Source organism: Lacinutrix sp. MedPE-SW (assembly GCF_001874145.1).
Lineage (GTDB): Bacteria > Bacteroidota > Bacteroidia > Flavobacteriales > Flavobacteriaceae > Lacinutrix.
The window spans coordinates 1-46585 of sequence record NZ_MPCX01000018.1; the positions used below are offsets into that span (position 1 = coordinate 1).

The 46585-nt window shown below is 29.8% G+C and carries 50 protein-coding genes; 22 read left to right on the forward strand and 28 right to left on the reverse strand.

The genetic code is table 11. From position 1 onward, the window contains the following. Positions 1–156 precede the first annotated feature (156 nt). A complete protein-coding gene (locus BM549_RS13440; protein ID WP_290470742.1) occupies positions 157–651 on the forward strand; it encodes a hypothetical protein in 495 nt (164 codons plus the stop codon). A gap of 4 nt (positions 652–655) precedes the next feature. Here BM549_RS13440 and BM549_RS13445 read toward each other — a convergent pair whose 3' ends face one another. The 16 genes from BM549_RS13445 to BM549_RS13520 form a co-directional block, all read right to left on the reverse strand. After that, positions 656–898: a DUF6095 family protein gene (locus tag BM549_RS13445; RefSeq protein ID WP_290470743.1), complete on the reverse strand. Its 243-nt coding sequence runs from the start codon at positions 896–898 to the stop codon at positions 656–658. Next, positions 898–1710: an N-acetylmuramic acid 6-phosphate etherase gene (gene murQ, locus BM549_RS13450; RefSeq protein ID WP_290470744.1), complete on the reverse strand. Its 813-nt coding sequence runs from the start codon at positions 1708–1710 to the stop codon at positions 898–900. The genes BM549_RS13445 and murQ overlap by 1 nt, the downstream gene beginning before the upstream one ends. Before the next feature lie 155 nt (positions 1711–1865). Continuing rightward, positions 1866–2681, reverse strand: a complete 816-nt coding sequence (locus BM549_RS13455; protein WP_013868666.1) for a DUF4249 domain-containing protein — start codon at positions 2679–2681, stop codon at positions 1866–1868. 3 nt (positions 2682–2684) lie between these two features. Further along, positions 2685–5060: a TonB-dependent receptor gene (locus BM549_RS13460; protein WP_290470745.1), complete on the reverse strand. Its 2376-nt coding sequence runs from the start codon at positions 5058–5060 to the stop codon at positions 2685–2687. Between the two features lie 77 nt (positions 5061–5137). Continuing rightward, the gene (locus tag BM549_RS13465; RefSeq protein WP_290470746.1) at positions 5138–7360 is read right to left on the reverse strand and encodes an NADP-dependent isocitrate dehydrogenase; all 2223 of its coding nucleotides are present in this window, start codon (positions 7358–7360) and stop codon (positions 5138–5140) included. Between the two features lie 167 nt (positions 7361–7527). After that, on the reverse strand, positions 7528–8100 hold the full coding sequence (locus BM549_RS13470) for a pentapeptide repeat-containing protein (RefSeq protein WP_013868657.1): 573 nt from the start codon (positions 8098–8100) through the stop codon (positions 7528–7530). Positions 8101–8841: 741 nt separating this feature from the next. After that, the gene (rplS, locus tag BM549_RS13475) at positions 8842–9195 is read right to left on the reverse strand and encodes a 50S ribosomal protein L19 (protein ID WP_013868656.1); all 354 of its coding nucleotides are present in this window, start codon (positions 9193–9195) and stop codon (positions 8842–8844) included. Between the two features lie 270 nt (positions 9196–9465). Then, positions 9466–9954, reverse strand: a complete 489-nt coding sequence (locus tag BM549_RS13480; protein WP_290470747.1) for a GyrI-like domain-containing protein — start codon at positions 9952–9954, stop codon at positions 9466–9468. A 14-nt stretch (positions 9955–9968) separates the two neighbouring features. After that, positions 9969–10646 carry a tRNA (guanosine(37)-N1)-methyltransferase TrmD gene (gene trmD / locus BM549_RS13485; RefSeq protein WP_290470748.1) on the reverse strand — a complete coding sequence of 226 codons (678 nt, stop codon included), beginning with the start codon at positions 10644–10646 and terminating at the stop codon, positions 9969–9971. 191 nt (positions 10647–10837) lie between these two features. Further along, positions 10838–11470, reverse strand: coding sequence for a low molecular weight phosphatase family protein (locus tag BM549_RS13490; protein WP_013868653.1), 633 nt, complete (start codon positions 11468–11470; stop codon positions 10838–10840). Between the two features lie 20 nt (positions 11471–11490). Continuing rightward, positions 11491–11964 carry a DUF6428 family protein gene (locus BM549_RS13495; RefSeq protein ID WP_013868652.1) on the reverse strand — a complete coding sequence of 158 codons (474 nt, stop codon included), beginning with the start codon at positions 11962–11964 and terminating at the stop codon, positions 11491–11493. A 54-nt stretch (positions 11965–12018) separates the two neighbouring features. Continuing rightward, complete coding sequence (locus tag BM549_RS13500; protein WP_290470749.1) at positions 12019–12351, reverse strand: helix-turn-helix transcriptional regulator; 333 nt, start codon at positions 12349–12351, stop codon at positions 12019–12021. A 79-nt stretch (positions 12352–12430) separates the two neighbouring features. Further along, complete coding sequence (locus tag BM549_RS13505) at positions 12431–13261, reverse strand: class I SAM-dependent methyltransferase (RefSeq protein ID WP_290470750.1); 831 nt, start codon at positions 13259–13261, stop codon at positions 12431–12433. 79 nt (positions 13262–13340) lie between these two features. Next, positions 13341–13970: a tRNA (guanine-N1)-methyltransferase gene (locus tag BM549_RS13510; RefSeq protein WP_290470751.1), complete on the reverse strand. Its 630-nt coding sequence runs from the start codon at positions 13968–13970 to the stop codon at positions 13341–13343. Between the two features lie 156 nt (positions 13971–14126). After that, positions 14127–15575 carry a glyceraldehyde-3-phosphate dehydrogenase gene (locus BM549_RS13515; RefSeq protein ID WP_013868648.1) on the reverse strand — a complete coding sequence of 483 codons (1449 nt, stop codon included), beginning with the start codon at positions 15573–15575 and terminating at the stop codon, positions 14127–14129. Positions 15576–15764: 189 nt separating this feature from the next. Then, positions 15765–17168: a trypsin-like peptidase domain-containing protein gene (locus tag BM549_RS13520; protein ID WP_013868647.1), complete on the reverse strand. Its 1404-nt coding sequence runs from the start codon at positions 17166–17168 to the stop codon at positions 15765–15767. Positions 17169–17305: 137 nt separating this feature from the next. On the opposite strand from BM549_RS13520, the gene dapF reads away from it, so the two are divergent. The 5 genes from dapF to BM549_RS13545 all read left to right on the forward strand — a co-directional run bounded on the left by dapF (position 17306) and on the right by BM549_RS13545 (position 21347). Continuing rightward, positions 17306–18085, forward strand: a complete 780-nt coding sequence (gene dapF / locus BM549_RS13525; RefSeq protein WP_290470752.1) for a diaminopimelate epimerase — start codon at positions 17306–17308, stop codon at positions 18083–18085. Further along, positions 18079–18600 (forward strand): GNAT family protein, encoded by a 522-nt coding sequence (locus BM549_RS13530; RefSeq protein ID WP_290470753.1) that lies wholly within the window; start codon positions 18079–18081, stop codon positions 18598–18600. The genes dapF and BM549_RS13530 overlap by 7 nt, the downstream gene beginning before the upstream one ends. Continuing rightward, positions 18600–19643: an endolytic transglycosylase MltG gene (gene mltG / locus BM549_RS13535; RefSeq protein ID WP_290470754.1), complete on the forward strand. Its 1044-nt coding sequence runs from the start codon at positions 18600–18602 to the stop codon at positions 19641–19643. Before BM549_RS13530 ends, mltG begins: the two co-directional genes overlap by 1 nt. Beyond that, positions 19643–20551 carry a DUF2279 domain-containing protein gene (locus BM549_RS13540; protein WP_013868643.1) on the forward strand — a complete coding sequence of 303 codons (909 nt, stop codon included), beginning with the start codon at positions 19643–19645 and terminating at the stop codon, positions 20549–20551. Before mltG ends, BM549_RS13540 begins: the two co-directional genes overlap by 1 nt. 109 nt (positions 20552–20660) lie before the next feature. Beyond that, a complete protein-coding gene (locus tag BM549_RS13545) occupies positions 20661–21347 on the forward strand; it encodes a peptidoglycan-binding protein LysM (protein ID WP_290470755.1) in 687 nt (228 codons plus the stop codon). 4 nt (positions 21348–21351) lie between these two features. Here BM549_RS13545 and BM549_RS13550 read toward each other — a convergent pair whose 3' ends face one another. Genes BM549_RS13550 through dnaA form a run of 4 tightly spaced genes read right to left on the reverse strand, consistent with a single transcriptional unit; the run spans position 21352 to position 25423 of the window. Further along, positions 21352–22068 (reverse strand): SAM-dependent methyltransferase, encoded by a 717-nt coding sequence (locus tag BM549_RS13550; protein WP_013868641.1) that lies wholly within the window; start codon positions 22066–22068, stop codon positions 21352–21354. Further along, positions 22069–23472, reverse strand: coding sequence for a PQQ-dependent sugar dehydrogenase (locus tag BM549_RS13555; protein ID WP_290470756.1), 1404 nt, complete (start codon positions 23470–23472; stop codon positions 22069–22071). It lies immediately after the preceding gene. A 52-nt stretch (positions 23473–23524) separates the two neighbouring features. Further along, positions 23525–23983, reverse strand: a complete 459-nt coding sequence (locus BM549_RS13560; protein ID WP_290470757.1) for a low molecular weight protein-tyrosine-phosphatase — start codon at positions 23981–23983, stop codon at positions 23525–23527. 12 nt (positions 23984–23995) lie between these two features. After that, positions 23996–25423: a chromosomal replication initiator protein DnaA gene (gene dnaA / locus BM549_RS13565; protein WP_013868638.1), complete on the reverse strand. Its 1428-nt coding sequence runs from the start codon at positions 25421–25423 to the stop codon at positions 23996–23998. Positions 25424–25613: 190 nt separating this feature from the next. Here dnaA and BM549_RS13570 point away from each other — a divergent pair, with 190 nt between their 5' ends. Beyond that, entirely contained in the window at positions 25614–26012 is a 399-nt protein-coding gene (locus BM549_RS13570; protein ID WP_290470758.1) for a thioesterase family protein, read from the forward strand. Here BM549_RS13570 and BM549_RS13575 read toward each other — a convergent pair. The 5 genes from BM549_RS13575 to BM549_RS13595 are packed head-to-tail and all read right to left on the reverse strand — an operon-like array spanning position 26009 to position 29574. Beyond that, the gene (locus BM549_RS13575; RefSeq protein ID WP_290470759.1) at positions 26009–26626 is read right to left on the reverse strand and encodes a YigZ family protein; all 618 of its coding nucleotides are present in this window, start codon (positions 26624–26626) and stop codon (positions 26009–26011) included. The genes BM549_RS13570 and BM549_RS13575 overlap by 4 nt on opposite strands. Further along, the gene (locus tag BM549_RS13580) at positions 26626–27489 is read right to left on the reverse strand and encodes an EamA family transporter (RefSeq protein WP_290470760.1); all 864 of its coding nucleotides are present in this window, start codon (positions 27487–27489) and stop codon (positions 26626–26628) included. Before BM549_RS13580 ends, BM549_RS13575 begins: the two co-directional genes overlap by 1 nt. Further along, positions 27486–28097 carry an HAD family phosphatase gene (locus BM549_RS13585; RefSeq protein WP_290470761.1) on the reverse strand — a complete coding sequence of 204 codons (612 nt, stop codon included), beginning with the start codon at positions 28095–28097 and terminating at the stop codon, positions 27486–27488. Before BM549_RS13585 ends, BM549_RS13580 begins: the two co-directional genes overlap by 4 nt. A gap of 31 nt (positions 28098–28128) precedes the next feature. Then, positions 28129–29115, reverse strand: coding sequence for a bifunctional diaminohydroxyphosphoribosylaminopyrimidine deaminase/5-amino-6-(5-phosphoribosylamino)uracil reductase RibD (gene ribD / locus BM549_RS13590; protein ID WP_290470762.1), 987 nt, complete (start codon positions 29113–29115; stop codon positions 28129–28131). A 3-nt stretch (positions 29116–29118) separates the two neighbouring features. After that, the gene (locus tag BM549_RS13595; protein ID WP_290470763.1) at positions 29119–29574 is read right to left on the reverse strand and encodes a hypothetical protein; all 456 of its coding nucleotides are present in this window, start codon (positions 29572–29574) and stop codon (positions 29119–29121) included. Positions 29575–29638: 64 nt separating this feature from the next. Here BM549_RS13595 and BM549_RS13600 point away from each other — a divergent pair, with 64 nt between their 5' ends. From BM549_RS13600 to BM549_RS13625, 6 genes are all read left to right on the forward strand, one after another. Then, a complete protein-coding gene (locus BM549_RS13600; protein ID WP_290470764.1) occupies positions 29639–30130 on the forward strand; it encodes a GNAT family N-acetyltransferase in 492 nt (163 codons plus the stop codon). A gap of 16 nt (positions 30131–30146) precedes the next feature. Then, positions 30147–31016: a peptide chain release factor N(5)-glutamine methyltransferase gene (gene prmC, locus BM549_RS13605; RefSeq protein ID WP_290470765.1), complete on the forward strand. Its 870-nt coding sequence runs from the start codon at positions 30147–30149 to the stop codon at positions 31014–31016. A 31-nt stretch (positions 31017–31047) separates the two neighbouring features. Further along, positions 31048–31629, forward strand: coding sequence for a TIGR00730 family Rossman fold protein (locus BM549_RS13610; protein ID WP_290470766.1), 582 nt, complete (start codon positions 31048–31050; stop codon positions 31627–31629). Between the two features lies 1 nt (position 31630). Continuing rightward, positions 31631–33628 (forward strand): NAD-dependent DNA ligase LigA, encoded by a 1998-nt coding sequence (gene ligA / locus BM549_RS13615; protein WP_290470767.1) that lies wholly within the window; start codon positions 31631–31633, stop codon positions 33626–33628. Positions 33629–33825: 197 nt separating this feature from the next. Continuing rightward, positions 33826–34470, forward strand: a complete 645-nt coding sequence (locus BM549_RS13620) for a hypothetical protein (RefSeq protein WP_290470768.1) — start codon at positions 33826–33828, stop codon at positions 34468–34470. Between the two features lie 190 nt (positions 34471–34660). Further along, positions 34661–35377 (forward strand): hypothetical protein, encoded by a 717-nt coding sequence (locus BM549_RS13625; RefSeq protein ID WP_290470769.1) that lies wholly within the window; start codon positions 34661–34663, stop codon positions 35375–35377. Here the strand turns inward: BM549_RS13625 and BM549_RS13630 are convergent. The 3 genes from BM549_RS13630 to BM549_RS13640 are packed head-to-tail and all read right to left on the reverse strand — an operon-like array spanning position 35369 to position 37469. Next, the gene (locus BM549_RS13630; protein ID WP_290470770.1) at positions 35369–35743 is read right to left on the reverse strand and encodes a DoxX family membrane protein; all 375 of its coding nucleotides are present in this window, start codon (positions 35741–35743) and stop codon (positions 35369–35371) included. The two genes, BM549_RS13625 and BM549_RS13630, sit on opposite strands and share 9 nt — an antisense overlap. Positions 35744–35790: 47 nt before the next feature. Further along, positions 35791–36708 (reverse strand): bifunctional UDP-sugar hydrolase/5'-nucleotidase, encoded by a 918-nt coding sequence (locus BM549_RS13635; protein ID WP_290470771.1) that lies wholly within the window; start codon positions 36706–36708, stop codon positions 35791–35793. 2 nt (positions 36709–36710) lie between these two features. Next, entirely contained in the window at positions 36711–37469 is a 759-nt protein-coding gene (locus BM549_RS13640) for a 5'-nucleotidase C-terminal domain-containing protein (protein WP_290470772.1), read from the reverse strand. A 71-nt stretch (positions 37470–37540) separates the two neighbouring features. Between BM549_RS13640 and BM549_RS13645 the strand changes: the two genes are divergently transcribed. The 9 genes from BM549_RS13645 to BM549_RS13685 all read left to right on the forward strand — a co-directional run. Next, a complete protein-coding gene (locus BM549_RS13645) occupies positions 37541–38059 on the forward strand; it encodes a hypothetical protein (RefSeq protein ID WP_290470773.1) in 519 nt (172 codons plus the stop codon). Positions 38060–38070: 11 nt separating this feature from the next. Beyond that, a complete protein-coding gene (dapA, locus tag BM549_RS13650) occupies positions 38071–38958 on the forward strand; it encodes a 4-hydroxy-tetrahydrodipicolinate synthase (RefSeq protein WP_290470774.1) in 888 nt (295 codons plus the stop codon). Positions 38959–39067: 109 nt separating this feature from the next. Beyond that, positions 39068–39871, forward strand: a complete 804-nt coding sequence (locus tag BM549_RS13655) for an outer membrane protein assembly factor BamD (protein WP_290470775.1) — start codon at positions 39068–39070, stop codon at positions 39869–39871. Positions 39872–39878: 7 nt separating this feature from the next. After that, complete coding sequence (locus BM549_RS13660) at positions 39879–40205, forward strand: DNA-directed RNA polymerase subunit omega (RefSeq protein ID WP_290470776.1); 327 nt, start codon at positions 39879–39881, stop codon at positions 40203–40205. Positions 40206–40207: 2 nt separating this feature from the next. Continuing rightward, positions 40208–41419 carry a bifunctional phosphopantothenoylcysteine decarboxylase/phosphopantothenate--cysteine ligase CoaBC gene (gene coaBC, locus BM549_RS13665; RefSeq protein WP_290470777.1) on the forward strand — a complete coding sequence of 404 codons (1212 nt, stop codon included), beginning with the start codon at positions 40208–40210 and terminating at the stop codon, positions 41417–41419. Beyond that, positions 41412–42299: a DUF4835 family protein gene (locus tag BM549_RS13670; protein ID WP_290470778.1), complete on the forward strand. Its 888-nt coding sequence runs from the start codon at positions 41412–41414 to the stop codon at positions 42297–42299. Before coaBC ends, BM549_RS13670 begins: the two co-directional genes overlap by 8 nt. 57 nt (positions 42300–42356) lie before the next feature. Next, entirely contained in the window at positions 42357–44009 is a 1653-nt protein-coding gene (gene recN / locus BM549_RS13675) for a DNA repair protein RecN (protein WP_290470779.1), read from the forward strand. 79 nt (positions 44010–44088) lie between these two features. Further along, positions 44089–44910 carry an SDR family oxidoreductase gene (locus BM549_RS13680; RefSeq protein ID WP_290470780.1) on the forward strand — a complete coding sequence of 274 codons (822 nt, stop codon included), beginning with the start codon at positions 44089–44091 and terminating at the stop codon, positions 44908–44910. Between the two features lie 226 nt (positions 44911–45136). Continuing rightward, positions 45137–46585: choice-of-anchor J domain-containing protein (locus BM549_RS13685; RefSeq protein ID WP_290470781.1), on the forward strand; the 1449-nt coding region annotated here is incomplete at its 3' end.

A 46585-nucleotide genomic window follows, 5' to 3' on the forward strand; every position in this document is an offset into this window, starting at 1 on the left:
CTACATTTGTGGGAGAGTAGGTCGTCGCCTTTTTTATAAATCCTCAACGTTTATTCGTTGAGGATTTTTTTTTGCCCTTTTTGTAAGATTATATTTAAATGTTGACTAAATACGTTATAGATTGTATAATTAAATTTTTTCTAGTTAAATTCGTTTATGGATAATATTATAAAATGTAGCCTTGAAACTCTTCAAAAATCAAAAAAGCTACTATTAAGTCTTAATAGTGAAAGCTTAAGTAATGCTAGTATATCTCCATATTATTCTAGTATTGGCTCTCATTTAAGACACGTATATGATTTTTATAATTGTTTGCTTAATAATGGTAATGAAGGAGTTATAGACTTAACTATTAGAAAAAGAGATTTATCTGTAGAAACATGCTGTGATTCTGCAATTGGGTATTTAGATGATATTACATTAAAATTGAAATCTCTTAAATACGAAGCTAATACTTTAGTTAAAGTAATAGATGATCTTGGTTATGGAAATGTTGAAATAAATTATACTTATCCTGCATTACTGGCTCAAGCAAATAGTCACACAATTCACCATTATGCTATAATTGGCTATATTTTGGACAGACTAAATATTGAGTTTTTAGATGATGATTTTGGATATAACCCAACTACTCCTAAAAAAACTAAATAAAACTTTATCTAGTTTTATTACTTTTAAACATACTATCTAAAATAGTATTTAGACCTTTAAAAGCAAAATATATTGCAGATATACAAAATAGAACACCTATAACGATTAAGGGTATATATAATATTTTTTCTTGATTACTAAATGCAATATATAATACTGTAGGTCCTAAAAACATAAAGGCTATAGATATTCCCATTTTTTTTAGACCTTTAACCAAAATATCTCTGTCTGTACTTTTTGTTTCCATTATTTTAAATAATCATTTATAGAAGCTCTTACACTTTTATTTTTTTCTAATAATTTTTGAGCTGTTTCTTTGTCTATTTTTAATTCTTGCATGACCATTGTAATTCCTCGATTTACAAGTTTATTATTGCTTAATTGCATATCTACCATTTTATTACCTTTTACTCTTTTGAGCTTAATCATAGTAGTAGTTGAAAGCATATTAAGTACTAATTTTTGAGCTGTTCCTGCTTTCATTCTTGAGCTTCCTGTTACAAATTCTGGTCCTACTATTACTTCAATTGGATATTTTGCAACATTAGATAATGGGCTATTTTTATTACAAGTAATACATCCTGTAATTATATTATTTTTATTACAAATATTTAGTGCTTCAATAACGTATGGAGTAGTTCCTGATGCGGCTATACCAATTACGATATCTTTATTAGTAATGTTGTGTTTTTGTAAATCTTTCCAACCTTGGTCTTTAGAGTCTTCTGCAAATTCAACTGCGTCTCTAATTGCTTTATCTCCACCGGCTATTAGACCAATTACCATATTAGGTGATACACCAAATGTTGGTGGACATTCTGAAGCATCTACGATACCTAGTCTTCCACTTGTTCCTGCACCTATATAAAATAGTCTTCCGTTATTTTTTAATTTTAATACTATTTGTTGTACAAGTTTTTCAATTTGTGGTATAGCTTTTTCTACTGCTAGTGGTACGCTTTGATCTTCTTTATTTATATTTTTTAAAATCTCTAAGGTTGCCATCTTTTCAAGATGGTTATAGTTTGAGTCTTTTTCTGTAGTTTTTTCGAATGTCATGTTTCAAAAGTACGATAATTGTTATAAATATTAATTGTATCAACGCGTTAGTGGTAGTAGCGGCATCCTTTTTTTTGTTGCGTTTATGCAAAAAAAAGATATAGCGGATGACACGACCAAATCATGCCTTAAAGCATGTTTTGGTAACGCCCTAATTATTGTATTGTATATGTTGTTTCTGTTGCTTGTGAAACTCTAAAATATCCAAGTGGATAGTTTTTTGCGTTTGTTTGATTTGTACAGTTTCCACGAACGGTTGCTGGTTGCACTTCAAATGGTCCGCCACCACCTTCGGAAGTTTGTTGTAATAATATAAACATATATTCGTAAAACTGTTTTGATATACCGTAGTTTTTTATTGATAGTTGATTTCCTGGTTGGGTATCTGGATTTGTATAAAAGGCAAATATTTGGTTTCCGTTTGTGAACTCGTCATTATATACTTCTAGGTACGGATTTGTTTCTGTTTCTTCTTGAAATTCGAAAAAATAATAGTTTTCTTCGTTAGCTGGGTCTGTATAATATGCTTTTATCTCGATTTCATCTCCTGTAAATCCTCCATCATTTTCTTGTTGTATTGAATCTATTTGTGTTACACTCGTCATTGTTTCTGTTGCTGTGTAACTTTCGTTATTATAGTTTATATTTAATGTGTAGGTTTCATTTATTTGTGGATTAAAATTGAAACATTCATATATCCCGTTATTGTTGGTATCATTAAAATTATATGTATTGTTATTTTGGTCGATTACTGATACTATTGCTCCTGTGGCAGCTGGTATTTGATTGTCGAAAAATGAAGTTGTAAGTGTTAATTTTATGGTTTGATAATTGCCAGATGTATTTTCGAACCAATTTATTGAAGCGTCTATAACTAATTTTGGTTCTGAGGTTGGAACGTCTACATCTATTACATCTTCACAGGCTGTTAAAAATAAAAATGATAATAGTATTAATGTTATGTTTTTCATTTTTTAAAATTTAAAATTGTAAGAAACTGATGGTACTATACCAAAAATTGATAACCTTGTTGCTTCGTTATTTCCTGTGTCTTCGTTTTGAGCAAAAGATATTGATGCTGCATTTTTTCTGTTGTATAAATTATATATACCAAACACCCATGAGGTTTGCCAACCTTTTGTTTTTTCTGGTTTAGGTGTGTAAGTGGCAGAGATGTCTATACGATTATAGCTTGGTAGACGTGAAGAGTTTCTAGCGCTATAGTTTGGTATAACAACTCCATTATATTCATATTGGCTATTGGGATATGTTGTTGGTTGTCCGGTTTGATATAAAAAATTGGCATTAAAATTCCATTTTTTATTAAAGTTATAACTAGAAGTTACAGATAGGTCGTGTGTTTTATCGTAACCAGTATTATACCAGTTGCCATTATTTATACCTGTTTCGTTTGGAGTACGTCCTTCAGTTTTTTGTTCAGATTTAGATATTGTATATGCTATCCAGCCTTTTAATCGTCCTTCATTTTTTCTAAATAATAATTCTAAGCCATAAGCTCGTGCTTTTCCATTTAGTATTACTCGTTCTATAGCATTGTTAGCTATAAGGTTTGCGCCGTCTATGTAGTCTATTCTATTTTTTACATCCTTATAGTAACTTTCAATTTCTAAGGAATAATCTCCATCTTTTATATTTTTAAAATAACCAATTGCATATTGATCTAAAATTTGTGGTTTTACATATTTACCACTTGGTGTCCACACATCTAATGGCGTTGGAGAACTTGTATTAGAAAGTAAATGTAGATTTTGAGTCATTCTATTATAACTAGCTTTTATAGATGATACTCTATTTAATTGATATGCTGCTGAAATGCGTGGCTCTAAATTAAAAAAGGATTTTATAGTTTTACTGCGGCTAAAAGATTGTGTACCAATAGCATCTGCACTTTGGTAAATTTGAAAATTATTATTAAAAACTACTGCTTGATTGTTTTCATAAATATTTAGTTCGTCTTGTCCTAAACGAAGAAAACTACTTAATCTTAGCCCATAGGATAATGTAAGTTTATTAGATACTTTGTGTTCTGCGTCAAGATAGATTGCATTTTCGAAAGCATATTTATCTATAAGTTTTTCTGCATTAATTCCAGAAGTTGGGGTAGAAGGTTCTATTTCTCCAGGGTTAAATTTATAATAGATACTGTTTAAACCGTATTGTAATTTAAACTTGTTACTTATATAATGTTTTAAATCGTATTTAAAATTAAAATTTCTTATGCCAGAATTAAAATCAAATTCTACAAAGTCTAAATCTAAGCCATAGTAATAGTCTGAATAAATTAGAGACATATTAGAAAATAACTTATCAGAAAACAGATGGTTCCATCTAAAGTTTAAAATTGTATTACCATATAAATTTCTAAAACTTTGAGAGAGACTAAAAACATCTCTACCAAAATATCCTGATAGATAAACACTATTATTTTCGTTAAGTTTATAACTTAATTTAGTATTTAAATCGTAAAAATAGGCCTTATTGTCTATATCAAAAAGTGGTAAAAATAAATGGGCATAAGAGCTTCTACCACCAAGTAAAAAGGAACCTTTTTCTTTTTTTATAGGACCTTCGATTAGCAATCTGCTAGATACTATTCCAATTCCACCATTCGCATGAAAGCTTTTGTTATTTCCATCTTTTTGATAAATGTCTAAAACCGAAGCTACACGACCACCATACCGTGCAGGAATGCCTCCTTTATATAATTTTAAATCTTTAATAGCATCTGGATTAAATACAGAAAATAGTCCAAATAAATGTGAAGAATTAAATACTGTAGCCTCATCAAGTAATATAAGGTTTTGGTCTGCAGCACCACCACGAACATTAAACCCAGAAGAACCTTCACCGGCATTTGTTACGCCTGGAAGTAGTGTTATAGCTTTTAAAACATCTGCCTCACCAAGAACTACAGGAATTTGTTTTATAGTAGATGCTGTAAGTGCATTAACACTCATTTGCGGTTTTTTTATGCTTAGCTTTTCAATGTTTTCTGTTATAATAACTTCGTCTAAACTTTCTGACGATTCTGTAAGAGTGAAATTTTGTTTTAAGTTTTTATCTAGTGTAATCGCTACCGTTTTATTTAGATAACCAACATAACTTAATACAATTGAGTAATTACCTTTAGGCAAAGTAATAGAATAAAAACCGTACTCATTAGTAATAGTACCAGTGTTTTCATTAGGAAAAAGAATATTAACACCAATTAATGTTTCGTTACTATTTTCTTCAAAAACAGTGCCGCTTAAAGTGAATTTTTCTTGCGCTATTAGCGATGAAATATTAAAACAAAATAAGAGAATTAGTAATAATTTAGAGGTATTCATCTATAGCATTTTATAAAGTAAATTTATAAAAAAAAGCTCCTAAAACAGGAGCTTTTTTATTAAACTTAATGTAAATTTTAGTTATTTAAAATACTGTTTAAAGTTTCACTTGGACGCATAGCTTTATTTACTAAATCTTCTTTAGGTTCGTAGTAACCTCCAATATTAACAGGTTCACCTTGTATATCGTTTAATTCGTTAACAATTTTAGTTTCATTTTCTTCTAGTTGTTTAGCTAAAGTAGAAAATTGAGAAGCTAATTCTGTGTCTTCGGTTTGGTTTGCTAATTCTTGAGCCCAATACATTGCTAAGTAAAAGTGAGAACCTCTATTATCTAATTCTCCAGCTTTTCTAGAAGGCCCTTTTTTATTTTCTAATAATTTTTCTGTAGCGTTATCAAGTGCATCACCTAAAATTTTAGCTTTAGCATTATCATTTACTTGGCTAAAATGTTCAAGCGAAACAGCAAGTGCTAAAAACTCACCTAAACTATCCCAACGTAAGTGGTTTTCGCTAGTAAATTGTTGTACATGTTTTGGAGCAGAACCACCAGCACCAGTTTCAAATAAACCACCACCATTCATTAAAGGAACAATAGAAAGCATTTTTGCCGATGTACCTAATTCTAGAATAGGAAATAAATCTGTTAAATAATCACGTAAAACGTTTCCAGAAACAGAAATAGTATCTTCTCCTGCTTTTACTCTTTTTAGTGTAAACTCAGTAGCTTTAATTGGAGATAAGATATGAAGTTCTAAACCTTCAGTATCATGGTCTTTTAAGTATGTGTTTACTTTTTTAATTAATTCTGCATCATGAGCTCTATTTTCATCTAACCAGAAAACGGCAGGAGTATTTGATGCTCTAGATCTTGTTACAGCTAACTTTACCCAATCTTGAATTGGTGCATCTTTTACTTGACACATTCTCCAAATATCACCAGTTTCAACAGTGTGTTCAATTAATACATTTCCATTAGCATCAATAACTTGTACTTTTCCATCTGTAGCGATTTCAAAAGTTTTATCGTGAGAACCATATTCTTCGGCCTTTTGAGCCATAAGACCAACGTTTGGTACAGTTCCCATTGTAGTAGGATCGAAAGCACCATGCTCTTTACAAAAGTTTATAGTAGCAGTATAAATTCCAGCATAACTACTATCTGGAATTACAGCTTTTGTATCTTGAGATTTTCCTTCTGCATTCCACATTTGTCCAGAGTTACGAATCATAGCAGGCATAGAAGCATCTATAATTACATCACTAGGTACGTGTAAATTTGTAATACCTTTATCGCTATTTACCATAGCTAAATCTGCATTATGCTCTAATGCATAACGAATATCTTCTTTAATTTCTTCGTGTTTATCTTCTGGTAACTCATGAAGGTTACTTAATAAGTTTCCAAAACCATTATTAACATCTACACCAATTTTTTCGAAAGTTTCACCATGTTTTTCAAATAATTCTTTAAAAAATACACGAACGGCATGACCAAAAATAATTGGGTCACTTACCTTCATCATGGTAGCTTTCATGTGTAATGAGAATAATACACCTTGCTCTAAAGCATCATCAACCTGCTCATCTAAAAATTCAATTAAAGCTTTTTTACTCATTACAGAAGCGTCAATAATTTCACCTTGTAATAAAGGGAAACTTTCTTTTAAAATGGTAGTATCACCATTAGCTGCAGTATGCTGTATTTTTACAGAAGTAGCATCTGTAACGGTTACAGATTTTTCGTTGTGTGCAAAATCGCCTTGAGTCATTGTAGAAACGTGAGACTTAGAGTCTTTAGACCATGCGCCCATAGAATGTGGATTCTTTTTAGCGTAATTTTTAACTGCTTTTGGTGCACGTCTATCACTGTTTCCTTCTCTTAAAACAGGATTTACGGCACTACCTTTTATTTTATCGTATCGAGATTTAGTATCCTTTTCGCTATCATTTTCTGGCTCATCTGGATAATTAGGTATCTTAAAACCTTGTTCTTGCAATTCTTCTATAGCTGCTTTTAATTGAGGAATAGAAGCACTAATATTTGGTAATTTAATAATATTAGCTTCTGGTTTTTTAGCCAATTCACCTAAATAAGCTAAATCATCATTAACTTTTTGATCGTCATTTAAAAAATCTGGAAAAGTAGCTAATATTCTAGCAGCTAATGAGATATCTTTTGTTTCAATATCTATTCCTGAAGATTTTACAAACGCTTTTACAATTGGTAAAAAAGAACGTGTTGCTAAAGCTGGAGCTTCATCCGTTTTTGTATAAATGATTTTTGGTGTAGTTGACATATATATATGAAGTTTTTAAATAATAAAAATCCGAAAAGTTTCGGAATGCGAATATACAAAATTTCAATGCTTTTTTAAAGCCAGAAGCACATCACTTAATTGTATTTGAATAGATTGCAAATATCTGTCTATGCTTTTATTAAATTAATAATTTTGGTAGCTAAAAATTATTCAATTATAATTTTAAAGTCTTTTAAAAGGCCTAAAATTTCATTTTTCGAAAATTTAGCGTTTTTCAGTTTATTTTTAATAGGTGAAATAGAGTAGTTGTATGCAGTAGTAAAATCTGTTTTTTCAAGGTTCGTGTTTTCAAATACTGCAAGATCAAGATTACAGTTGCTAAAAACTGCTTGTTGTAAATTAGAATTAGTGAAATCTGTTTTTTCTAATTTACAGTTTTTAAAAACGGTTTGTTTAATATCTAAGTTATAGAAAGAGGCTAAATTAAGCTTACAATTAGTAAAAGACATTTGTAATAAAAATGTATTACATTCATTAAAAGGCGTGCCAACCATTTTACAACTATCAAAGCTTACAGTTTTAAAAGCTGTTTCTCCAAGTTTTACAGCGCTAAAATTACAGTTTATAAATTCACATTCTAAAAAAGCTATGCCAGATAAATAGGTGCTACTAAAATCGCAGTTTGTAAACGTACAATTATCGTATTCTGCTTTAGGTAATGTTTGTTCTTTATAATCTATAGATTTAAAATTTTTATCGGTAATAAAAGGTAAGTTCATTATTAGTATTTGTGGTAAAAATACACTTTTTGAATTTCTAATAAATTATAGTGAAAGAGATTATAAAATAAAAGCCATAACATAATAGATTTAACTATTAATATTATGGCTTTTTTGAGATAACATTTTTAATTTATTTAGCTTTCACTAAATCAATCTAAAACCTAAGTTTTACATCTTTTCAATTTAAAAATTGTTAAATCAAAGATACATTTGGTTAACTTTCAAAATGTATTGACTTGTTACACCGTTTGTACCCGAAAATTGTTTTTCTTTAAACTTTAACCCGTATATATTTTATTTTAATAAAATATTTATTTTAAAGTCTTGTTTCTTCCTTTCGTATTCACTTTCGATCTCTACTACTTTTTCCGAAACTTTCAATTTTCACAACTACAGTCTGTGTTACATACTCTAGTTTTAAAAATATCATGGTTTTAAATAACAATATCTACATACAGTATTTAAAAACCTCAAAAAACAATAAATACTTAATTTTTTAAGTACTATTTAAAACTAATAAGTTTTAAATAAATTAACATAAATTTTAAGACAATTCTTAAAAACCAATAGTTTTGTTGTTAATTGTTTAGCTAATTTAATAAATAAGATTAGTATTAGCAAATTTATTAAAGTGCTATTTATCAACCAGTTATAAACTTAGGTTATTAACAATTGTTAATAAACAAAAAGCCTAACTTATTAAAGTTAGGCTTTTTAATGTTATTTAAAAGAAAGAGATTATTTTCTTCTCGCTTCTTTAATTCTTGCTTTTTTACCTGTAAGACCTCTAAAGTAAAAGATTCTAGCTCTACGAACTTTACCTCTTTTGTTAACTTCAACTTTCTGTAATGCAGGTAAATTAACTGGGAAGATACGCTCAACACCAATTGTTCCAGACATTTTTCTAATTGTAAAGGTTTCTGATGATCCAGTACCTCTTCTTTGTAAAACTACACCTCTAAAAAACTGTGTTCTACTTTTTTCACCTTCACGAATTTCGTAGTATACAGTAATTGTATCACCAGCAGAAAATTCTGGAAAGTCTTTTGTTGTTACAAACTCGTCTTGTACAAATTTAATTAAAGATTCCATCTTTATTTATTTTAAAATTATTGATTCAGAACAACATTCACGTATATCGCCAGAGGTTAACCCGAAATTGGCTGCAAATATAGTTATATTAACTTAAATAGCAAACAACTAAAATTAATTTTAAGTCATTTATATTTTGGGCGTTACCAAGCCATGCGAAAGGCAATGTCTTGGTCAGGCTTTCCGCTATATCTTTTTTAAGAAAAATAAAAAAGGATGCCGCATCAATCCTTAACGCATTACTATACTTTAATACTTCAATTAGCTCAACTATTTTAATATTATAGGTATGTAAACTGTTTCTTCAGAGTCTGGACTATTTCTTTTTGTAAGTTCACCAAGTACATTATAATGTGGTCTATTATCTAAAGCATATTTAGATTTTGGTAAATAGTCTGTAAATATATACTGCATTAAATTACCAAAATCTTTAGCTAAACCTTTGTAGTTAAAAACGGCATATAATCCACCAGTTAGTTCTAAATAATCAAAATTGTTAGTAAGTGTTTCTTTTTCTTTAACTTCTACAGTAGCCCATTTTGTAAAAGTATTACTAGGGTTAAAGTTTTTAAAATAGGTATCGTTGTATAAAACAACTTCAAAAACAGCATTAGAAACTTTATTTTCTATATGTTTTTTTTTCGGCATAAAATTAGAAAATAACGTAACAGTTTTATTATCTGTTAGAGACATTTCTATAGATTGCCCAATAAGGATTTTGCTTTTGGTTGTTACTATTTTAGGTTCTGTATATTGCATAAAGCGTTAAGTAATTAATCGTTTAACAAATCTGGTCTACGTTCTTTAGTACGCTCGTAAGCTTTTTCTTCACGCCATTTTTCAATATTTGCTGCATGACCGCTTAATAAAACCTCTGGCACTTTGTAACCTTTATAATCTCTTGGTTTGGTGTAAATTGGTGGAGCTAATAGATTGTCTTGAAAACTATCTGTTAACGCCGATGTCTCATTACCTAAAACACCAGGAATTAACCTAATTACAGCATCGCATAATACTGCTGCTCCTAATTCTCCACCAGACAAAACATAATCGCCAATAGAAATTTCTTTAGTTACAAACATATCTCTTACACGTTGGTCTACACCTTTATAGTGACCGCATAGAATTATTATATTTTCTTTTAATGATAAGGTATTTGCGATACTTTGATTTAAGGTGTTACCATCTGGAGTCATGTAAATAACCTCGTCATAATCACGTTGTGCTTTCAAAGCACTTATGCATTTATCTATAGGTTCGCAACTCATTACCATTCCTGCGCCGCCACCAAACTGTGTATCGTCTATAGATTTATAATTGTCTGAAGTATAATCTCTTAAATTATGAAAGTGAACCGAAACCAATTTAGCTTCTATTGCACGCTTTAAAATTGAAGCTTCAAACGGACTTTTAAGTAATTCTGGTAAAACGGTAATTATATCAATTCTCATTATGCTTTATCTTCTTATCAATTTACAAAGATAAATTAAATGCTGCTATAATTTAAACCAAGGTTTTACATGTTTTGCTTCTATTTAATGATAAGAATTAGTTTACTGTTTTTTTTAAAGAAAATCTCAATAAAAAAGTAAAGATTGAATCTTCATTTTTTATTGAGATATAAATTATAAATGTTTATTTCCTAGTTTTTAATTTGAGAAAACACATATAGCATTTCTGTTGCTATTTGTAAACTCCTTTCTTGGTATTTTTCGGCCTGTTGTGGTGTATTGTCAAATACTTTTGGATCTTCAAAAGTTATAGGTATTCTTTTTTCTGCTCCAGCAATAAAAGGGCAGCCGCCATCTGCTTGCGAACAAGTCATTACAGCTGCAAAATTAGATTTTGGATTAAATGTGTTATCTAATGTTTTAGAAAAACCAATAATTGGTTGCTCGTTATCACTATACTTTATACTGTATACAGGATTATTATCGTTAGACAATTTTGTAATATTAAATCCGGTATTTTCTAACGTTTTGGCAACCATTGGAAATAGAGCAGTAGCCTCTGTTCCAGCAGAATAGCAGTGTACATTTTTAATATTATAATACTGTGCTATTGTTTGCGCCCATATTTGAGATAAATGACTTCTTCTAGAGTTATGTGTGCAAATAAAATTAATTCTTATAGTTGCTTGGCTTTCTACTTTTTGCTGTATAAAATCTATTAAAGGTTGTAAAATGTCTTTACGTTCTTCAGCTATAGTGTTGACATTTAATTGTTCTATTATATTTTCAATTTCTTGAAACACTGTAGGTTTTGTAGTTATCATTTTTAATAGCTTTTAATTATTTAACAACAGTTTCCATCTGGAGAGCAACAAGGTTCGTCTCCTAAATTTAATAATTCTATTTTTTGTTTTTCGTCTTTAGCAGGAATACCGCATTGATCTTTTGCTAAACAATCTGTTTGTTTAGTTGTTAGTAAAAAGTTTTTACCGTTAAATTCTAAACCAAACTTCCCAATTGTATCGGCTTGATATTCTACTTCAATTTCTAAATCTTCAATTTTCAAAACTTTTTCAGATAGTTCTATTATGCTTAATAGTTTTTCTGGATGTAACCTATGGTCATAATCATTAGCATTCCATAATTGAAAATTTGCTATTTCTTCATTTCTAACGGTACCGCCACAGTCTATAAAGTTTTTAGTAATTTTTCCTACTTCTGTAACATGAAAGTGGTTAGGTACTAACTCACCATTTGGTAATTGAAATGCGATAGTATCTAATTCTTCTAAAATTAATTTTACTTGAGATAATTTCATGATTTCTTTTATTTGTTTATTGTAATAATACGATTAATAAATGTAAATTTTTTTTTAGCAACAGTCTTCTTTTTTGCTTAAGTCTTGGTTTAAAAAATGAAACATAGTATTTTTCATTTGCGACCATTTTTCTGTATCTATACAGTAGCAAACGCTTGTACCTTCAACATTTCCTTTTATTAATCCTAAAAGTTTTAACTCTTTTAAATGTTGAGAAATTGTTGGTTGCGCTAACCCAATTTCGTTAACTAAATCACCACACACGCATGTGTTTATTTTAAAAAGGTGTTGTAATATAGCTACACGAGCTGGATGACCAAAAACTTTCGCATACGTTGCAATTTCGTTTTGTTGATCTGTAAACATTTCGGTTTTAGCAAGTCCCATATTTCTTTTTTTTATTCATTGCAATATTACGATTAATATTGCATTCTGAAAAATTTATAACAAAAATTTAATAATATTATTATTTATCAGTTATGTTTTTAAGTACATAAAACCTTTCGTTTAAAACGTTGTTATTGTCTATGTTTGTTAGGTTTAAGTGTTTTTTAGAAAGTGTAAAATAATCTTGATCATCTATAAGTTTATAATTTTTTATTTCCGTATAAAAATCATCATTAACTGTTAAGTAATCTATTATATTAGTTTCGCTAGCTGTAAATTGTAGAAGTTTTTTAAAAGCACTCGTTTCTTGAATGTTTTCTCTAAATGAAGCACTTGCTATATAATCTCCTTGTTTTTGAATGCTATTAAAAAAATTAAATAGTGTTTTGGCTTCTTTCATTTTTAAGAAAAACAACACACCTTCTAATAATATAAAAGACGATTGATTTTTTACAATTGCATTTATTTTTTTTTGTAACTCTTCTTGATAATCATCATTAAAATCTACACCTATATATTGTATGTTTCTTTCTGGTAATTTTCCTGAAGCTATAAATTGTTTAGTTTGTTTTTGTTTGAATTCTATTATTTCTGGTTTATCTATTTCTATATTTATTAAAGATGAATCTAAACAATATGGATACATACTAAAACCACTTCCAAAATTTATAAGTACTTTAATTTTATTTGCTTTTAGCAATGTATTTATAGTATTAAAAAAATAACGGTTTCTCAAGCAATGCGCATTTGCTTCATGTTTTGATACTTTATTTAAATAGTTTTTAGACCAATCTTGAGCACCTTTGTTAGTCCATAGTTTAGCATATGGATCTAGACTTAAAGTTTCGTTTGATGCTCTAAATGCCGAAGTTATAAAGGCGGTATCATGTATTTGTATTGTTTTTGCCATAGCTTTACTTTAAAATTAATGCAAAAAAAAATCTGTAACCGAAGTTACAGATTTTTAATTTTAAACAGAATTCTAAATTTTAAATAGAATTTTTATGTTTATTTATTTCGTCTTGTAATTGTCTTCGTACTTTTTGTTCACGCTCTAAAGCAATACGTCTGTGTTCTTCAAATTCTTCTTCTGTTTCTGCTAAAGAAATTTTTGCTTGCTTAGTTACAGCGTTGCTATTTTTAAATTTATAAATAAAGAATAGAGCTAAGGCTAATAATGCACCAATAATAGACCACATTAAGCCATTATAACCTGTTTTACTCATTTGAATGCCAAATAGAGACATGCTATCTTTCTCTGTATTTGTTTGCTCTAAATCTCCTTGTGTAGCACTTAAGCTAGATTTAAGTTTTGTAATTTCAGAATCTTGTTTTGTTACAACCGCTTTGGTATCGTTTAATGTTTTATGTACCGCTTTTAAAGAATCTAAAGTGTTTTGTTTTAATTTTTCTATCCATTGTACTCTAATTACTTCGTAACGTTGTCCTCGACCATCTGTCCAACCATTAGATTTTTTAGTTAAATAATTAAATTGGCTTTCTATAGTACCACTATCTAGAGAGAGTTTTTCACCGTTATCTTCACTGTTGTTTTGTGCTTGAAGAAAACATGTAAAAAGGGTAAATAATAAAAGTAATGTCGCTTTATGAAAATTCATTGTAATAAAATTGGTTCTTTGTACTGCGAAAGTAAAAAATAATGTTCAGTTTAAATAAATATATATAATAAAAGCCTTGCTAAGTGCAAGGCTTTTATTATATACGTATTGTATTATGTATTTGGATTATATTTTTTTACAAAAAATCCTAATCTATTAATAATAAGTAAAGCGTCTTACTTTTGCAATATGCTTAGCTAAACGAATAACTTGATGACTGTAGCCATATTCGTTATCGTACCAAACATATAATATTGCATTTTTTCCATCTTTTCTTACTATGGTTGCTTTACTATCGTAAATAGAAGGCGCAGAGCTACCAACAATATCGCTTGATACTAATTCGTCACTCATTTCGTATTTAATTTGCTCTACTAAATCTCCTTCTAAAGCATATTTTTTAAGTGTAGCATTCATGCTGTCTACACTAGCTTCTGTTTCTAACTCTAAGTTTAATATAGCTAAAGATCCATTTGGTACAGGAACTCTAATGGCATTAGAGGTTAGTTTACCTTCAAACGTTGGTAATGCTTTAGAAACTGCTGCACCAGCACCTGTTTCTGTTATTACCATATTTAATGCTGCTGCACGTCCACGTCTGTATTTTTTATGGAAATTGTCTACTAAATTCTGGTCGTTAGTATAAGCATGTATAGTTTCTAAATGCCCGCTTTTAACACCATAAGTATCTTCAACAGCTTTTAAAACAGGAGTAATAGCGTTTGTTGTACAAGACGCTGCAGAGAAAATATCAATTTCATCTGGATTGTTTTCTAAGTGATTTACACCATGAACAATATTAGGTATTCCTTTACCTGGAGCAGTTAATAAAACTTTATCTGCACCTGGAGAATTTTTTAATCGCATTAATGCTTCTTTATCTCTAAAAGCACCAGTGTTATCTATAATTAAAGCATTGTTTATACCGTATTTAGTATAATCTATATCTTCTGGTTGGTTTGCCGAAATTATACGTACAGTGGTACCATTAATAATTAAAGCTTCGTTTTCTAAATCTACAGCAACTGTTCCAGAGAAATCACCGTGTACAGAATCATTACGCAATAGCGATGCTCTTTTTTCTAATACAGTAATATCATTTTTACCACGTGTTACAATAGCACGTAAACGCAATTGGCTACCTTTTCCTGTTCTAGTCATTAATTCTCTAGCAACCAAACGACCAATACGTCCAAAACCATAAAGTACTACGTCTTTAGGTATAATTTCTTCACTTGCACTAGCTTCTTTTAATTTGCTAGCTACAAATGCCATAGCATTGTTATGCTTTTGCTCTTCTAAATGATACTCGTAAGTTAATTTCCCAATATCTAGTTTTGCTGGCGGAATGTCTAATGTTTTAATTGCTTGTGCAATTTCTACAGAATCGAAAACCGAAATTGGCTTTTGAACAAACTCTCCTGCATATTCATGTAGGTTTAAAATATCGCTAACGTTTTTGTCTATTAATTGGTTTCTAAATAAAACCAACTCGATAGATTTGTCGTACCATAGGTCGCTAACAATTTTAATGAATTCAACAGTAGCGCGACGTCTATCGGCTTGAAATGCTAATTCGTTTTCATAGGTTTCTTTAACTGGCATTCGTTTATGTATTTAGTGTGTTGTTAAATTGTTTTCGGTTTCACTATTTTTTTAATTTTAAATTAATGGCTAGACCGAAATTTTTTGCAAAAGTATAGAATTCAAACGTTTTCGTAAAACATTTTGTGCTAAAAAATAAAAGCACTTTAGATTGCTCTAAAGTGCTTTTTATTATTATTAAAAATAAAATTATTCTAACCCGTATCTTTTTGTTTGACCATTTGAGTCTACTAATTGTATGCTTAGTGGTTGATACATGTCTCTATTTTTTATTACTTCTTGTACATCTTCAACAGAGTTTACTTTAATATTATTAATTGCAGTAATTATATTTCCTTCTTCAATACCTTCAAGAGCAAAATATTTAGCATATCTACCACTTAATCTTGTTATTTTTACACCGTTTTTAACATCGTACTTTTTTAAATCTTTAGGTTTTGCATTTTTTATAATACCTATTGATGGAATAGTATAAGTGTTATTTTTTAGAAGTTTAACAGTTGCTAATTTTTGCACACCATTTCTTAAAAAATAAACGTTAATATTATCATTAGGTCTTTTAGTATCTAAATATCCTTTTAAATCTGAAAGTTTAGTAATTTCTATATCATCAATTTTCTTAATAATATCACCACTTTTTAAACCAGCAATTTCTGCTCCAGTATCTTCTTCAACTTCGTCTATATAAAAACCTTCAGTTTCTCCAATGCCAAGTTTTTCGGCATAAGCACTATTTAAAGAGCCACCAACAACACCTAAAATACCGTTTTGTACATTTCCAAACTCCATAATGTCTTCAATAACCTTTCTTGCAATATTACTTGGTACCGCAAAAGAGTAACCAATATACGATCCAGTTTGAGAGGTAATAGCGGTATTAATACCAATAAGTTCACCATTAGTATTTACTAAAGCACCACCAGAATTCCCTGGATTTACAGCGGCATCTGTTTGTATAAACGATTGGTTGCTTCGTCCAGATAAGTCTCTAGATTTTGCACTAATAATTCCAGCAGTAACGGTTGAGGTCAAATTAAAAGGATTACCAACAGCTAAAACCCATTCGCCAATTTTAGCATGATCACTATCTCCAAATGTAGTATAAGGTAATTGGTCGTCACTTTCAATTTTTAGTAAAGCGATATCGGTTTTTTCATCAACACCAACAATATCTGCTTTAAACGTTTTGTTATCATTTAAAGTCACACTTAAATCTTGTGATCCTTTAATAACATGGTAATTTGTAACTATGTAACCATCAGGAGAAATAATAACACCACTACCAGTACCAAGTTGAGGACGTTGTTGTACGCGGCCTCTAAATAAATCTTGTAATGTAGGTTGTACAGTACTTATAGTAATATTTTTAACGTGTACTACAGCATCTAATGTTTTCTCGGCAGCATTAGTAAAATCTATACCTTCTGCAGCAGCTAAACTTGTGTTTGTATAATTTACCGGCTGAAATGTTGGTAGAGAAAATTGTTCTGTTTTTGCAATTGTTTCTTCTTTTTCTATAAAGGTTTTATATGTTCCTAGGGTAATTGCACCTCCTAATACCGAAACTAAAACCAATGTTGCTATCTTTTTCATATATAATTTAGTTTAGAATTAATAAGAATAACTATAAAATTAATTTTTTTATTGCGTTGAAAATTCAACTTTAACGTCACATTAACAACAAAAATAAATTTTCAATACACTATATTTGCTGCAATAATATCTACATAATGACTCATACATTTTATAAATATCAAGGCACAGGAAATGACTTTGTTTTTATTGATAACAGACAAGAACAATTCAACAAAAATAATACCAAATTAATTGCGCACTTGTGTGACAGACGCTTTGGTATTGGTGCAGATGGCCTTATTTTATTAGAGAACGATACGACTACAGATTTTAAAATGGTGTATTTTAATGCAGATGGTAACGAGAGTACTATGTGTGGAAATGGAGGTAGATGTATTGTCGCTTTCGCGGAAAAGCTAAACATTATAAACGGTAAAACCACTTTTAATGCAATTGATGGTTTACACGAAGCAACAATAAACGATGGTTTTGTAAAACTAAAAATGCAAGATGTAGATACAATTAAGGTAAACAAAGATCATACTTTTTTAAATACAGGTTCTCCACACCATGTAGCATTAGTAAATAATATTAAACAATTTGATGTTAAAACTGAAGGCGCAGCAATTCGATATGGTGATTTATATGATGCAGCAGGAACAAATGTAAATTTTGTTGAGCCATTAGATAACAACACTTTCGCAGTAAGAACATATGAGCGAGGAGTAGAAGATGAAACATTATCTTGCGGTACAGGAGTAACAGCAGTAGCGTTAGCAATGCATACATTAAAAAAAGCAAACACTCAAGAAGTTAGCTTGAATGTTGAAGGCGGAACACTAAAAGTCTCTTTCGAAAAAACAACTAACGGATATAAAAATATTTGGCTTCAAGGTCCTGCAACTTTAGTTTTTAAAGGTGAAATAGAATGGTAACGCTAAAAGGAGAACATATTTATTTACGTGCTCTGGAACCAGAAGATTTAGAGTTTATTTATACAATAGAAAACGACGAATCTATTTGGGAGTTAAGTAATACTATAACACCATATTCAAGATATTTAATAAAACAATATTTAGAACATGCACATGCAGATATATACGAAGTAAAACAATTACGATTAGTTATCTCAAACTATGAAAATGAAACTTTAGGCATGATTGATGTTTTTGATTTTGATGTAAAAAATAAACGCGCAGGTATTGGTATATTAGTAAAAGAAACTAAAAACCGAAATAAAGGTTATGGTAGTGAAGCATTAAAACTTTTAGTAAACTATTGTTTTAAACATTTAAATTTACATCAGTTATATTGTAATGTTTCTGAAGAAAACACTGCAAGTATTAATTTATTTGAAAACCAAGGATTCAAACAAATAGGATTAAAAAAAGATTGGAATCTTATAAACGGAAATTATAAAAACGAATATTTATATCAACTAATTAAATAATGTACATTAAAAAAATACTTGTAGCCATTGCTATTATTGGTTTAGCTATCGCAGCTTATTTTGCTTATTTTATTTATGGAGCAATGCTAAAACCTAATACAGCTTTTAATAATGAAGAAGCTTATATTTTTATTCCTACACATGCAAAGTATCAGGAAGTGCGAGAACAATTAGAACCTTTGTTAATAGATATTGATGGTTTTGATGCATTAGCAGAACAAAAAAAATACACAACCAATATTAAAGCTGGACGCTTTGTTATAAAAAAAGGAATGAGTAATAATGATATTATTAATTCTATTAGAAGTAAAAATATACCATTAAGAGTTGCTTTTAACAATCAAGAACGATTAGAAGATTTGGCAGGCAGAATTGCATTTCAAATAGAACCAGATAGCCTTACACTACTAATGGCAATGACAGATCCTGAGTTTTTAAGTAAAAATAATTTTACAAAAGAAACAGCTTTAGCAATGTATATTCCAAATAGTTATGAGTTTTTCTGGAATACATCTGCAGAAGGCTTTAGAGATAAAATGCTTAAAGAGTATAATCGTTTTTGGACTGCAGAAAGAGAGGCAAAAGCAAAAAAACTTAACTTATCTAAAAATGAAGTTATAGCATTAGCAGCAATAGTTCACAAAGAAACAGCAAAAGTAGACGAGAGACCTCGTGTTGCAGGTGTGTACTTAAATAGATTAAGAAAAGGCATTCCTTTACAAGCAGATCCAACGGTAATTTATGCAGTAAAAAAACAAGATGGAAATTTTAATCGTGTAATAAAACGTGTATTATATAAAGACTTAGAAACAAACTCACCTTACAATACTTATAAAAATGCAGGTGTTCCACCAGGACCAATTTTTATGCCAGATGTTTCTGCAATAGATGCTGTTTTAAACCCAGAAAAGCATGATTATATTTATTTTGTTGCCAATGTAAAAAACTTTGGTTACCACAAATTTGCTAAAACTTTATCGCAGCATAACCAGAATAAACAAGAATATGTACGTTGGATAAATAAGCAAGGCGTTAATAGATAATGTTTATAAAACTTACAACTTACGTTTTAGTATTTTTATTTTCTGTCTGTGCGTTTGCACAAGAATCTAGTTTTTTTAAGCCTAGCGATACGTTAAATATAAAAAGAAGAAATACTGTTGTAATTTCTGAAGCAGCAATTGGTGGTGTTACATTATTAGCTTTGAACCAATTGTGGTATGCAGATTATGAACGTTCTAATTTTCATACTATAAATGATAATAGTGAATGGTTACAAATGGATAAGTTTGGCCATACATTTTCTGCTTATCATTTGGGACGCTTGGGAGCGCAAACCTTAAAATGGAGTGGTGTAAGTAAAAAAAATCAATTACTATATGGTGGTACGTTAGGCTTTACTTTTTTAACTGCAGTTGAGGTAATGGATGGTTTTTCCCAAGAATGGGGATTTAGTTGGGGAGATTTTACGGCAAATGCAGCAGGAACAGGACTTTTTATTGGTCAAGAGTTACTTTGGGATGAGCAACGTATAGTAATGAAATACTCATTTCATAGAACACAATTTGCTGCGCAACGCCCAGATAAACTTGGTAATGGCTTAACCGAAGAATTTTTAAAAGATTATAATGGTCAAACTTATTGGTTGTCTGCTAATGTACATTCCTTCTTTAAAAGTAGTAAAATACCAAAATGGTTAAATGTTGCTTTTGGTTACGGTGTTGACGGTTTATTATCTGGAAACGATAATCTGTTTGTTGATAATGTATTTATTCAGCAAGACAGACAGCGTCAATTTTACTTAAGTTTAGATGTCGATTTAACAAAAATAAAAACTAACTCAGCTTTACTAAAAACGGTTTTTAGCGTTTTTAATACTATAAAAGTACCGTTTCCAACCTTGGAGATTAACGGAGAAAATGGCATAAAGCTACACGCTATCTACTTTTAATAGCATTTAATCTATTGGTTTTCAGGTTCTAAAAAAATGTTGTATATTTGCACGGCGAAATTTTAGGCACGCTTTTTGAATAAGAGTGAACTTAAAAAAATCAAAGGTTATGAATAAAAAAAATATTGCAAAGTTAGTTCCCTTAGTACTTACAATATGTATTTTAATAGTAGTATCGCTTTACACTAATAAAGCTGTTAAATCTAAAAAAGATTTAGCATCTTTAAAAGAAACAGCTGCTGTTGCAGTTGTTGAACCTGAATTAGATATTCCTTTAGGCCAGGATTATAATTTAAAATTAGACAAAAGATTTTTAAATTACAATCCTAGATTAGGAAAAACATTTACAGGTTTTAAAGAGCAGTTAGGTTTTAAAGAATCTCAAAATAATTATTTTAGAGTAAATACTTTAGGGTATTTAGGAAAATACCAATTTGGTAGAAGTACTTTACAAATGATTGGGATTAATGATACTAAACATTTTTTAAGCAATCCAGAATTACAAGAAAAAGCTTTTATAGCAAATACAGAACGTAATAAATGGGTATTAAGAAGAGATATTAAACGCTATTCTGGACGTTATATTGGCGGCGTTAAAATTACAGAATCTGGTATTTTAGCAGCAGCACATTTAGCAGGACCAGGAAGTGTAAAAAAATACTTAAGAAGTCAAGGTGCAGATTGTTTTGAAGATGCCTATGGTACAACTATTAAATCGTACTTAAAACGTTTTTCTGGTTTTGATACTTCAGAAATTAAACCTAATAAAAAAGCTAGAGTTTCTTTAAAAGCTTAGTTTTTTAACTTTTATGAATTATAAATAACGTTGGTCTTTTATGTAGGTCAACGTTATTTTTTTTCCATTCATTAGCGGTCATTGTTTTTATATATTCTGTAGGTAAAGTAATGTCGCAAGCAACACAAATGCTTGTATTACCATTTACAGTATTACATAAATCTTCCAGAAACTTATTGTTTCTATAAGGTGTTTCAATAAACAACTGCGATTGATTATGCTCGAACGATAAGCGTTCAAGTCTTTTAATTTCCTTTTTACGGTCTTGTTTGTCAATTGGTAAGTAGCCATTAAAAGCAAAACTTTGCCCATTCATACCGCTACTCATCATTGCCATTAGTATTGACGATGGTCCAACTAATGGAACTACCTTAATATTATTTTGGTGTGCAAGTTTTACAATTTCTGCTCCAGGATCTGCAACTCCAGGACATCCGGCTTCAGAAAGTAAACCAACATCGATACCCTTTTTACAAGGTTCTAAATAACTTGGTAATTCGCTAGCATTAGTAAATTTGTTTAAAGGAAAAAGCGTAAGGTTTGCTTGTTTTTTGCTTGGCGATATTTTTTTTATATCTCTTCTAGCTGTTTTTTCATTTTCAACAACATAAAAATCTACATGTTCTATTATTTTTTTTACTGTTAAAGGTAAAACGTTTAAAGGTTCTGTGTCTCCTAATGTTGTAGGAATGAGATAAAGCTTGCCGTAAGATGCGTTCATTTAATTTATTACTAATTTTTTAACCAGTTTTCTTTGGTTAAAGGTATTAATTTCTATGAAATAAATACCACTTGCATAAGTTTCAGTTAAAATATTAATTCGTTTACTTTTAAAAGTATTAAAATGTATTATTTGTTGACCTTGAATATTGGTTATATTTACAGATTCAATTTTAGAAAAATCCATACCAAAATCTATTGTTATTTTTCCATTTGAAGGATTAGGATAAATAATAATATTATTTTTTATATTTTCAGTAACGCCTAAATTTGGATCTTCAATTTTATATATTGTATTTCCTCCTGCAATATATAGCTCTCCACTTATATCTTCTCCAAATGTAGTCCAGGCTTGAGTGATGTTAGGAAGTTGAAAATTGATATCCCAATTTACTCCATCTGTACTACTTAGTATTCCTATCTCTGAAGAACATAAATCTGCAAAAAAGTATTTTCCTATAAAATTAGTAAACATACTGCCTCTATATACATAACCACCAGTTATAGAACATCTATTACCATTTCCTGCATTTTCGTGTAAATATTCTGCAATAGGTTGTATAGTGTTTGTTATTGTAGGACAAGAGCTTTCTACATTAAAATCGTGTGTGGCTTCATAACATCTCCAACCATAATTATCGCCAGGATTGCCAGGTCCAATTACTTGGTTTATTTCTTCGTATAAGTTTTGTCCAACATCAGCAGTCCATAGGTCTCCATTTGTTTTATCAAAAGAAAACTTCCATGTATTTCTTAAGCCAATTGCATAAACTTCTGGTGCTCCGCCCGATGAAGCGTAAGGATTAGTTGGAGGTATTGTGTATGTGTTACCATTAACATTAATTCTTAAAAGTTTACCCAACAAGTTGTTAGTGTCTTGCGCTCTATTTCCAGGATCACCTCCAGAACCGCCATCACCTGTAGAAATGTATAAAAAACCATCTTGACCAAAAGCTATTTTGCCACCATTATGATTAGAAAATGGTTGCGCAATGGTTAATAATATATTTTCATTGGTGTTTGCAATATCAGGATTAGCACTTACAGTGTAATTTGCAATAACAGTATCACCATTATTATTAATATAGTTTATGTAAAAATTACCAGATGTATTATAGTCGGGAGCGAATGCTAAGCCTAATAAACCACGCTCACCACCAGAATTTACAATGCTATTAATATCTAAAAAAGGAGTAGTATTTATAGAGCCATCACTATTTAAAATTTTAATAATGCCTACTTGTTCAACTACAAATAATCTGGAATCATTTGCTACTCCTGAATTTACAATTTCAACAGGACTAGTAAAGCCGGAGCTAAATGTTGTAAGTTGAACACTTGTAGATTGTGCGTTAGAGAAAAAGGATAGAAAAAAACAAAAAAGAATAGAGTAGAAGTTTTTCATGGCAACTTTTTTTAATAGTTAATGAAAATGTTTGTACTCTAATATACGGAATTTAAATAGCGTTTAGTTGTTTAGCTATAGCATTGCAAGCTTCATCAAGCATGTTGTAAACATCATCAAAACCAGATGCACCACCATAGTAGGGATCTGGAACTTCTAAATTTTTATTGGGATGGCTTTCGTTTAATATTAATTTTACTTTAGAAATATCTTGAGCATTGCGTGCCATTTTTATAACATTTTTAAAGTTGGATTGATCCATAACATAGATATAATTAAACTTTTCAAAATCTTCTGTTACAAATTGCCTACCGCGTTGGTTTGTAATATCTAAACCATTTTTTTTAGCAACAGCAATAGAGCGACTATCTGGCAAACTATTAATGTGATAATTACTAGTACCAGCAGAGTCTACTTGAAATGATTTAGAATTTAATTTTGATTCTAAAATACCATGAGCTAGAGGAGAGCGACAGATGTTTCCGAGGCAAACCATTAAAATTCTAACCATAATATTGGGTAATTAAACTGAAAGTTTTTTAGTTAAATCTTCAACATATTTTCTAAACTGCTTATCTGTAGATGATAAGTTGTCAACAGTTTTACAAGCATGCAATACAGTGGCGTGATCTCGTTTTCCTATTTGAGAGCCAATGCTAGCTAATGAAGCTTTTGTAAACTTTTTAGCAAAAAACATGGCTAACTGTCTAGCTTGTACAATGTGACGCTTTCTTGTTTTAGATTGTAAAGTATCTACATCCATTTGGAAATAATCTGATACTACTTTTTGAATATAATCTATAGAAACCTCACGTTTAGTATTTTTTACAAACTTCTCTACAACTTGTTTAGCAAGTTCTATGTTTATTTCTTTTTTATTAAAAGATGACTGTGCAATTAATGATATTATAGCACCTTCTAATTCTCTAATATTAGATTTTATATTTTTAGCGACGTATTCTATAATATCTTCTGGCATTTCAACGCCATCACGATATAATTTGTTTTTTAGTATAGAAACACGAGTTTCAAAATCTGGAGTTTGTAACTCTGCACTTAATCCCCATTTAAAACGTGATAATAAACGTTGCTCAATATCTTGCATATCTACAGGCGCTTTGTCACTTGTTAAAATCACTTGTTTACCGTTTTGGTGTAAGTGGTTGAAAATGTGAAAAAAGACATCTTGAGTACCAGATTTACCAGATAAAAACTGAACATCATCTATTACTAGAACATCAATTAATTGGTAGAAATGTATAAAATCGTTTCTGTTATTTTTCTTAACAGAGTCTATATATTGTTGTGTAAATTTTTCGGCAGAGATATATAATACCGTTTTTTCTGGGTATTTATCTTTAATATCTACACCAATAGCATGTGCTAAGTGGGTTTTTCCTAAACCAACACCTCCAAAAATTAATAAAGGGTTAAAAGAAGTACCTCCTGGTTTTGCAGAAACAGCTAAACCTGCACTACGTGCTAAACGGTTAGAATCACCTTCTAAAAAGTTATCAAAATTATAACTAGGGTTTAATTGTGATTCTATTTTTACATTTCGAATTCCAGGTATAACAAAAGGGTTACGTAATTCTCTATCTTTATTTTTTAAAGGGACATCGACATCTTGAGCTTTTACAGCAGAGCGATTTGAACTTGGAATTTTTTCTGTAAATGGTTGTTTGTTACCATAGGTGTTTTCCATTTTAATAATGTAAACCAACTTTGCGGTTTCACCTAATTCTTTGGTAAGTGCTACTTTTAGAATTTTAACGTAATGCTCTTCAAGCCACTCGTAAAAAAATTTACTAGGCACTTGTACACTTAAAGCATTATCTGTGAGTTTGACTGCTATAATTGGTTCAAACCATGTTTTATATGCTTGAGGTTGGATATTGTCCTTTATAAAATTAAGACAGTTATTCCATACCGATTGCGCAGTTATACTCATTGTTAAATTTTAGTGTTTTTTAATTAGTTCTAAGTTAGGTGAATTTTGGAATAATTCGGGCCTTTTTTATAGCTGGACAAATATGTGAACAAAAAACTTAAAAAAAAAATGATTTCCTATTGAATATTTAGTTTTTTTTTCTCATAATGGATGTTAAAACGAAACTACAAAAAATAATCCATAAAACGTTATGAAAACCGATAAAATTGACATAAGAGTACGTTATGCAGAAACCGATCAAATGGGTGTAGTTCATCACGGAAATTATGCATTATATCTGGAAATAGCCAGAATTGAATGGTTGAGAAAATTGGGCATTTCTTACCGTAAAATGGAAGATGATGGTATTGGTTTACCAGTTGCCTCACTAAGTGTAAAATATAAGAAACCTATTCGTTATGATGATGTAATTACAGTTAAAACAACTCTAAAAAAAGCGCCTTCTGTTAAGGTTGAATTTGAGTATGAAATACTGAATGATTTTGGTGAAATTCTATCAACTGCATCTGTAGATTTGGTTTTTGTAAATTTAAAAACAAATAGACCTACAAAACCACCTCAATATTTTCTTGATGCATTAAAAAATTAATTCTCTAAAGTTTTTATAGATACCTTATATATAGAATCGAAAATCTCAAAAATTTCTTTAGCATCTCGTTTTCTTGTTGAAATGGTAATTTCGCAATCGAGTTCTAATTTTTGATTAGTAATATTTATATTCTTTTCTTTTATAACACGCATAACTTTATTCATTAACTCATATTCAAACTTAATTAAAAAGTTAATGTCTATTGTTTTTGTAACAATGTTAGAAGCTTCTAATGCTAATTGTGCTCCTGTTTTATAAGCATTTATTAAACCACCAACGCCTAATTTAACACCACCAAAATAGCGAACAACAACTATAAGAATATTGGTAACTTCGAAAGATTGTATTTGTCCGTAAATAGGCATGCCTGCACTATTGTTAGGTTCGCCATCATCATTTGCTCTATAAGCTATATTTTCTGTACCAATTTGGTAGGCATAACACCAATGTCTTGCTTGGTGATGTTGTTTTTTTAAATTTTCAATGTGGTTTTTTACATGGTCTTCATTATGAACAGGAAATGCATAGCCAAAAAATTTTGAGTTTTTATCTTTAAATAAAACTTCTTCCGAAGGTTTTAAAATTGTTTTATATGTGTCGGTATTATTTTCCATTATGCCAAAGTTACAAGTAAAATGGAAAGTATTGCAACTAAAATACCAACCCAGTTTTTTAAGCTTAATTTTTCTTTAAAAAATAATAAGCCAACTAAAGTTGATAACATGACAATAGCAACATTGTTAACAGTAAAAATTGTAGAGCTTTCAATACCTTTGTAATCTAGAGCTTTTAAAATTAAATAAATAGAATAGTAGTTTACTACTCCTAATATTAAGCCTCCAAAAATACTGCGAGAATCAAATTTAAATTTGCCTTGTATTGCTTTTACAGTTAGTATTAAGACACCAATAATTCCTGCTATAGCAAAAATAGTTGCAGAAAAAAGAGGAATACCATCACTGGAAACATAAGAGTTTTCTAGATACTTAATGGTAGTATCTATAACTCCAGAGCCTATAAATAATAAAATAGGAAGCCATAAGTTTTTTATTTTTATGGTTCCTGTTCTTGCTTTTACCGAGGTTAGATATACTGCGATTAATGCTAAAATAATTCCTGTTGTTTTTTGAAAATTTGATGTTTCGTTATAAACATATAAACCAAAAACTATTGGAATAACTACACTCATTTTACTGGCAACAGATGCTACCGATAATCCGTTACGTTGTGCAGTTAAAGCCATAACATTAAATATGCTAATAAATAAAAAGCCTAAAAAAACAGCGCCTAAAAACCACTCTTTATATATGATTTCTTTAGCAACAAAAGTTTCGTTAGAGCTTAAAATACCAGTAGTAAAAGCTGCGAAATAATTTATTATAATGGCTTGTAATGTGTTTATTTTAAATTTGCCTAATAAATTAAAAATTACAAAAATTAATGTTGAGGCAATTATGCTTAACAGAAGATAAATCAAAATAAATCTCTTTTTATTGTAAATAAATCTGTAATATCTTCGGTTTTAGGATTGTTATTCCAAACGTTTATACCAAGTTTTTGTGCAGCTACAGTATTTTCGACTGTATCATCTATAAATAGACATTCTTCTGCTTTTAAATTATTTTCGTTTAAAACAAATTCAAAAATACTAGCATCAGGTTTTCTCATCATGATTTCATGAGAGAGATAAAACTTATTGAAACTCGATTTAAAATCGTTATAAAACGGTACATGTTGTTTTATACAATCGATGTGTAACGCATTAGTGTTACTTAAAAGTATAAGATTGTATTTTTTTTCTTTAGCTAAAGTTTCAATAAAATTTAAACGCTTTGGCGGAAAGTCTCGAATAATAAAGTTCCAAGCATCTGTAATATCTTTTTTAGAAAGCTTAGGGAAATTTTCGGTATAAAATTCTAAAAATTCGTTTGTAGACAATAAGCCTTGCTCATATAATGTGTTGATGGCTATTAAATCATCAGATAGTGCTTCCATTTCAAAAAGCTCTAAAGCATTGCTCATCGCGCCTTCTTTGTCTAAATTAATAAAGACATCTCCAAAATCAAAAATTATGGTTTTTATCATTTTAATAGGTGTTTCTAAATGTGTTAGAAAACTAGTGGTTATTTTGGTAAGTTAATAAAGTATCGTTTAATATGGTTTCTTCTGCTTTAAGTTCTCCAGAAAAATTTGGTGCTTTTATACCATCAGTAAAAGTAATATGGCCTTTAAAGACTTTAGCTTCGTCCCAAAGATTTTCATTAATAAAAAGTTGTAAGGTTTTTGCGCCTCCTTCAATAATAACCGAGTTTATATTTTGCTTAAATAAAAAGGAGCAAATGTCATTAGCTGTTTGTGCTTTAATTGTAAGCGTTTCTGCTTCGTTATTAAAAATTGTATATTCTTTAGAGAGCATATTATTTTTGTCTAATACAATTCGCGTAGGGTTATTGCCGCTCCAATCCCTTACATTTAAAGTAGGATTGTCCTTTATAACTGTTGTTGTACCTACTAAAATAGCTTGTTCTTGGGCGCGCCATTTATGCACAAGCTGTCGTGAAATTTTATTTGTAATCCAAACTGGTTTTTGTTCTGTTCTGGTTTTTGGAGCAATATAGCCATTACTGGTTTCTGCCCATTTTAATATTATATAAGGACGTTTTTTATTATGAAATGTAAAAAAACGTTTGTGGTGTTCTTTACATTTGTTTTCTAAAATACCTAAGGTAACTTTACAGTTGGCACCCATTAACTTTTTTATGCCTTTACCAGCAACTTCTGGATTATCATCTACGCAGCCAATAACAACATTAGGTATATTGTGGTGAATAATTAAATCGCTGCATGGTGGTGTTTTACCATAGTGAGAGCAAGGCTCAAGAGTAACGTATAGTGTGCTTTTTTTAAGTAAATCTTTGTTTTTAACTGCATTTATTGCATTAACCTCGGCATGATTACCTCCATAAGCACTGGTAAAACCTTCTCCAATTATAATATTATTATGTACTATTACCGCACCAACCATAGGATTAGGACGTGTTGTGCCTAAACCATTATTAGCAATTTGTATTGCTCTTTGCATGTATGTTTCGTGAGTAGTCAAGATTTACAATTTAATTTTTACATCTTGAATTTCATCTAAGGCGTATTTATGAGAGAAACCAAAAACTTTATACTTTATTTCTCCTTTATATTGCACTTGCATACCTTTATTTAAAACACTATTAAGTAAACCACTAAGGTTGTTTAAATTTAAAATTTTATTCGCAGGTATGTTTGCTTTTAAAGGGATTGAGAACTCTTTTTTTGCAGGAACGTTAAAAGTTTTAGAGCTTACTGTACCAACTTCAATATCGTTAACAACAACTTTAATACCATCAGTTTCTAATTTACCACCAATAGTATTCGGATTGTTAAAAAAAGCATCGGCAGTTAAAATAATAAACTCATTATTAGAGTCTTCAACTTCTATGTTTTCAATACGTAAAAATTCTGGTTTTTCGTTTACTTTGCAACTTAGTATTGTAAGTAGAATTGTTGATAAGATTATGAGTTTCTTCATCTAAAAATTTTTATAATTACTGTATATTCAGCCTTTAAATAAAGCGTAAAAATACCATAATATTGTGAGTAATAATAATTACATAATAAGAGAAATAGAACAGCAAGATAATGCAGCTTTAGAAAGCGTTATAAGAGCTTGTTTTCCAGAGTTTGATATTCCATTAGAAGGTACTGCTTTTGCAGATCCAGAGACTAAGAAAATGTTTGAATCTTATCAAAATAGTAATGATGTGTATTATGTAATAGATAGAGATGGAGAAATACTTGGTGGCGCTGGAGTAAAACCTTTAGAAGGCTTTGAAGATCGTGTTTGTGAGATTCAAAAAATGTATTTTTCTCCTAAAGTTAGAGGTAAAGGTTTGGGTAAAAAGTTATTTAAAAAGTGTTTAGAAGCAGCAAAAACATTAGGCTACAAACAATGTTATATAGAGTCTGCACCACAGTTAAAAGCAGCAATTCATATTTATGAGTATTTTGGTTTTAAGCATTTAAATGCGCCATTAGGTAATACTGGACATACAGCTTGTGCTGTTTGGATGCTAAAAGATTTATAAAACTAAAAACAAGCTTGTGTTAATTAAAGATTTAAAAAATATCTTTCATAAAGAATTAGATGCTATTTATGGTGTAGAAGAAGTTGCTAGCTTTTTCTTTATTTGTACAGAAAACTATTATAATGTTACGCGTTTACAATTAGCCTTAGATTCAGATTTAGCTATTAATAAAGAAGAGCAAACCGTTATATTTAACGCGCTTGAAGATTTAAAAAACGAAAAACCCATTCAATACATAATTGGTGAAACAGAATTTTACGGTTTACCATTTAAAGTTAATAAGCACACACTAATTCCAAGACCAGAAACCGAAGAACTTGTCACTTTAGTTTTAAAAACCGCAAAACAAAAACTAAAAGAATCTAAACCACTTACTTGTTTAGATATAGGAACAGGAAGTGGTTGTATAGCAATTTCACTAGCAAAAGAATTAAAGGAAGCACAAGTTTATGCAATAGATGTTTCTACAGAAGCAATAAAAAAAGCAAAAGAAAATGCAGTATTAAATAATGTAGCTGTAGAGTTTATTAAATGCGATATTTTAAACACTTGCAATGAAACATTAAATAAAGATTTAAAGTTTAATGTTATAATTTCAAATCCGCCATATGTTAGAAACCTTGAAAAAGCCGAAATAAAAAATAATGTACTAAACAACGAGCCGCATTTAGCACTGTTTGTAGAAGACGACAACCCATTACTTTTTTATAAGGCAATTGCCGAGTTTGCAACAAAAAAATTACATAAAAACGGAAAACTTTTTTTTGAAATAAATGAATATCTTGGAGCAGAAACTAAAGCTTTAGTAGAAAGTATAGGCTTTAAAAATGTAGAAATAATAAAAGATATATTTAATAAAGATAGAATGTTATCTGCAGATTTATAAGTTTATAAAACAAAATATAAAAGCAATTAAAATGAAGAATATAGCAGTTTTTTGTGGTTCAAGTTCAGGAAATGATTCAAAAATAATTTCTGAAGCTTATGCTTTAGGTAAAACATTTGCAAAGCGTAATATCGCTTTAGTTTATGGTGCTGCAAAAATTGGCATAATGGGAGAAGTAGCAAAAGGAGTGCTTGAAAATAAAGGCAATGCTATAGGTGTAATTCCTGAGTTTTTAAAAACAAAAGAAATTGTAAACGAAAACTTAACCCATTTAATTGTAACCAATAGTATGCATGATAGAAAAGTTGTTATTTACGAAAAAAGTGATGGCTTTATAATTATTCCTGGCGGATTTGGTACTATGGATGAGTTTTTTGAAATCACGACTTGGGGACAATTAGGTTTACACACTAAGCCAATAGGTATTTTAAACACTAACGGTTATTATAATGCACTAATAGAGCAAAGTAAAACCATGGTAAAAAACGGTTTTCTAAAACAAGAAAACTTAGATGCTGTTTTGGTAAGCGACAGTATTGACGATTTATTAGAAAAAATGAATAATTTCACACCATTACCAGCGCCAAAATGGTTGAATAAAGAAGGATTGTAAAATGAGTAAAAAGCAAGAAATAGAACAACTACGTCAAGAACTTAGAGAGCATAATTATAATTATTATGTATTAGATAACCCAACTATAAGTGATTACGATTTTGATATAAAATTAAAAGAACTTCAAGCTTTAGAAGAAGCACATCCAGAATTTTTTGATGCAAACTCACCAACATTACGTGTTGGAGGAGAAATAACAAAAAATTTTAATACAGTTGTTCATGAGCATCGCATGTACTCATTAGATAATTCATATTCTTTAGAAGACTTAAAAGATTGGGAAACAAGAATTAAAAAATTAGTTGATGGCGATATTAGTTATACTTGTGAGTTAAAATACGATGGTGCATCTATAAGTCTAACCTACGAAAATGGAAATTTATTAAAAGCAGTAACACGTGGTGACGGTTTTCAAGGCGATGAGGTTACCGCAAATATAAAAACCATAAAATCTGTACCATTACAGTTAAAAGGTGATTACCCAGCAAAGTTTGATATTCGAGGAGAAATAGTTTTGCCTTTTAAAGGGTTTTTAAAAATGAATGAAGAACGTGTAGCAAACGGAGAAGAACCTTATAAAAACCCAAGGAATACAGCATCAGGAAGTTTAAAGCTTCAGGACAGTGGAGAAGTAGCAAAACGTCCTTTAGAATGTTTGTTGTATAATTTAACAGGAACAAATCTAGGCGTAGAAAATCAATTTGAAAGCTTAGAAAAAGCTAGAAAAATGGGATTTAAAGTTCCTAACGAAGCACGTTTGTGTAAAAGTATAGATGAGGTTTTTAAGTTTATAAATCACTGGGATACAGAACGTCATAACTTACCTTATGAAACAGATGGTGTTGTAGTAAAAGTAAATAGCCTATACCAACAAGAAGAATTAGGTTATACCTCAAAAGCACCAAGATGGGCAATGGCTTATAAATTTAAGGCAGAGCAAGTGTCTACTGTTTTAAAAGAAATTACCTATCAAGTAGGAAGAACAGGAGCGATAACGCCAGTGGCAAATTTAGAACCTGTGGATTTAGCAGGTACAGTAGTAAAACGAGCATCGTTACATAATGCAGATCAAATAGAAAAACTAGATATAAGAATTAACGATACTGTTTTTGTAGAAAAAGGAGGAGAAATAATTCCTAAAATTATAGCTGTAGATTTAACGCAAAGGCCTCAAGATTCTAAGCCAACCCAATACGCAACACATTGTCCAGAGTGTCAAACACCTTTAGAAAGGCTAGAAGGAGAAGCAAAACATTTTTGTCCAAATTATAATGGTTGCGAACCTCAGGTAATAGGTAGAATACAACACTTTATTTCTAGAAAAGCAATGGATATTGAAGGCTTAGGTGGTGAAACTGTTGGTTTATTAGTTAAAGAAGGTTTGATAACGAATTATGCTGATTTGTACACACTTACAAAAGCACAAGTTTTGCCATTAGAAAGAATGGCAGAAAAAAGTGCAGAGAATCTAATTAATGGTATTGAAGCTTCAAAACAAATTCCATTTGAGCGCGTGTTATTTGCAATAGGAATTCGTTTTGTAGGTGAAACAGTAGCTAAAAAACTGGCGAAACATTATAAAAGCATAGAAGCTTTAGAGCAGGCATCAATTGAAGATTTAGAAAAAGTTGATGAAATAGGAATTAAAATAGCCGAAAGTGTTGTTGCCTTTTTTGCTTCGGAAGAAAATAGAAATATTATAAAACGTCTAAAAAATGTTGGCGTTCAGCTTGAGATTTCAGCCGAAAAATTAGCAAATCAAACAAATAAATTAGAAGGAAAATCGTTTGTTGTTTCTGGAGTGTTTACCAAAGTTTCACGTAATGAGCTAAAAAAACTAATAGAAGATAATGGTGGCAAAAATGTAAGTTCTATTTCATCTAAAACCCATTTTGTTGTTGCAGGAGATAAAATGGGACCAAGTAAAAAAGAGAAGGCAGAAAAGTTAAACATAACTTTAATTACAGAAGAAGACTTTTTGCAAATGATTGATTTTTAGCTTTTTTTTGAATTTTTTTTGTTTAATGTTGTTTAAAAAAGTGTGTTTTTAAATCAAATTTAATTTTTTTCTTGTTTGTTAAAAATTGTTGTTGTTATTTTGATATAACTCAAACTCTATCTTAACTTTTGATTTCCTTAAACTCTAAATGTTTACTTGCTGCTATAACTATAATTTTTTTAGTTATAGGTTTCAATATGTTTGGTTTTGAGCTACTTTCTTCGTCAATAGAATTATTACTTGTTCCTGTAATAACAGTTTTTTACTATTTAGGAAATTTAAAAACACCAGGATTAACACTTTTTTTTATTAGTTATTCCATAGGTGATTTAGCTAATATTTTAGATTTTAATAAAGTTTCAGACTGGTCGTATTACCTATGTAATACACTCTATATTATAGCTTATTTAGGGCTAATAAGTTACGTGTCTAAACAATTAAACCTCTTGCAGTTAATAAAAAAGAATAAGTTAGATTTATTTGTGCTTTTATTATTAGCTATAGGTATGACTTATGTGCTTGTTACTATTATTTTATTAGTAGATTTTGACTCAGATAATATTGGGCTCATTCATTTTGTTGAATTCTCCTTTAGTATCATTTTAATTATATTAATGATGCTTTCTTATTTTAAATATATACAACATACTAGTAGAAAATTTTTTCTATTATTTTTAGGTTGTTTATGTTTAGTATTCTCTGAGCTTGTATTAGTTGGCTATTATTACATTGCAGAGTATGTTTTTATTAGTTATATATCTACAATACTATATGTTACAGCGATTTTTTTGTTGTATTACCACACCTTAATTAACCATGAAAGTTTTATTGAAACAACTTAGTATAAAGTTTAATTACTTTATCTAATATCATTCAAAAAAATATGTGCTATTAATGTTTTTTTGATGACTAATATTTTGGCTTAAAGGTTTTTGAATGATTTTCTATATTTTACAATTCATCGATTAAATACATTTTTTACCGATTAAATGTTTTTTATTTAGTATATTTGTAATCCCAAATCTATTATAAATGAGAATTAACAGACTGCAAATAATAAGCAGCGCTATAGTGGCGCTTGCTTTTGTGTTTTTATTTGGTGCAATTTTTAACTTTGAAATTGTTTCAAATTATTCTAGAGCACTAATATTACCTTTTTTTGTATGTTTATATTTTATAGAGTCTGAAAGAAAAAGCTTTTATTTTGCAACTTTTTTAATTTCTTGTTCACTAGCCGAATTATCTAAGATTTTTTGGGATTTTAACTATTCTCTTTTCTCTACAGTAAGCAATATTGGATATATTATTGGTTATTCTAGTTTGCTATTTTATATGGCAAAAAGTATTAATTATTCAATTTTATTTAAAAAATTTCAAGTACCAATTATCGTATTAACTGTATTTAATATTTATTTAATTTATACATTAAATCAAATGATATTAGCAGACGAGACTATTAAAACGTATACATTTAGTTTTGTGTTAGAGTGTTTTTATAATATTTGTGTATTATTAATATTATCGGTCTCACTACTTAATTATCTATATCATGATTCTAAAAGAAGTTTGTTGCTTTTTTTAGCTAGTGTTTGTATCGTATTTTCAGAAATGGTACAAGTTGCTTACATCTTTGTGTCTTCAGCTTATGTATTAAGTATTGTGTATTCTATTTTACTTTTTACAGGATTTCTATTAGTCTATATTTATATTACTTCTAAAATAAATAAATATTATAAAGTTTTATTTTAAAAAAGGTATTGTTTTTCTATAGAAATAAAGTGTAATTCCAGAGAGAACAAATACAATTATAGCAGTTATAAATAATAATCCTTTATCATTATTTACTTCAATACCTAGTCGTGTTAAGTGCATTATAATAGCACCACTCATAATTGCTAAAGTCAATATAGCACCAGTCCACACGGTTTTGGGTATTAATAAAAGAATTCCAGCAACGAGTTCTAAAACGCCTACAAAAATTCTGCCTACAGGCTCAAGATTTACTTGTTTAAAAATGTAAACACTATCTGGATGCCCAGTAAACTTAAAACGTAATGTTTGAATAAGTATTATAGCAATTGCCAATCTAATAATAAAAAAGACCTTGGTTTTCATGTAAAACGATTTTGTTTAACCAATAGGTCGTAATTTAAATATAGAATTTACACTATAATAGAGGTTCCGTTTGCAGTTTTATTTTTTTCGGCGTCAAAATAAAAATCTATTCTACCTAAATTAATACCATAACAGCCTACTTGATTTACTAAAACATTTTTACCATCAACGTTTTGTGCTACAGTTGGTTTAGGTAAAAAAGTGTGAGTATGCCCACCAATAATTAAATCTATATTTTTTGTAGCTTTTGCAAGGTTTAAATCGGAGATTTTATCTGGACTTCTTCTATAGTGATAACCCAAATGCGATAAGCAAATGATGAGGTCGCAATGCTCTTCATCTTTTAAAATTCTAGTCATGTCTTGGGCAATTTCTATTGGGTCTAGGTAATTAGTTTCCTTATACATGTTTTTGTTAACCAAACCATCAAGTTTTATTCCTAAACCAAAAACGCCAATTTTAATTCCATCTTTTATAAATATGTGATATGGTTTAACGTGAGTATCCATAATCGTATTTTTAAAATCGTAATTGGCAGATAAAAATTTAAATTCTGCATGTGGTAATTGTGCATACAAGCCATCAATACCATTATCAAAATCATGATTCCCAATAGTAGCAGCATCGTATTTTAATTTAGACATAAGTTTGAATTCTAACTCACCACCGTAATAATTAAAATAAGGTGTGCCTTGAAAAATGTCGCCAGCATCTAATAAAAGTGTGTTTGGGTTTTCATTGCGAATAGACTCTACTAGAGTAGCACGTCTAGCAACGCCACCTTGGTTTGCATTGCGGCCATCTTCTGGTCCAAAAGCATCGATATGGCTATGTACATCGTTAGTATGTAGTATAGTAATTTTTTTTGTTTTAGTACTTGCTGTGCAAGATTGTAATCCAAAACCGCCTAATGTTACTAAAGCAGTAGCAGCTGCAGATTGTTCTATAAATTGTCTTCTTTTCATAGTTATTTAGTTTGAATAAAACGGTTGTCGATTTTTGGATTAATAGTGTCGTTCTTTTTAAAATAGTCAATCATAGCATTTCTAATTTTATAATCTAAATAATAAACACTGTCATTTGGTTTAAAAAAGCGCATGCGGTCGCCACCGTCATACAAATAATCATTTGTAGCTAAGTAATACGTTTTATCTTTTATAATAGGTTTTCCTTGAACTAGAGTTTTAGTAATGTTAAAATTCTTATCTAACTCTAATGTCATACCGCTAATTGGGTGTGCTTTTTTAGCTTGCCTTAAATAATCTGCCATACTATCTAATTGTTGTCCTTTTAAGGCTACAACAACAATACTATTTTCAAAAGGCATAACTTGAAAAGCAGTTTCTGTAGTTATATTTCCTTTAGAAATAATCGAGCGAATACCTCCATGATTTAAAATTACAGCATCTATGTTATTATTAGTACGTTTATTAAAAACAATATTACCTTGAGTGTAAACAATATCTGCCATTAAATTTCCAATCGCAGTATTGTATTCGCCATCATTTTTTGTGTAAGTTTTTGGTGCAAAAGATAAAACGGCATTCATATCTTTATTAAGGCTTTTGCGATAAGGTGCAATTAAAGAATCGAAATCGGCATTAATAGCAATACTATCTGTAATTGGTAATTGTTTTCCTTCAATTTTAGATAGGTGTTTCTGGTTTTGTTTACAAGCTGTTAAACTAGCGACTATAAACAAAATAAAAAAGGCATTTAATTTCATATACTAATTATTAAAATTAAGCTGAGTATTAGTTAGGTTTTGCTACTTTTGTAACAAAGCGATAAATATAGATGATTTTAAAAGGATTTAAGGAAAAATCTAACCAAAACTATATTAATAAAACTTTAAATAATCGAGTTGTGTTGGCAACCAATTCTAAAATTAAAAGTATAGGAGTTATTATTAATGCAGACGAAACGGTTGATTATAAAAAAATTAGCTCTTTATTAAAGACTTTAAATGTTAATCCTAATAATTTTCAAATTATAGCATTTACAATAGAAAAAACGTTTGAAGAAAATAGTAATTTTCAATGTTTTAATAAAAAAAGTATTGGCTGGAAAGGCAGCATAAAAAACGAAACTTTAAAACATTTTTTAAACAGAGAATTTGATATTTTAATAAGTTATTATGTTGAAGCTCCTATGTATTTAAAGCTGTTAACAGCCGTATCTAAAGCAAGGTTTAAAGTTGGAATTTTGCAAGAAGACGAAAGATTAAACGATTTAATAATAAAAACAGATATAGAAAATTATAAAATGTTCGAAATAGAACTTTTAAAATACCTATCAATTTTAAACAAAATATAATTAATAAACATATGAATAATCCTTTTAAAGGTACAGGAATTGCAATTGTAACACCTTTTAATACAGATGGAACTGTAGATTACAAAGCATTAGAAAATATTGTAGAATACAATATTGAAAACGGAACAAATTATATCGTAATTAGCGGTACAACCGGAGAAAGCGTTACAGTAACTAAAAAGGAAAAAGCAGAAATTATAAAATGTATTGTTAAAGTAAATAATAATAGATTACCATTGGTTTTAGGTATTGGTGGTAATAATACTGCGGCGGTTATAGAAGAAATTAAAACTACAGACCTTACACCATTTACAGGTATTTTATCTGTGTCACCATATTATAGCAAGCCTACCCAAGAAGGAATATACCAGCATTTTAAAGCAATATCTCAAGCTTGTCCAGTTTCAATTATTTTATATAACGTTCCAGGACGAACAGCATCTAACATGTTGCCAGAAACAACATTGAGATTAGCAAATGATTTTGATAATATTGTAGCAGTTAAAGAGGCAGGAAATAATATGTCTCAATATTTACAGTTAATAAAAAACAAACCAGAAGGATTTGGAATTATTTCGGGAGATGATGATCTAGTATCTATGGTTGCTTTAGCCGGTGGCGATGGTGTTATAAGTGTAATTGGTCAAGCGTTACCAAAAGCTTTTTCTAGCATGATAAATCTAGCAATCGAAGGTAAAGCAAAAGAAGCTTTTAAAATTCATTTCGACTTAATGGAAATTACAAGTTTAATATTTTCAGAAAACAATCCATCAGGAATAAAAGCGGTATTACAACAACTAAATTTATGTAACGATACGGTAAGATTACCATTAGTAGAAGCAACAGAAGGTTTAAAAGAAAAAATTAAAAATTATTTAGCACAATTTAATAACCGTTAAAAATTACTTAAACCACGTTAAAACTAGATTACAAGACTTAATTTAGCTTTAAAATTATATTTTTAAAATCCATATTAAAAGCGTATTTTTGCACCTTGTTTAAAATTTTATGAAGAATTTATTTATCATCCTAATTACCTTGCTAACTTTAAGTAGTTGTAGCGAATATCAAAAAGCTTTAAAGTCTGAAGATATTGGAGTAAAGTATAGAATGGGAGTTAAAAAATATGAAGAAGGAAAATTTGCTAAGGCAAATCGTATTTTCGAAATGATTATACCTCAGTACAGAGGTAAACCTCAAGCAGAAAAACTAATGTTCTTAAATGCAGATGCTTCATACCAAATGGGAGACTATTACATTTCTGGATATCATTTTGAGCGTTTTGTAACCTCTTACCCAAGAAGCGAAAAGTTGGCAGAAGCAAGTTTTAAAAGTGCAAGAAGTTATTACGAGTTATCTCCAGTATATTCTAAAGACCAATCTGAAACAAGAACAGCTTTAGAGAAACTTCAAGAATTTATAAACTTATTTCCAGAAGAAGAAGAAAATGTAGCGAAAGCCAATGAAATGGTTAAGGAGTTAGACTATAAGTTAGAGAAAAAAGCTTTTGAAATAGCAAAACAATATAATAGAATATCAGACTATAAAGCCTCTATGGCAGCTTTTGATGATTTTATTAGTGATTTTCCAGGGACATCACTAAGAGAAGAAGCATTATACATTAGGTTTGATTCTGCTTATCAATTAGCAATAAAGAGTATAGAAAGCTTAAAAGAAGAACGTTTACAAACGGCAAAAAGTTATTTTGAAGCCTTTAAAAAACGCTACGCTAATTCAGAATTTTTAGTCTTAGCTTCTGTAAAAGCAGAAAACATAGAGAAACAATTAGAACAATACAGTACAAAAAGTTAATATAACCATGGATTTAAAAAAGATTGATGCGCCTTTAAGCACGACAACTTATAATAGAAATGCAATAGATGCACCAACAGAAAACATCTACGAAGCTATCTCTATTATTTCTAAAAGAGCAGAGCAAATTAATTCTGAAATTAAAAAAGAATTAATTGAAAAGTTAGAAGAGTTTGCAACATACAACGATTCTTTAGAAGAAATCTTTGAAAATAAAGAGCAAATTGAAGTTTCTAAATTTTACGAAAAATTACCAAAGCCACACGCTTTAGCAGTAAAAGAATGGTTAGATGAAAAAATCTACCATAGAAACACAGAGGAAGACAAAAAATAATTATGTCTATATTAAGTAGCAAAAATATATTACTAGGCATAAGCGCTGGTATTGCTGCTTATAAAACAGCCTCATTAGTAAGAGCATTTATAAAAGCAGGTGCAAACGTAAAAGTTGTAATGACACCTGCTTCTAAAGACTTCGTAACACCTCTTACATTATCTACACTATCTAAAAATCCTGTACATTCAAGTTTCTATAATGAAGACGATGAAAATGCAGAATGGAATAACCATGTAGAATTAGGTCTATGGGCAGATTATTTAATAATTGCTCCAGCAACGGCCAACACACTGTCTAAAATGGCACACGGGACTTGCGATAATTTATTATTAGCAACATACCTTTCTGCTAAATGTCCTGTATATTTTGCACCAGCAATGGATTTAGATATGTACAAACATCCATCAACAGCAAATACTTTTAAAACATTACAAGCATTTGGTAATGTAATGATTCCTGCAACATCAGGAGAATTGGCAAGTGGGTTAGTAGGTCAAGGTCGTTTAGCAGAACCAGAAGATATTGTTACTTTTATGGAAAACGATATTTTAGGAAAATTACCTCTAAAAGGAAAAACAATACTAATTACAGCAGGTCCTACGCACGAAGCCTTAGATCCAGTACGATTTATAGGAAATCACTCAAGTGGTAAAATGGGGTTTGAAATAGCAAAAGCTTCCGCTAGTTTGGGAGCAAATGTTATATTAATAACAGGTCCAACACACCAAAAAGTAAACCATAATTTAATTAAAGTTGTTCCCGTAGTTAGTGCACAAAATATGTACGATGCAGCACATACTTACTATAAAGATGTGGATGTAGCAATACTTTCTGCTGCAGTTGCAGATTATAAGCCAAAAGAAGTTTCTAATAAGAAAATAAAAAAGAAAGATACAACGTTAGTATTAGAGTTAGAAAAAACAAAAGATATTTTGGCATCTTTAGGCGAAATAAAAGAGAAACAACTTTTAGTAGGTTTTGCCTTAGAAACTAATAACGAATTAGAATACGCAAAAGGAAAGCTAAAAAAGAAGAATTTAGATTTAATTGTTTTAAATTCGTTAAACGACAAAGGTGCTGGTTTTAAAAGTGAAACTAACAAAGTAACTATTATCGATAAAGAAAATAATATTAAAGCTTACAACTTAAAATCTAAAGCAGAAGTTGCTAAAGACATTTTAAGTGAAGTAATAAACAAACTAGATGCGTAAATTAATTATACTTGTAGCCATTTGTTTTACCGCAATAAGTTTTGCTCAAGAACTTAATTGCAATGTTGTAGTAAATGCACAATTAACGGGAAACGAAAATTTACAGATTTATAAAACTTTAGAAAATCAACTTAAAGAATTTATAAATAAAACGCAATGGACAAAAAAACAGTTTAAGTTACAAGAACGTATAGATTGTAATATAGTAATAAACGTTACAGAACGTAATAACGAAAATTACAATGCAACAATTCAAGTGCAATCTTCACGACCTGTTTATGGCTCTTCATACACAACACCAATTTATAATATAAACGATAAGGATTTTAATTTTAATTACGTAGAATTTCAAAATCTTATTTATAACGAAACGCAATACGAATCAAATTTAGTATCTGTGATAGCATTTCACATTTATATGGTTTTAGGTTTAGATGCAGAAAGTTTTGCATTAGAAGGTGGTGAAACTTATTTTAAACAAGCCCAACGTATTGTAAACTATTCACAAAGAGATAATAATACCGGTTGGAAATTAGAAGATGGTTTACAAAGCCGTTTTGCTATAATAGATAATATTTTATCACCAACATTTATTGAGTTTAGAGAGGTAATGTATAATTACCATAGAAGAGGATTAGATATTATGGCGCAAAATAAAAAAGATGGTAAAAAAGAGATATCTATTGCCTTATTAAATTTTGCAAAAATGAATAGCCGTAGACCAAACTCTTATTTATCAAGAGTGTTTTTTGATGCAAAAGCACAAGAGATACAAGATATTTTTTCATCAGGACCAAGTATAGAAGTCTCTGGATTGGTAGATGTTTTAAATAGTGTAGCTCCTACACATGCAAGTAAATGGAGAAATATTAAGTTTTAATTTATAACCATTTTACTTTCGTAATTGGTTATCTTAACCTTAAAATTAATACTTTAAATGTTAACCGCACTTTCAATAAAAAATTACGCGCTTATAGATTCGCTTCAAGTAGATTTTAATAATGGATTTACAATTATTACAGGAGAAACTGGAGCCGGTAAATCTATATTACTTGGTGGATTGTCACTAATATTAGGTAAACGAGCAGATTTAAACAGTTTAAGAAATAAAGATAAAAAGTGCATTATAGAAGCTCATTTCGATATTACAAGCTATAATTTAAAACACTTGTTTGAAGCTAACGATTTAGATTTCGAAACACATACTATAATTAGAAGAGAAATTTTACCATCAGGTAAATCTAGAGCATTTGTTAACGATTCTCCAGTAAACTTAAGTAGTTTACAAGTATTGGGCGAACAGTTAATAGATATTCACTCTCAACATGAAACGCTTCAGTTAGTAGATGATGCATTTCAATTTCAAGTAATTGACGCCTTATCTAACAATAAAGAAGAACTTCAAACCTATTCAATTAAGCTTTCAGAATATAAAAAATTAAAAAAAGAATTAGAGCGCTTACAACAATTTCAATCTGAAGCCATAAAGGAACATGATTATAATACTTTTTTACTTGGCGAATTAGAAACAGCAAAGCTAAAAGAAGGAGAATTAGAAGCTTTAGAAGAAGAGTATGAAACATTAAATAATATTGAAACTATACAAGAAAAATTAACGGTTTCAAACCAATTATTTAGTGATGAACAAATTGGAATTATTAATACTCTAACAGAATTAAAAGTAGTTTTAAAACAACTCGCTACAATTTCAATTAAATATCAAGATTTATATAATAGAGTAAACAGCAGCTTTATTGAATTAGACGATGTGTTTTCAGAGCTTGAAGCCTTTCAAGGTGACATAGAAGCAAACCCAAACAGATTAGAAGAAGTAAACAGTAAATTAGCACTTTTAAATAATTTATTTCAAAAGCACGCAGTAGATAATATTGCCGCATTAATAGAAATTAAACATAAATTACAAAATAAAGTCGATGCTACAGAAAATGTAGAACAGGACATAGAGCAAAAAGAAAAAGAAATAAACAAAGTAAAAACAAGTTTAGACGGTTTAGCAAAAAAAATAAATACTAAAAGAGTAAAAGCTATACCAAAATTAACACAAGAATTACAAAGTATATTAGCTCAATTAGGCATGCCAAATGCTAGATTTGAAATAAAAATAACAGACTCACAAACCTATTTTTCTAATGGTAAAGATGAGTTGTCATTTTTATTTTCTGCAAATAAAGGTGGGCAATTTCAATCATTAAAAAAAGCAGCTTCAGGAGGAGAATTATCTAGAATTATGTTAGCCATAAAATCTATACTAACTAGATATATAAAATTACCAACAATAATGTTTGATGAGATAGATACAGGAGTGTCTGGAGAAGTATCAAATAAAATGGCAGATATCATGTCTCAAATGAGTGTAACAATGCAAGTATTTAGTATCACACATTTACCACAAATAGCAGCAAAAGGTAACTCGCACTTTAAAGTTTATAAAGAAGATGTAAATGAAGTAACAACAACTAATCTTGTAAAATTAAATCACGATGAGCGTATAATAGAAATAGCACAAATGTTAGGCGGAGTAGATGTATCAAATTCTGCTTTAGCACATGCAAAAGAACTATTGAATTAAAATTATTTCTATTATTAATATTATCTTTGATTAAAAATTAAAACGAATTACTACAACTAACGATATAACAATAAAAAACATGTCATATAACTTACTAAAAGGGAAAAGAGGAATTATTTTTGGAGCTTTAGATGAAAACTCAATTGCTTGGAAAACAGCAGAACGTGTTCATGAAGAAGGCGGAACCTTTGTATTAACAAATGCACCAGTTGCTATGCGAATGGGTCAAATAAATGAACTTGCAGAAAAAACAGGTTCACAAATAATTCCTGCTGATGCAACTTCTACTGAAGACCTTGAAAACTTAATTACACAAGCAACCGAAATTTTAGGTGGTAAATTAGATTTTGTTTTACATTCTATAGGTATGTCTATAAACGTAAGAAAAGGTAAACATTATACAGACCAAAACTATGCATGGACACAAAAAGGAACAGATGTTTCAGCAATGTCTTTTCATAAAGTAATGCAAACCTTATATAAGCAAGATGCAATGAACGAATGGGGAAGCATAGTAGCTTTAACATACATGGCTGCACAACGTGTTTTTCCAGATTATAATGATATGGCAGATAACAAAGCTTATTTAGAAAGTATAGCACGTAGCTTTGGGTATTTCTTTGGGAAAGATAAAAATGTAAGAGTAAATACAATTTCTCAATCTCCAACACCTACAACTGCTGGAAGTGGTGTAAAAGGATTTGATGGTTTTATAGCTTATGCAGAAAAAATGTCGCCATTAGGTAACGCAACAGCAATGGATTGTGCAAATTATACAGTTTCATTATTTAGTGATTTAACTAAACGTGTAACCCTACAAAACCTTTATAATGATGGTGGTTTTAGCAACATGGGAGTTAGCGATGCAGTTATGGATGCTTTTGTAGAAGGGCAGAAGTAATATTAAAACATATATTATTTAAAAACCATATGGCTTAGGCTATATGGTTTTTTTTATACATAGAAGTAAATTTAAAGTTATTAAAACATTAAAATAATTCAATTATTACATTTAATCGATGATTTTATTCTTATAAACGATTTGTTAATAGTTTACTAAAAAAGCTAAAATATTATAGATATTTTAGACGAAATGATGTGAATACTCAACTAATAACAATCAAATTATGAAAAAAATTACTTTATTACTTTTAGCAATGGTAGCCTTTTGTTGGCAATCCAATGCGCAATTTACAGAGAGTTTCGAGACTGAAATTCCTGCAGCATGGACTGTTTTGGATTTGGCAAGTTCAGGTACTTGGGCTCAAAGTACAACTATTACTGGTGGAGCTCAGGATGGAAGTGGTGCCGCAAAAATTATTTACGACACATCAGCTGCTCATGACGATTACTTAATAACACCAGCCATAACAGTTACAGCTGGTATGAATGATAGATTATCATTTTGGGTAAAATCTAGAAGTAGTGCCTATTTAGAGCCATACGAAGTATTATTGTCTTCAGTGTCAACTGACGCGGCAGATTTCACTACTGTTTTGCAACCTTCTACTGATGCACCATCTACATGGACAGAGTTAACGTTTGATTTAAGTGCTTATGTTGGAAGTACAATTTATGTAGCAGTTAGAGCGACAGGAAATAATGAATGGGAATTGTATGCAGACAATTTTGTAAATGATGCTGCACCTCAATGTACACAGCCAACGGCAACTGCTATTGTTGGTACTACTGATTGTTCTGGCGCAGGAACATTTATGATCGATGTTGATGTTACTAATTTAGGTGATGCTACATCACTAACAATTTCTAATGATGCAGGAGTAGCTAGTACACCAACTGCTGCGACAGGTATAGTAAGTGTTGGACCTTTTAATTCAGGTACAGATGTAACTATTACAGTTGAGCACGATCAAGATAGCATATGCAATTTACAGTTAGATTCTATTTCTTATTATTGTCCACCTGTAAATGATGAATGTCTTGATGCTATAACATTAACTGTTAATACAGATTTAGCATGTGGATCTGTAACAGCGGGAACTAATGTAGCTGCTACAGAATCTTCAGAAATGGAAACTTCTGGAGAAATTACTGGAACACCGTATACAGATGTATGGTATAATTTTGTTGCAACATCAGAATATCATACAATTTCTTTAACTAATGTAGTAGCAGTTATTGGAACATCTACAGATATGGGTATGGCTTTATATGATGCAACTTCAGGTTGTGGTGCTTCATTGGCAGCACCAATAAGAGATAGTGACCCAAACTCATTTACTGTAACAGGTTTAACAATTGGTACTACTTATTTATTAAGAGTTTATGGTTGGTCAAATACTCAGAATACTTCAGCACAAACAACGTTTGATGTCTGTGTAGGTATACCACCAGAACCAGTAGCAAATGATGATTGTAATGGTGCTACAGTAGTTACACCTTCTATGGATAATACATGTACAACAGTAGTTTCTGGAACTACAGAAAATGCATACGATAGTAATGATGGTTGTGGAACAAGTGGAAAAGATGTTTGGTATAGTTTTACTGCAGCTGTAGATGGTACATATACTGTAACTATAGATGAGACTTTCGATTCTGGTTTTACATCTACA

Excerpts from the sequence above, each read along its gene's own strand:
- BM549_RS13440 (WP_290470742.1), top strand. The coding sequence starts at position 157 with ATGGATAATATTATAAAATGTAGCCTTGAAACTCTTCAAAAATCAAAA.
- BM549_RS13445 (WP_290470743.1), bottom strand. The coding sequence starts at position 898 with ATGGAAACAAAAAGTACAGACAGAGATATTTTGGTTAAAGGTCTAAAA.
- murQ (WP_290470744.1), bottom strand. The coding sequence starts at position 1,710 with ATGACATTCGAAAAAACTACAGAAAAAGACTCAAACTATAACCATCTT.
- BM549_RS13455 (WP_013868666.1), bottom strand. The coding sequence starts at position 2,681 with ATGAAAAACATAACATTAATACTATTATCATTTTTATTTTTAACAGCC.
- BM549_RS13460 (WP_290470745.1), bottom strand. The coding sequence starts at position 5,060 with ATGAATACCTCTAAATTATTACTAATTCTCTTATTTTGTTTTAATATT.
- BM549_RS13465 (WP_290470746.1), bottom strand. The coding sequence starts at position 7,360 with ATGTCAACTACACCAAAAATCATTTATACAAAAACGGATGAAGCTCCA.
- BM549_RS13470 (WP_013868657.1), bottom strand. The coding sequence starts at position 8,100 with ATGAACTTACCTTTTATTACCGATAAAAATTTTAAATCTATAGATTAT.
- rplS (WP_013868656.1), bottom strand. The coding sequence starts at position 9,195 with ATGGAATCTTTAATTAAATTTGTACAAGACGAGTTTGTAACAACAAAA.
- BM549_RS13480 (WP_290470747.1), bottom strand. The coding sequence starts at position 9,954 with ATGCAATATACAGAACCTAAAATAGTAACAACCAAAAGCAAAATCCTT.
- trmD (WP_290470748.1), bottom strand. The coding sequence starts at position 10,646 with ATGAGAATTGATATAATTACCGTTTTACCAGAATTACTTAAAAGTCCG.
- BM549_RS13490 (WP_013868653.1), bottom strand. The coding sequence starts at position 11,470 with ATGATAACTACAAAACCTACAGTGTTTCAAGAAATTGAAAATATAATA.
- BM549_RS13495 (WP_013868652.1), bottom strand. The coding sequence starts at position 11,964 with ATGAAATTATCTCAAGTAAAATTAATTTTAGAAGAATTAGATACTATC.
- BM549_RS13500 (WP_290470749.1), bottom strand. The coding sequence starts at position 12,351 with ATGGGACTTGCTAAAACCGAAATGTTTACAGATCAACAAAACGAAATT.
- BM549_RS13505 (WP_290470750.1), bottom strand. The coding sequence starts at position 13,261 with ATGGCAAAAACAATACAAATACATGATACCGCCTTTATAACTTCGGCA.
- BM549_RS13510 (WP_290470751.1), bottom strand. The coding sequence starts at position 13,970 with ATGAATTTTCATAAAGCGACATTACTTTTATTATTTACCCTTTTTACA.
- BM549_RS13515 (WP_013868648.1), bottom strand. The coding sequence starts at position 15,575 with ATGCCAGTTAAAGAAACCTATGAAAACGAATTAGCATTTCAAGCCGAT.
- BM549_RS13520 (WP_013868647.1), bottom strand. The coding sequence starts at position 17,168 with ATGAAAAAGATAGCAACATTGGTTTTAGTTTCGGTATTAGGAGGTGCA.
- dapF (WP_290470752.1), top strand. The coding sequence starts at position 17,306 with ATGACTCATACATTTTATAAATATCAAGGCACAGGAAATGACTTTGTT.
- BM549_RS13530 (WP_290470753.1), top strand. The coding sequence starts at position 18,079 with ATGGTAACGCTAAAAGGAGAACATATTTATTTACGTGCTCTGGAACCA.
- mltG (WP_290470754.1), top strand. The coding sequence starts at position 18,600 with ATGTACATTAAAAAAATACTTGTAGCCATTGCTATTATTGGTTTAGCT.
- BM549_RS13540 (WP_013868643.1), top strand. The coding sequence starts at position 19,643 with ATGTTTATAAAACTTACAACTTACGTTTTAGTATTTTTATTTTCTGTC.
- BM549_RS13545 (WP_290470755.1), top strand. The coding sequence starts at position 20,661 with ATGAATAAAAAAAATATTGCAAAGTTAGTTCCCTTAGTACTTACAATA.
- BM549_RS13550 (WP_013868641.1), bottom strand. The coding sequence starts at position 22,068 with ATGAACGCATCTTACGGCAAGCTTTATCTCATTCCTACAACATTAGGA.
- BM549_RS13555 (WP_290470756.1), bottom strand. The coding sequence starts at position 23,472 with ATGAAAAACTTCTACTCTATTCTTTTTTGTTTTTTTCTATCCTTTTTC.
- BM549_RS13560 (WP_290470757.1), bottom strand. The coding sequence starts at position 23,983 with ATGGTTAGAATTTTAATGGTTTGCCTCGGAAACATCTGTCGCTCTCCT.
- dnaA (WP_013868638.1), bottom strand. The coding sequence starts at position 25,423 with ATGAGTATAACTGCGCAATCGGTATGGAATAACTGTCTTAATTTTATA.
- BM549_RS13570 (WP_290470758.1), top strand. The coding sequence starts at position 25,614 with ATGAAAACCGATAAAATTGACATAAGAGTACGTTATGCAGAAACCGAT.
- BM549_RS13575 (WP_290470759.1), bottom strand. The coding sequence starts at position 26,626 with ATGGAAAATAATACCGACACATATAAAACAATTTTAAAACCTTCGGAA.
- BM549_RS13585 (WP_290470761.1), bottom strand. The coding sequence starts at position 28,097 with ATGATAAAAACCATAATTTTTGATTTTGGAGATGTCTTTATTAATTTA.
- BM549_RS13595 (WP_290470763.1), bottom strand. The coding sequence starts at position 29,574 with ATGAAGAAACTCATAATCTTATCAACAATTCTACTTACAATACTAAGT.
- BM549_RS13610 (WP_290470766.1), top strand. The coding sequence starts at position 31,048 with ATGAAGAATATAGCAGTTTTTTGTGGTTCAAGTTCAGGAAATGATTCA.
- ligA (WP_290470767.1), top strand. The coding sequence starts at position 31,631 with ATGAGTAAAAAGCAAGAAATAGAACAACTACGTCAAGAACTTAGAGAG.
- BM549_RS13620 (WP_290470768.1), top strand. The coding sequence starts at position 33,826 with ATGTTTGGTTTTGAGCTACTTTCTTCGTCAATAGAATTATTACTTGTT.
- BM549_RS13625 (WP_290470769.1), top strand. The coding sequence starts at position 34,661 with ATGAGAATTAACAGACTGCAAATAATAAGCAGCGCTATAGTGGCGCTT.
- BM549_RS13630 (WP_290470770.1), bottom strand. The coding sequence starts at position 35,743 with ATGAAAACCAAGGTCTTTTTTATTATTAGATTGGCAATTGCTATAATA.
- BM549_RS13635 (WP_290470771.1), bottom strand. The coding sequence starts at position 36,708 with ATGAAAAGAAGACAATTTATAGAACAATCTGCAGCTGCTACTGCTTTA.
- BM549_RS13640 (WP_290470772.1), bottom strand. The coding sequence starts at position 37,469 with ATGAAATTAAATGCCTTTTTTATTTTGTTTATAGTCGCTAGTTTAACA.
- BM549_RS13645 (WP_290470773.1), top strand. The coding sequence starts at position 37,541 with ATGATTTTAAAAGGATTTAAGGAAAAATCTAACCAAAACTATATTAAT.
- dapA (WP_290470774.1), top strand. The coding sequence starts at position 38,071 with ATGAATAATCCTTTTAAAGGTACAGGAATTGCAATTGTAACACCTTTT.
- BM549_RS13655 (WP_290470775.1), top strand. The coding sequence starts at position 39,068 with ATGAAGAATTTATTTATCATCCTAATTACCTTGCTAACTTTAAGTAGT.
- BM549_RS13660 (WP_290470776.1), top strand. The coding sequence starts at position 39,879 with ATGGATTTAAAAAAGATTGATGCGCCTTTAAGCACGACAACTTATAAT.
- coaBC (WP_290470777.1), top strand. The coding sequence starts at position 40,208 with ATGTCTATATTAAGTAGCAAAAATATATTACTAGGCATAAGCGCTGGT.
- BM549_RS13670 (WP_290470778.1), top strand. The coding sequence starts at position 41,412 with ATGCGTAAATTAATTATACTTGTAGCCATTTGTTTTACCGCAATAAGT.
- recN (WP_290470779.1), top strand. The coding sequence starts at position 42,357 with ATGTTAACCGCACTTTCAATAAAAAATTACGCGCTTATAGATTCGCTT.
- BM549_RS13680 (WP_290470780.1), top strand. The coding sequence starts at position 44,089 with ATGTCATATAACTTACTAAAAGGGAAAAGAGGAATTATTTTTGGAGCT.